The 50,431-nt window shown below is 46.2% G+C and carries 45 protein-coding genes, 2 tRNA genes and 1 pseudogene; 11 read left to right on the top strand and 37 right to left on the bottom strand.

The window, feature by feature from the left end; all coding sequences use genetic code 11:
• Positions 1-163 precede the first annotated feature (163 nt).
• From DXC01_RS14700 to tsaE, 8 genes are all read right to left on the bottom strand, one after another.
• A tRNA-Ser gene (locus DXC01_RS14700) sits at positions 164-253 on the bottom strand.
• A gap of 124 nt (positions 254-377) precedes the next feature.
• Positions 378-463, bottom strand: a tRNA-Ser gene (locus tag DXC01_RS14705).
• An 86-nt stretch (positions 464-549) separates the two neighbouring features.
• Positions 550-1,257, bottom strand: coding sequence for a 2-C-methyl-D-erythritol 4-phosphate cytidylyltransferase (ispD, locus tag DXC01_RS14710; RefSeq protein ID WP_022215139.1), 708 nt, complete (start codon positions 1,255-1,257; stop codon positions 550-552).
• Positions 1,258-1,301: 44 nt separating this feature from the next.
• Positions 1,302-2,321, bottom strand: a complete 1,020-nt coding sequence (gene tsaD, locus DXC01_RS14715; protein WP_118253319.1) for a tRNA (adenosine(37)-N6)-threonylcarbamoyltransferase complex transferase subunit TsaD — start codon at positions 2,319-2,321, stop codon at positions 1,302-1,304.
• 12 nt (positions 2,322-2,333) lie between these two features.
• A complete protein-coding gene (locus DXC01_RS14720; RefSeq protein ID WP_022215137.1) occupies positions 2,334-3,245 on the bottom strand; it encodes a ribonuclease Z in 912 nt (303 codons plus the stop codon).
• A 22-nt stretch (positions 3,246-3,267) separates the two neighbouring features.
• Complete coding sequence (gene rimI, locus DXC01_RS14725; protein ID WP_022215136.1) at positions 3,268-3,702, bottom strand: ribosomal protein S18-alanine N-acetyltransferase; 435 nt, start codon at positions 3,700-3,702, stop codon at positions 3,268-3,270.
• Positions 3,699-4,415, bottom strand: a complete 717-nt coding sequence (tsaB, locus tag DXC01_RS14730; RefSeq protein ID WP_022215135.1) for a tRNA (adenosine(37)-N6)-threonylcarbamoyltransferase complex dimerization subunit type 1 TsaB — start codon at positions 4,413-4,415, stop codon at positions 3,699-3,701. The genes rimI and tsaB overlap by 4 nt, the downstream gene beginning before the upstream one ends.
• A 17-nt stretch (positions 4,416-4,432) precedes the next feature.
• A complete protein-coding gene (gene tsaE / locus DXC01_RS14735; protein ID WP_118253308.1) occupies positions 4,433-4,864 on the bottom strand; it encodes a tRNA (adenosine(37)-N6)-threonylcarbamoyltransferase complex ATPase subunit type 1 TsaE in 432 nt (143 codons plus the stop codon).
• 94 nt (positions 4,865-4,958) lie between these two features.
• Between tsaE and DXC01_RS14740 the strand changes: the two genes are divergently transcribed.
• Positions 4,959-5,483 (top strand): peptidylprolyl isomerase, encoded by a 525-nt coding sequence (locus DXC01_RS14740; protein WP_118699179.1) that lies wholly within the window; start codon positions 4,959-4,961, stop codon positions 5,481-5,483.
• A gap of 89 nt (positions 5,484-5,572) precedes the next feature.
• Here the strand turns inward: DXC01_RS14740 and DXC01_RS14745 are convergent, their stop codons facing one another.
• From DXC01_RS14745 to ftsH, 6 genes are all read right to left on the bottom strand, one after another.
• Positions 5,573-6,226 (bottom strand): YigZ family protein, encoded by a 654-nt coding sequence (locus tag DXC01_RS14745; RefSeq protein ID WP_118699204.1) that lies wholly within the window; start codon positions 6,224-6,226, stop codon positions 5,573-5,575.
• 81 nt (positions 6,227-6,307) lie between these two features.
• Positions 6,308-8,968, bottom strand: coding sequence for a transglycosylase domain-containing protein (locus DXC01_RS14750; protein ID WP_118699180.1), 2,661 nt, complete (start codon positions 8,966-8,968; stop codon positions 6,308-6,310).
• A 189-nt stretch (positions 8,969-9,157) separates the two neighbouring features.
• Positions 9,158-10,093: an ROK family glucokinase gene (locus tag DXC01_RS14755; protein WP_022215130.1), complete on the bottom strand. Its 936-nt coding sequence runs from the start codon at positions 10,091-10,093 to the stop codon at positions 9,158-9,160.
• Positions 10,094-10,115: 22 nt separating this feature from the next.
• A complete protein-coding gene (gene hprK / locus DXC01_RS14760) occupies positions 10,116-11,048 on the bottom strand; it encodes an HPr(Ser) kinase/phosphatase (protein ID WP_118699181.1) in 933 nt (310 codons plus the stop codon).
• Positions 11,049-11,091: 43 nt separating this feature from the next.
• Positions 11,092-12,960, bottom strand: coding sequence for an excinuclease ABC subunit UvrC (gene uvrC, locus DXC01_RS14765; RefSeq protein ID WP_118699182.1), 1,869 nt, complete (start codon positions 12,958-12,960; stop codon positions 11,092-11,094).
• Between the two features lie 15 nt (positions 12,961-12,975).
• Positions 12,976-15,090 (bottom strand): ATP-dependent zinc metalloprotease FtsH, encoded by a 2,115-nt coding sequence (ftsH, locus tag DXC01_RS14770; protein WP_118253297.1) that lies wholly within the window; start codon positions 15,088-15,090, stop codon positions 12,976-12,978.
• A 183-nt stretch (positions 15,091-15,273) separates the two neighbouring features.
• On the opposite strand from ftsH, the gene DXC01_RS14775 reads away from it, so the two are divergent.
• The gene (locus DXC01_RS14775) at positions 15,274-16,752 is read left to right on the top strand and encodes a DUF1846 domain-containing protein (RefSeq protein ID WP_118699183.1); all 1,479 of its coding nucleotides are present in this window, start codon (positions 15,274-15,276) and stop codon (positions 16,750-16,752) included.
• 85 nt (positions 16,753-16,837) lie between these two features.
• Here the strand turns inward: DXC01_RS14775 and galE are convergent, their stop codons facing one another.
• Positions 16,838-17,854: a UDP-glucose 4-epimerase GalE gene (gene galE / locus DXC01_RS14780; protein ID WP_118699184.1), complete on the bottom strand. Its 1,017-nt coding sequence runs from the start codon at positions 17,852-17,854 to the stop codon at positions 16,838-16,840.
• A gap of 367 nt (positions 17,855-18,221) precedes the next feature.
• Here galE and DXC01_RS14785 point away from each other — a divergent pair, with 367 nt between their 5' ends.
• The 3 genes from DXC01_RS14785 to DXC01_RS14795 all read left to right on the top strand — a co-directional run bounded on the left by DXC01_RS14785 (position 18,222) and on the right by DXC01_RS14795 (position 21,281).
• Entirely contained in the window at positions 18,222-19,460 is a 1,239-nt protein-coding gene (locus tag DXC01_RS14785; RefSeq protein WP_118699185.1) for an ABC transporter substrate-binding protein, read from the top strand.
• 88 nt (positions 19,461-19,548) lie between these two features.
• Positions 19,549-20,436: a carbohydrate ABC transporter permease gene (locus DXC01_RS14790; RefSeq protein ID WP_118699186.1), complete on the top strand. Its 888-nt coding sequence runs from the start codon at positions 19,549-19,551 to the stop codon at positions 20,434-20,436.
• Positions 20,436-21,281 carry a carbohydrate ABC transporter permease gene (locus DXC01_RS14795; protein WP_118699187.1) on the top strand — a complete coding sequence of 282 codons (846 nt, stop codon included), beginning with the start codon at positions 20,436-20,438 and terminating at the stop codon, positions 21,279-21,281. The genes DXC01_RS14790 and DXC01_RS14795 overlap by 1 nt, the downstream gene beginning before the upstream one ends.
• A 60-nt stretch (positions 21,282-21,341) precedes the next feature.
• On the opposite strand, the gene DXC01_RS14800 is transcribed toward DXC01_RS14795, so the two are convergent.
• On the bottom strand, positions 21,342-22,445 hold the full coding sequence (locus DXC01_RS14800; RefSeq protein ID WP_330427679.1) for a phosphotransferase enzyme family protein: 1,104 nt from the start codon (positions 22,443-22,445) through the stop codon (positions 21,342-21,344).
• Positions 22,446-23,375, bottom strand: a complete 930-nt coding sequence (locus DXC01_RS14805) for a sugar phosphate nucleotidyltransferase (RefSeq protein WP_118253325.1) — start codon at positions 23,373-23,375, stop codon at positions 22,446-22,448.
• A 283-nt stretch (positions 23,376-23,658) separates the two neighbouring features.
• On the opposite strand from DXC01_RS14805, the gene DXC01_RS14810 reads away from it, so the two are divergent.
• Together DXC01_RS14810 and nagB are read left to right on the top strand one after the other, a co-directional pair.
• Positions 23,659-24,564, top strand: a complete 906-nt coding sequence (locus DXC01_RS14810; protein ID WP_118699188.1) for an AraC family transcriptional regulator — start codon at positions 23,659-23,661, stop codon at positions 24,562-24,564.
• A gap of 64 nt (positions 24,565-24,628) precedes the next feature.
• Positions 24,629-25,360: a glucosamine-6-phosphate deaminase gene (gene nagB, locus DXC01_RS14815; protein WP_022215118.1), complete on the top strand. Its 732-nt coding sequence runs from the start codon at positions 24,629-24,631 to the stop codon at positions 25,358-25,360.
• Positions 25,361-25,412: 52 nt separating this feature from the next.
• Here the strand turns inward: nagB and DXC01_RS14820 are convergent, their stop codons facing one another.
• The 7 genes from DXC01_RS14820 to yedE form a co-directional block, all read right to left on the bottom strand.
• On the bottom strand, positions 25,413-26,744 hold the full coding sequence (locus DXC01_RS14820; protein ID WP_118699189.1) for a sensor histidine kinase: 1,332 nt from the start codon (positions 26,742-26,744) through the stop codon (positions 25,413-25,415).
• Between the two features lie 2 nt (positions 26,745-26,746).
• Positions 26,747-27,415, bottom strand: coding sequence for a winged helix-turn-helix domain-containing protein (locus DXC01_RS14825; RefSeq protein WP_118253282.1), 669 nt, complete (start codon positions 27,413-27,415; stop codon positions 26,747-26,749).
• A 58-nt stretch (positions 27,416-27,473) separates the two neighbouring features.
• Positions 27,474-29,240 (bottom strand): Na/Pi cotransporter family protein, encoded by a 1,767-nt coding sequence (locus tag DXC01_RS14830; RefSeq protein ID WP_118699190.1) that lies wholly within the window; start codon positions 29,238-29,240, stop codon positions 27,474-27,476.
• A 133-nt stretch (positions 29,241-29,373) separates the two neighbouring features.
• Positions 29,374-29,874: a transcription elongation factor GreA gene (gene greA, locus DXC01_RS14835; RefSeq protein WP_118699191.1), complete on the bottom strand. Its 501-nt coding sequence runs from the start codon at positions 29,872-29,874 to the stop codon at positions 29,374-29,376.
• A gap of 136 nt (positions 29,875-30,010) precedes the next feature.
• Positions 30,011-30,253, bottom strand: coding sequence for a DUF3343 domain-containing protein (locus tag DXC01_RS14840; protein ID WP_173905861.1), 243 nt, complete (start codon positions 30,251-30,253; stop codon positions 30,011-30,013).
• A complete protein-coding gene (locus tag DXC01_RS14845) occupies positions 30,250-30,456 on the bottom strand; it encodes a sulfurtransferase TusA family protein (protein ID WP_022215112.1) in 207 nt (68 codons plus the stop codon). Before DXC01_RS14845 ends, DXC01_RS14840 begins: the two co-directional genes overlap by 4 nt.
• A 13-nt stretch (positions 30,457-30,469) precedes the next feature.
• The gene (yedE, locus tag DXC01_RS14850; protein ID WP_118699192.1) at positions 30,470-31,531 is read right to left on the bottom strand and encodes a YedE family putative selenium transporter; all 1,062 of its coding nucleotides are present in this window, start codon (positions 31,529-31,531) and stop codon (positions 30,470-30,472) included.
• Positions 31,532-31,723: 192 nt separating this feature from the next.
• On the opposite strand from yedE, the gene DXC01_RS14855 reads away from it, so the two are divergent.
• Together DXC01_RS14855 and DXC01_RS14860 are read left to right on the top strand one after the other, a co-directional pair.
• Positions 31,724-32,899 carry an aminotransferase class V-fold PLP-dependent enzyme gene (locus DXC01_RS14855; protein WP_118699193.1) on the top strand — a complete coding sequence of 392 codons (1,176 nt, stop codon included), beginning with the start codon at positions 31,724-31,726 and terminating at the stop codon, positions 32,897-32,899.
• 54 nt (positions 32,900-32,953) lie between these two features.
• A complete protein-coding gene (locus tag DXC01_RS14860; protein WP_118699194.1) occupies positions 32,954-33,850 on the top strand; it encodes a selenium metabolism-associated LysR family transcriptional regulator in 897 nt (298 codons plus the stop codon).
• Positions 33,851-33,859: 9 nt separating this feature from the next.
• Here DXC01_RS14860 and DXC01_RS14865 read toward each other — a convergent pair whose 3' ends face one another.
• Genes DXC01_RS14865 through DXC01_RS14890 form a run of 6 tightly spaced genes read right to left on the bottom strand, consistent with a single transcriptional unit; the run spans position 33,860 to position 42,203 of the window.
• The gene (locus DXC01_RS14865) at positions 33,860-35,005 is read right to left on the bottom strand and encodes a ComEC/Rec2 family competence protein (RefSeq protein WP_118699195.1); all 1,146 of its coding nucleotides are present in this window, start codon (positions 35,003-35,005) and stop codon (positions 33,860-33,862) included.
• A gap of 15 nt (positions 35,006-35,020) precedes the next feature.
• On the bottom strand, positions 35,021-36,520 hold the full coding sequence (locus tag DXC01_RS14870; RefSeq protein ID WP_118699196.1) for an ATP-binding protein: 1,500 nt from the start codon (positions 36,518-36,520) through the stop codon (positions 35,021-35,023).
• Positions 36,510-37,865, bottom strand: a complete 1,356-nt coding sequence (locus DXC01_RS14875) for a vWA domain-containing protein (protein ID WP_118699197.1) — start codon at positions 37,863-37,865, stop codon at positions 36,510-36,512. The genes DXC01_RS14870 and DXC01_RS14875 overlap by 11 nt, the downstream gene beginning before the upstream one ends.
• Entirely contained in the window at positions 37,862-38,833 is a 972-nt protein-coding gene (locus tag DXC01_RS14880) for a leucine-rich repeat protein (RefSeq protein WP_118699198.1), read from the bottom strand. Before DXC01_RS14880 ends, DXC01_RS14875 begins: the two co-directional genes overlap by 4 nt.
• A 3-nt stretch (positions 38,834-38,836) precedes the next feature.
• On the bottom strand, positions 38,837-41,620 hold the full coding sequence (locus DXC01_RS14885) for a translation factor GTPase family protein (protein WP_118699199.1): 2,784 nt from the start codon (positions 41,618-41,620) through the stop codon (positions 38,837-38,839).
• A gap of 25 nt (positions 41,621-41,645) precedes the next feature.
• Complete coding sequence (locus DXC01_RS14890) at positions 41,646-42,203, bottom strand: TetR/AcrR family transcriptional regulator (protein ID WP_118699200.1); 558 nt, start codon at positions 42,201-42,203, stop codon at positions 41,646-41,648.
• Between the two features lie 163 nt (positions 42,204-42,366).
• On the opposite strand from DXC01_RS14890, the gene glgB reads away from it, so the two are divergent.
• Positions 42,367-44,154 (top strand): 1,4-alpha-glucan branching protein GlgB, encoded by a 1,788-nt coding sequence (gene glgB / locus DXC01_RS14895; protein ID WP_118699201.1) that lies wholly within the window; start codon positions 42,367-42,369, stop codon positions 44,152-44,154.
• A 107-nt stretch (positions 44,155-44,261) separates the two neighbouring features.
• On the opposite strand, the gene DXC01_RS14900 is transcribed toward glgB, so the two are convergent.
• From DXC01_RS14900 to DXC01_RS14920, 6 genes and pseudogenes are all read right to left on the bottom strand, one after another.
• A complete protein-coding gene (locus DXC01_RS14900) occupies positions 44,262-44,906 on the bottom strand; it encodes a helix-turn-helix transcriptional regulator (RefSeq protein ID WP_022215101.1) in 645 nt (214 codons plus the stop codon).
• A 92-nt stretch (positions 44,907-44,998) separates the two neighbouring features.
• Complete coding sequence (locus tag DXC01_RS21505; RefSeq protein ID WP_199611834.1) at positions 44,999-45,262, bottom strand: EamA family transporter; 264 nt, start codon at positions 45,260-45,262, stop codon at positions 44,999-45,001.
• Positions 45,243-45,734, bottom strand: a complete 492-nt coding sequence (locus DXC01_RS14905) for a DMT family transporter (RefSeq protein ID WP_199705013.1) — start codon at positions 45,732-45,734, stop codon at positions 45,243-45,245. The genes DXC01_RS21505 and DXC01_RS14905 overlap by 20 nt, the downstream gene beginning before the upstream one ends.
• Positions 45,721-47,220: a 4-alpha-glucanotransferase gene (gene malQ, locus DXC01_RS14910; protein WP_118699202.1), complete on the bottom strand. Its 1,500-nt coding sequence runs from the start codon at positions 47,218-47,220 to the stop codon at positions 45,721-45,723. Before malQ ends, DXC01_RS14905 begins: the two co-directional genes overlap by 14 nt.
• Before the next feature lie 162 nt (positions 47,221-47,382).
• Positions 47,383-47,880, bottom strand: a pseudogene (locus DXC01_RS14915) (glycoside hydrolase family 43 protein); the annotation flags it as partial.
• Positions 47,881-48,174: 294 nt separating this feature from the next.
• Positions 48,175-48,735 carry a hypothetical protein gene (locus tag DXC01_RS14920; protein ID WP_118699203.1) on the bottom strand — a complete coding sequence of 187 codons (561 nt, stop codon included), beginning with the start codon at positions 48,733-48,735 and terminating at the stop codon, positions 48,175-48,177.
• A gap of 146 nt (positions 48,736-48,881) precedes the next feature.
• On the opposite strand from DXC01_RS14920, the gene DXC01_RS14925 reads away from it, so the two are divergent.
• Complete coding sequence (locus tag DXC01_RS14925) at positions 48,882-49,100, top strand: hypothetical protein (RefSeq protein ID WP_022215096.1); 219 nt, start codon at positions 48,882-48,884, stop codon at positions 49,098-49,100.
• 410 nt (positions 49,101-49,510) lie between these two features.
• Here the strand turns inward: DXC01_RS14925 and DXC01_RS14930 are convergent, their stop codons facing one another.
• Positions 49,511-50,308: a hypothetical protein gene (locus DXC01_RS14930; RefSeq protein ID WP_022215094.1), complete on the bottom strand. Its 798-nt coding sequence runs from the start codon at positions 50,306-50,308 to the stop codon at positions 49,511-49,513.
• Positions 50,309-50,431: the final 123 nt, after the last annotated feature.

The raw sequence follows: 50,431 nt of genomic DNA on the forward strand, positions 1-50,431 counted from the left end.
GATTCTTAAAGAATTTTCGAGAATCGTATGTGTTTCACTGTTTAGTTATCAAGGTTCTTCACTTACCATCTTGCGACAGCTCGTTTATTTTATCTCATTCTCAACTATTTGTCAAGAACTTTTTTAACTTTTTTCAAAACTTTCTATCCAAGAAGTTTTGAAACGGAGAAGGAGGGATTTGAACCCTCGCGCCGCTATTAACGACCTACTCCCTTTCCAGGGGAGCCCCTTCGGCCAGCTTGGGTACTTCTCCAAATTGCCCTACGCAATCGCTTTGGTTTATTTCTTTACCAGAAGCGTTTTATATTATATCGCGTTGTTTTTCTTTTGTCAAGAACTTTTTCGACTTTTTCAAAATCTTTTTTATTCTTAACAAGCGGAGAGAGTGGGATTCGAACCCACGCGCCCTTGCGGACAAACGGTTTTCAAGACCGCCTCGTTATGACCACTTCGATATCTCTCCGTATTCACTTTTCAGTGTTTTTTGCGCTTCTCTGTCAGCGCAAGACATATTCTATCATCGAACTTCGCACATGTCAACACCTAAATTTACATTTTTTTATATTTTTTCAAAAAAGTTTCTGCAACATCAAGATCTTCTGGTGTTGTGATCTTGATATTCTGGTAGGAGCCTTCTACCAGGCGGATCTTGGTGCCTTTTTCCTGCTCTACTACCATGGCATCATCGGTGACTCCTGACATGTCTTTTGCACGCAGACTCTCATGGGCGGATCTGATCAGGGGATATGCAAAGATCTGTGGTGTCTGAATAGACCACACCTGGCTGCGGTCCGGTGTAGACTGGATAAATCCATCCTTATCTGCGATCTTGATGGTATCTTTGGATGGCATGCCGACTGCACAGGCGCCTGTCTCCTGCACTCCAAAGATACCTCTCTCCAGGATTTCTTCTGTTATGAACGGTCTTGCCCCGTCGTGTATAAATACATAATCGCAGTCTTCGCAGGCAAGAAGCCCCTGATATACAGAATCATATCGCTCCTTGCCGCCTGCGATCACTTTGGTTACTTTTGTAAAATGATAGCGTTCTACGATTTCTCTTTTACAATAGGAAATCATTTCTTCTCCTGTTACCAGAATAATTTCCTGGATCAGAGGACTTTTCTGAAAACATTCCAGTGAATAGTACAGAACCGGGCGGTGATCGATCTCCAGAAACTGCTTCTGGATCTTACTGTGCATTCTTTTGCCCTGTCCTGCTGCCAGAACGATCGCTGTATTTCTCTCCTGCTTCATAATAAGCCCTCCATCAAATCTTTCTTAATAAAGTAAAAAGGATTTTATCTCTCACCTAATCTGAGGTTCGGAACTGCATTCAGATCCCAGCCATGACGGGTTCCCTTTTTAAATTCGTAATAAGCTGCCACTCCGATCATTGCCGCATTATCTGTACAGAAGATCGGTGACGGACGATAGAATTTGTATCCGTGTTTCTGGCATGCTTCTTCCATCGCTGCCCGAAGTGTTCCGTTGGATGCAACTCCGCCTGCGATCGCTACTTTGTCCATATGATAATCCTTTGCTGCCTGCATGGTATGTTCTACAAGCACATCTACGACAGCTTTCTGGAAAGAAGCTGCAAGATCTGCACGGTTTACATCTTCTCCTTTCATCTGAGCCTGGTTCAGATAGTTCAGGACTGCTGATTTGACACCGCTGAAGCTGAAGTCATATGGGCAGTCTCCGATCTTGGCCTTCGGGAATACGATGGCATTCGGATTTCCTTCTTTGGATAATTTGTCGATCTTTGGTCCACCCGGATAGCCCAGTCCGATCGCACGTGCTACTTTGTCAAATGCCTCGCCGGCTGCATCGTCCCTTGTACGTCCAAGGATCTCGAATTCTCCATAATCCTTGACGATAACAAGATGTGTATGACCGCCGGAAACGATCAGGCACAAAAATGGCGGTTCCAGATCAGGATGCTCTATATAGTTTGCAGAAACATGTCCTTCGATATGATGCACTCCTACCAGTGGAAGTTTCTTGGCATAGGCAATGGCTTTTGCCTCTGCTACGCCCACAAGAAGCGCTCCTACAAGTCCTGGTCCGTAAGTTACACCGATCGCGTCCAGATCATCCAGAGTAACGTCAGCTTCTTTGAGAGCCTCCTCGATGACCTGGTTTACTTTCTCGATATGTTTACGGGAAGCGATCTCCGGGACAACTCCTCCGTATAATTTGTGAAGTTCGATCTGTGATGAGATCACGTTGGATAAAATCGTCCGGCCGTTTTTTACTACGGAAGCGGCGGTCTCATCGCAGGAACTTTCGATTGCCAAAATTAATGTATCTTCCATATTCAGACACCTCTAGTCTTCTTCAAAATTTAATTCTACACTTTTGCCATCCCTGCCCGGGTATGAATTCGGAAAGATCTCTCTTACTTTATCCATATATTCGTCCGGCCGGATCAGTGACGGGCTGAAATGCGTCAGCCACATTTCTCCTACCTCTGCATCCCTGGCAAGTGTCGCTGCCTCGCGGAACATCATATGCTTGTAGCCCTTGGCCTTCTCAAGCTTCTCTTCCTCGGCATACATTCCCTCGCAGATAAAAAGATCTGAGCCTTTTGCGTTGCGCAGGATAGACTCTGTCGGTCTGGTATCTGTGGTATAGGTAACTTTGATCCCCTTACGGTCTGGTCCGAGCACCATATCCGGCGTATATACAACACCGTCTGCTTCTATGGTCTGTCCCTTCTGCAGAGGATTCCAGTATTTCAGCGGGATCTCCTGTTCCTTCGCGCGTTCCGGTGAAAATTTGCCCTGGCGCAGAATCTCAAGTGTGTATCCATAACAGATCACGTTGTGGTTCACTCTGAATGCAGTGATCCTGTATCCATTGATCTCAATGACTTCTTCTGGTTTGGTGATCTCGATAAACCGGATCTCAAACGGAAGTTCCGGTGCGATCACCCGTAATGCATTTACGACCCGCTCCAGTCCTTTCGGACCGATCAGTGTAAGTGGTTCTGTCCTGTCTGCATTGCCCATGGTAAGGAGCAGTCCCGGAAGTCCGCTGATATGATCTCCGTGGTAATGGGTAAAGCAGATCACATCGACCGGTTTGAAACTCCAGCCTTTTTCCTTGACTGCCACCTGTGTTCCCTCGCCGCAGTCGATCATCAGGCTGCTTCCGTTATATCTTGTCATAAGGGCAGTCAGCCAGCGTCTTGGAAGCGGCATCATCCCTCCGGTTCCAAGTAAACAAACATCTAACATATTTTTCCTCTTTTTCTAATTCTCATTGTTTCTTTGTCATAAGAACCGCATTTTCCAGCGGATCGGTATAATAATTTTTGCGAAGTCCATCCTCGACAAATCCCAGTCTCTGATAAAGTCTGCGGGCAGTTCCGTTGCTTTCTCTGACTTCAAGATGAACCAGGCTGATTCCCTGTGCCTGTGCAAGCATCAGCATGCTGTCTACCAGAAAATAGCCGATTCCTTCTTTCTGGCGGTCACTGCGTACTGCCACGTTGAGGATATCACCCTCGTCCAGCACTGTCTGCATGCTGCAGTAACCAAGGATCCTGCCCTTTTCTTCTACTACGAAGAACATGGTGTCCTCTCTTGTCAGGAAAGTGAACATTCCCTCCTTTGTCCATGGCATGGCAAAAAGATCTGTCTCGATCTCCATGACCTGATCCAGATCTTCGATCAGCATCTCCCGGAAAGTCATGACTGCTGCTCCTTTTTCTCTCGTTCCGCACGTTCGCGTTCTGCCTGAGAAACACGCAGGTAGTCCGGAATGTGCTCCATTGCTGTCTGTATCTTACCTTCTTTGTAATAAACAAGTCCAAGTGCTGCGACTGCTGCTGCTCTCTGCTTATTTACGTGTGCCGGTGCAAATGTGTACGGCACAGTCAGTTTCTCTGCGATCAGGTCCTTGAAAACCGGTACGCCGTCGCCCAGGAAGGTCACCGGCTGCTGGTATGCATTCAGCTTCGTGATCATTTCTTCCATCGGCACTGCCATCTGGTCTTCTACTGTCACAAGTCTGTGATCCTCGAAACGATAGATTCCTGTGTAGACCTGTTTTCTTCTTGCATCCATGATCGGGCAGATCAGTCCCTGTGTATCATACAGATTGTATGCAAGTCCCTCTACTGTCGGCACTGCCACAAGCGGTTTCTTAAGTGCAAGTCCAAGTCCCTTGGCAGTTGCGGAACCGATACGGAGTCCTGTAAAAGATCCCGGTCCTGCTGCGACTGCGATCGCGTCGATCGTATTCAGATCAAGCTCTGTCATCTTTGCGATCTCATCCAGCATCGGAAGCAGTGTCTGTGAATGTGTTTTTTTGTAATTTACGGTGTATTCTGCTACGAGAATATCATCCTCTACAACAGCTACGGAAGCTACAATTCCTGAGCTGTCAAGACCTAAAATTTTCATTTTTTTCTCCTCAATTATTATAATTCCAGTCCCTCGATCGTGATACGTCTGTAATCAAATCCTCTGGAAAGATCTTTCTCGATGGTTATGGAAATCCTGTTTTCCGGCAGGATCTCCTCGATCAGCTCTGCCCACTCGATCAGGCAGATACCCTCTCCAAAGAAATAATCATCATATCCGATCTCTTCCATTTCCTCTATATCGCCGATCCTGTATACATCAAAATGATAAAAAGGAAGTCTGCCTTCCTCGTATACCTGTACGATCGTAAATGTAGGGCTGTTCACCGGCTCAGTGATTCCAAGTCCTGATGCAACCCCCTGTGTAAAAACAGTCTTGCCAACGCCCAGATCACCGGTCAGTGTATAGACCTGTCCGGGAGTGGCAGCTCTGCCGATTTTTTGTCCGAGGGCAAAAGTTTCCTCCGGATTTTCTGTCTCTATTATCACGCAAATCACCTTTTTCCTTGCAGAATTGTTCTTTGCATATTATAATAGAGCCCACAAAGAAAAACAATACTTTTTGCAAAAGGAGATTATCATTATGGCAAATAAAAACCCGATCGTAACCATTACTATGGAAAACGGCGATGTAATGAAAGCAGAATTATATCCGGAAGTTGCTCCAAACACAGTCAACAACTTCATAAGCCTTGTAAAGAAAGGATTCTATGACGGACTGATCTTCCACCGTGTCATCAACGGTTTCATGATCCAGGGCGGATGCCCGGAAGGAACCGGAATGGGCGGCCCGGGATACAGCATCAAGGGCGAATTTGCACAGAACGGTGTTGCAAATGATCTGGCTCATACCCCAGGTGTTCTTTCCATGGCAAGAGCTATGCATCCAAACTCAGGCGGAAGCCAGTTCTTCATCATGCACAAAACTGCTCCGCATCTTGACGGAAGCTATGCTGCATTCGGCAAAGTGATCGAGGGCATGGATGTTGTCAACAAGATCGCTGAGACTGAGACAGACTTCAGAGACCGTCCGCTTGATGACCAGGAGATCAAGTCTATGACTGTTGATACTTTTGGCGTAGATTATCCGGAACCGGAGAAATGCTGATCTGAATAGGCAAAAAAGCTGAACGTTGTTTTGCACATGCGTTCAGCTTTTTTTGTATTTCAATTTCAAAATAATCGTTCTTTCGATCGTCAGTCCTCAAACGTAAGAACTTCTCCATTTACTTTTGCAAAGTACAATTCTTTTTTTTTTTCCATTCCTGCTCTGCCGTTTGTGCCTTCTGTGATGGCTTTCTGCACAGCTTCTGTTTCTGCGTCAGGAACAAGAAGTTTCAGAACAACTTTGTCCGTATATTCGCTGTCGAGGATCGGGATCTGACGTTCTCCTGCGATGTACTGGATCTTGCCAATTCCTGTGTAATCTGTTGTAACCTTGAGAGAAATGCCTTTTTTCTTCTCGATCACAAGGCTTCCTGCAAGTCCTTCCTGCACGGCTTTGGAGTAAGCTCTGACAAGCCCGCCGGTTCCGAGGAGCACTCCTCCGAAATATCGCGTCACAACTACTGCAACATTATAGATATCTTCGCCCAGGATCACATCCAGCATCGGCCGGCCTGCTGTGCCGGATGGCTCTCCATCATCACTGCAGCGGGTAAATTCTCGGTTCTTCCCGATTGAATATGCATAACAGTTATGTCTGGCATCCCAGTATTTCTTACGCATCTCTTCCAGAAATGCCAGGGCTTCCTCCTCATTCTTAACCGGGCGCACCGTTGCTATGAAGCGGGATTTCTTCTCGACGATCTCCCCGGTACCGCCCTCCAGTACTGTTTTGTATTGTTCCATTCTCATCCTCCCTGCCTGTACAACACAGGCTGCGACCATCCTGTGCCAGATGATTGCAGCCTGCTGCTGTTTCATACTTTATTATTCTTCGGCATCTCCACCTGAAGAATCTCCACCATCATCGCCTCCGGTGTTATCTCCATTATCACCACCGTTATCTCCGCCGTCGTTTCCGCCGGTATTGTCTCCGGTATTATCGGTGTTATCTCCCGTGTTGTCTCCGGTATTGTCTCCAGTGTTATCGCCTGTATTATCCCCGGTATTATCTCCGGTATTATCTCCGGTATTATCGTCCGTATTATCTGTCTGTGTACCATCAGAATTATATATTCCCTCTTCTGTGGTGTATTCCGTCATATCAGAATTATCATAATCAGAATATCCATAGAAATGCTGGTCGCACTCATCCGTTGGAACATCACCGATATCAAAGTACTCCGTTATAATCGGGCATCCGGCTCGCGGAAGAAGCCCTGTCTCTGCGCAGACACTGAGTTTCTCTACACTTGCAGGCATATCGAAATCTTTGTCCGGAAGTCCCTCATGAATACGGGTCATGACTTTCTTCCAGAGATTCTTGTGGAAGTTTCTCGCATCCTCTGGAAGTTTCTCGTTATTGTCAAATCCAGACCATACTGCACAGGTATAATATGGTGTATATCCTACAAACCACAGGTCATTGTATGCATCTGTAGTACCAGTCTTACCTGCGACTGTCATATTATCAAGCTGGCACGCTGTACCTGTACCCTGTGTCACAACATCCTCCATTGCACTTGTAAGAAGCCATGCTGTACTTTCTTTGATAACAGAACGTCCGGCAGATGTTTTCTCGATCAGGACATTGCCATTATGATCCAGGATCTTGGTGTAATAAAGTGGTTCAATATAATTTCCACTGTTTGCGATTGCCGCGTAAGCTGCACACAGTTCTATGTTTGTGACACCATTTGTCAGACCACCGAGTGCCAGTGGGAGGTTTGCATCTGTCCATACTGTTCCATCAGCATCACGATCTGCTTCTGTGCCATGTGCCAGTGTTGTAAATCCAAAATTGTCCAGATACTGAAGTCCCAGTTCCGGTGTAACTTCCTCCAGGCATTTGACAGCAACAACGTTGATAGAATTCTGGATTGCCTTGCGGATCGTGGTTGTTCCATTATAACTTCTCGATGCATTGTTAACTGGTGAACCATCCGGATAATTATATGGTTCATCTTCAAAAGTAGTTGCCAGTGTCATGCCTTTCTCATTGAGAGCAGGTGCATACGTAGACAGGATCTTGAATGTAGATCCAGGCTGTCTGGTTGTATCCGTTGCACGGTTCAGCGTCAGACTTGCAGTCTTCTCTCCACGACCGCCGATGATCGCCTTGACATATCCTGTATGCTGGTCGATTACACTCATGGACGACTGTGGCTGAGGTGCAAAGCTTACACGCTCTGCTACAACCGTGCTTCCGTCTGCGAGAATACTTTCCTTATAACGGTCAACATAACTCTGACCTTCTTCCTGAGAGTCAAAGAGCAGGTCAAATTCCGGATCTTCATTCTGGAAGTAAAGCTCGAGCATTTCCTTGCTGTAGTTTACTTCTTCACCCTGAGGATTCTTGACAGTCAGTGCATAGTCCAGTGCATACTGTACATAATCCGGATAATTGGACGGATCTGCATATTCTTCATCAAGAATCTTCTGGATTGCAGAATCCTGTGTTGTATAAATGCTCAGACCACCGCTGTAGACAAGGTTCTGTGCCTGTGTTCTGGTATATCCCTTAATATTCATCAGGTCATTGATCACCTGATCGATCAGTTCATCCTCAAAATAACTGTAAACCGTATTCTCTGTCTCAGAATTCTCGATCTGGGCAGCCTGGATGCGTGAATACACGTCATCATTGAGCACTTCGTCATACTGTGCCTGTGTAATATAGCCCTGAGCGATCATGTGATCCAAAACTTCTTTACGTCTCTTGGCATTTTCCTCTGGATGTTCGATCGGGTTGAACTGTGTCGGGTTCTGTGTGATACCCGCCAGAGTTGCACTCTCTGAAAGGTTCAGATCCCAGACATCCTTATTAAAATACTTCCTTGCTGCTGCCTGTACACCATAAGTTCCTGCTCCAAGGTTAATGGTATTCAGATAGTTCTCAAGGATCACATCCTTATTGTTGATCTTCTTCTCAACTTCTACCGCAAGATACTGTTCCTGTATTTTACGTGTAAAACGTTCAAGCCAGGTAGACTCCTTGGTCCAGTTGGTAAATACATTGTTCTTGAGAAGCTGCTGAGTGATCGTACTTGCTCCCTCAGAAAGATTTCCTGAGGTGATATTTTTTACGAAAGCACGCAGGATTCCGCGCACGTCAATTCCATTATGCTCATAAAAACGCTCATCCTCTATCGCAACTACCGCATGCTGCAGATCCACCGGAATCTGGTCGATTGAGACAGGCAGACGGTTGGAACTGGGAGCCGTTAATTTACGAAGCTGATTTCCGTCACCATCATACAAAAAAGTCGCATATCCCAATGGTGAAATATCAATATCATTCACATCGGGAGCATTGTCTATAATTCCCCTGAAAGCTCCAATCCCGACACATCCCACGACCACACATATTGTGATCAGGACCGCAAACAGGACTCTGATAAAAGAAACATGTGCTCTCTTACCCATCATTGCGGTACGGGAAATCAGAGAATTCCGCTTCCTGGAGACTGATTTTTTTCCGTAATTCATGGTTTTCCTCCTTTATAGTCCGTACCATTATATCAAATAAAAAATCGTAAATAAAGCCCCCAATTAAAAACTTCACATTTTCTTTCAAAAACCTTGGTTTTTTGGGATTTTTTTCTAAAAAAAGGAAGAAATCTTCGTAAAAAGACTTCTTCCTCTCAGGTTCAGCTCAAAATATGTAATTTCTGATTATCAGAGTACCATCTTGGCAGCACCGTAGATACCTGCATCATTTCCAAGTGTTGCAAGAACGATCGGTGTCTCCTTGCAGGACGGGAATGCATATCTCTGATAGTATTTCTCGATGCAGTCGATAAGCGGCTGACCTGCCTTGGATACACCGCCGCCGATAACGATTGCTTCCGGATCAGCAACTGTAGCAAATCCTGCAATTGCTCCGCCGAGAAGGTCTCCAACATACTCCATAACACGGACTGCTACTGCATCTCCGGCTTTGAAAGCGTCCAGAACATCCTTTGCTGTGATATTCTGAAGTTCTCTTAAGGTACTGTCGTCATCGGAAGCTGCAAGCATTCTTCCAGCCACACGCACGATTCCTGTTGCGGAAGCATACTGTTCCAGGCAGCCATGATTTCCACAGTTGCATTTTTCGGCTTCGTCACGGACTACGAGTGCATGTCCGATCTCACCGCCTGCTCCGTGGGAACCTGCTACGATCTTGCCGTCAATGATGATTCCGCCGCCGACACCAGTTCCGAGAGTGACCATGATCACATTCTGAGAACCTGCCGCTGCACCTTTCCATGCTTCACCGAGTGCTGCTACGTTTGCATCGTTTCCTGCCTGAGCCTTAAGTCCTGTGAGGTCACTTAAGATCTGAGCTACCGGTGTGAATCCCCAGTAGAGGTTTACTGCACAGGCAGCTTCTCCTTTGGAGTTGATCGGTCCTGGAATTCCGATTCCAACACCTTCGATATCATCTTTGTCAATATTCTTTTCTGCGATCTTGGCTTTGATCGTCTCAGCAACGTCCGGAAGGATGTTCTCGCCTTTATTTTCAGTTCTGGTAGGGATTTCCCATTTCTCTAACAGTGTTCCGTCTGTGTTGAACAGACCGCATTTTACAGAAGTTCCGCCTACGTCGATTCCAAAACAATATGATTTCATTTTTCTCCACCTTTTCTTAAATTTATTCTTCTCTCTTACGTGCAATGTTTGCCTGTACACGCTTGTAGAGTTCCTCAGCCGCATTGTAACCCATCTTCTTCTGTCTGTGGTTGACTGCGGCAGATTCTACGATAACAGCCAGGTTACGTCCTGGTCTGATCGGAAGGGAATGGCACACGATCTTGTTTCCAAGGTATTCGGTGTATTCTTCATGCAGACCGAGACGGTCGTATTCTTTGTCGCGGTCCCACTCTTCCAGTTTGATGACAAGGTCTACAGACTGGGTATCCTTGACACTCTCAACACCGAACAGCGTCTTGACATCGATGATACCGATGCCTCGAAGCTCGATAAAATGCCTCGTGATGTCCGGCGCAGATCCGACCAGGGTAACGTCACTTACTTTACGAAGTTCTACAACATCGTCACTTACCAGACGGTGTCCACGCTTGATCAGCTCCAGCGCAGCCTCGCTCTTACCGATGCCGCTCTCACCTGTGATCAGGATTCCCTCACCATAGACATCTACCAGAACTCCATGGATGGAAATACATGGTGCAAGCTGTACGCCCAGCCAGCGGATGATCTCCGCCATCAGGCTTGAAGTTGTTCTTTCTGTCACAAATGTAGGAACATTATATTTAATTGCCATGTCGATCATATCCTGAGACGGCTTGGTCATGGTGCTGAAAATAACGCACGGAATCTTGCTGGAAATAAAACGTTCGTATTTCATCTTACGCTTCTCATCACTGAGCTGCATCAGATATGTGTACTCTACATATCCGATGATCTGAACACGTTCGTTGGCAAAATGCTCCAGATAACCGGTAAGCTGCAGTGCAGGACGGTTAATCTCTGCTGTTATGATCTTCTTGTCTGACAGGTCAATCTCAGGAGTCAGATTTGTAAGGCTCAGCTCCTGCACCATCTTTGTCATCAATACACCTTTCATACTTTGTGCTCTCCTTTAACGTTTATATATTTCAAGTGCCTTTTTATTTCTCATTTGCCGGATTATCTGGCCGATGGAAAAAATCATACACCTGTTTTGCACTTCCTGCATTCATGGACTCTGTCTGCGCCAGTTCTTCCTCAGAAGCATCCCTGATCGCCGCGATCGAGCGGAAACGGCGCATCAGAGCCTTTCTTCTGCGCTCTCCGATTCCCGGAATATCATCCAGGATCGAGTGAACCTGTTCTTTACTCCTCAAAGAACGATGATACTCGATCGCAAAGCGGTGTGCTTCATCCTGGATCCTGGTGATCAGCCGGAATCCCTCACTGTTTGTGTCGATCGGGATCTCTACATTATTATAATAAAGTCCTCTGGTGCGATGGTGGTCATCCTTGACCATTCCGCAGACCGGAACATCAATACCCAGATTCTCAAGGACCCCAAGTGCAATATTGACCTGTCCTCGGCCTCCATCCATCAGAAGCAGGTCCGGCATTCTCGCAAAACTGTCAAACTCTCCATTACTCTCGTGTGTAAAGCGCCTCGTCAGAACTTCCTCCATACTGGCATAATCATTCGACCCCTGAACAGACTTGATCCGGAATTTGCGGTAATCGCTCCGCTTCGGCTTGCCCTTCTCATAGACTACCATGGAACCAACGGACTCAAAACCACTGATATTGGAGATATCGAACGCCTCCATACGGCTGATTCCTGTAAGTCCAAGCCATTCCTCTACCTCATGGACAGCTCCGATCGTTCTGCCTTCCTCCCTGCGGATCCGCTCGCGGTCCTTATCCAGAACCATGCGGGCATTTTCCCAGGCAAGTTCTACCATTTTTTCCTTGGTACCCTTCTTCGGGATTACGATATGAACCCTCTGTTTCCGGCGGGAAGTCAGCCATTCCTCGATCACTTCCCTGTCCTCAATCTCAGCCTGAAGCATGATCTCTCTTGGTATAAACGGTGTTCCCGCATAATACTGCTTGAGGAAACTGGACAAAACCTGCGAACGGGTATCCCCCCGCGCAACTCTCAGATAAAAATGGTCTCTGCCGATCATCCTGCCGCTTCGCATAAAGAAAACCTGGACAACGGCATCCTGCTCTCTGAGATCAAGGCTCTCATCCATCGCCACAGCAATGATATCGCGGTCCTCTTCTCCGTAGGCAGTGATCTTCTGACGCTCTCCGATCTTGCGGATGCTCTGGATCAGATCACGATATCCGGCAGCATCTTCGAATCGCATTTCTTCGGAAGCTGTCATCATCTTGTCTGTGAGTTCGTCGATCGTATCCTGAAAATCACCATTCAGAAAGCTGAGCACCTTCTGGATGTTTTCCCTGTATTGTTTCTGATCCACATGTCCGGTACAGGGAGCTGTACACTGCTTCATATGGTAATACAGACACGGCCGGTCCTTACCACAGTCGCGTGGAAGGTTCCTGCTGCATGAACGAACCTGGTACAGTTTGCGTACAAGCTCGATCACATCCTTGACCGCACCGCCACTGGTGTAGGGACCAAAATATCTGTTTTTGTCCTTCTTCATCTGCCTGGCAAACAGAACTCTGGGATATGCCTCCTGCACCGTGACCTTGATAAACGGATAGCTCTTGTCATCCTTGAGCATCGTATTATATTTCGGACGGTGCTCTTTGATAAGGTTGCTCTCCAGAACGAGTGCTTCCAGTTCAGAATCTGTAACAATATATTCGAATCTCGATATGTGGGTGACCATCTGCTCGATCTTGGCACCCTTGTTGCGGCTGCTCTGAAAATACTGCCGTACACGGTTGCGGAGACTGATCGCCTTGCCCACATAGATGATCGCATCCCGCTCGTCGTGCATGATATACACACCCGGTCTTGCGGGAAGCTTCTTTAATTCTTCTTCAATCTGAAACATATCGCGGCTCCTTTATTAAGCCTCTGTGCTGCTACCTTCTGATGTCTCTGATTCTGTTTCCTGGGACGGAATCTCTGCCGGTGTTTCTGGTGTCTCCTGATTCTCAGGGACTTCCGCTTCTGTCTCTGCCAGAGCTTCCTTGGAAAGATTTACCTTCGCAGGAGTATCCACTTCTGTCTCTGGCTGCTTTTCCTCGTCTTTCTTGTCAAAATCCGGAAGTTCGTCAAGGTTTTCCGGAATCTCAAGTCCTCTCTCGACTGCACGGAAGATCTTCATGAATTCCTTGCCAGTGATCGTCTCTCTGCGGATCAGATACTCAGCGATCTTGTCCAGTGCTTCTCTGTGTTCGTTCAGAAGTCTCTTGGCTTCCTCATAGGAATAATGAAGGAGCTGCATTACTTCGTGGTCGATCTCTGTCGCTGTGTCATCACCACAGTTAAGGACTGCACGACCGGAAAGATACTGGTTCTCCTGTGTTGCAAGTCCCATCAGACCAAATTTCTGTGACATACCATACTGGGTGATCATTGCACGGGCAACCTTGGTCGCCTGCTCGATATCATTGGCTGCACCTGTCGTTACAGTATCAAATACGATCTCCTCAGCCGCACGTCCTCCAAGGTATCCAACCAGCATAGCCTCGAGTTCCTTCTGGGTATTGAGATATTTCTCTTCCTCCGGAACCTGCATAACGTAACCGAGTGCTCCCATGGTACGCGGAACGATCGTGATCTTCTGCACCGGTTCTGCATCCTTCTGGAGAGCATTCACAAGTGCATGTCCTACTTCGTGGTAGGAAACGATACGTCTCTCCTGCACGCTTAAGATACGGTCTTTCTTCTCTTTGCCGACAAGGACAACCTCTACGGATTCCTGAAGATCCTTCTGTGAGACAGCCCTTCGGCCGTTCTTGACAGCAAGGATCGCAGCTTCGTTGATCATGTTGGCAAGGTCAGATCCGACTGCCCCGGAAGTAGCCAGTGCGATCGCATCCAGATCCACAGTTTCATCCAGCATGACATTCTTGGCATGGACCTTGAGGATCTCTACACGGCCCTTGAGATCCGGACGATCTACGATGATACGTCGGTCAAAACGTCCTGGCCTTAAAAGTGCCGGGTCAAGTACTTCCGGACGGTTGGTTGCCGCCAGGATCAGAAGGCCCTTGGAAGTATCAAAACCATCCATCTCTGCAAGGAGCTGGTTCAGTGTCTGCTCACGCTCGTCATTGCCGCCGCCATATCTGGAATCACGGCTCTTACCGATTGCATCGATCTCATCAATAAACACGATACACGGTGCATTCTTCTTGGCTTCCTCAAACAGATCTCTGACTCTGGAAGCTCCGACACCGACAAACATCTCGACAAATTCGGAACCGGAAAGTGAAAAGAACGGTACCTTTGCCTCTCCTGCAACGGCTTTCGCAAGAAGGGTCTTACCTGTTCCCGGAGGTCCTACGAGAAGGGCTCCTTTCGGAAGTTTCGCACCGATCTGCGTGTATTTTCCCGGATTGTGCAGGAAATCAACAACCTCCTGAAGAGATTCCTTGGCTTCCTCCTGTCCTGCTACATCCTTAAAAAGAACACCTGTTTCCTTCTGAATGTAGGCTTTGGCACGGCTCTTGCCGACTCCCATGATGCCGCCGCCACTACCTTTGTTCATTCGCCGCATAAGATACATCAGCATAAAGAACAGCACTACCGTCGGAAGCAGCAGACTGATCATGGTAGATACAAACTCTCCCATCACATCAGGCTGTTCATATTTGAAAATAATTCCTTTGCCTTCCAGACGTTGCGTCAGTGCACTGGTATCCTCCATCTGGTTGACCTTATAGCTTTCTTTCTGGTAAGATTTCTGAAGTTTTGGAACGACAGTCAGCACTCCGGACTGGAGTGTCACTTCTTTGATCTGATCTTTATCTACCATTTCGATAAATTTATCATATGTGATCTCACTGGATTTATCGCTCATCATATCTGTCACAAAACTCAGACAAACTAAACTGATCAGGAGACAGATCAAAAATCCAAGAATGGTCTGACGATTCTTGTTCGGTCCCTGATTTCCTGGGTTATTTCGGTTCGGACGCTTATCATCCGGACGCTTATCCATATGATCGTTCATTCTTTTCCTCCTCTTGTTATCTTCTATATTATAAAGAGATTTCTATTATAAATCAACTGAAAAACTGTGAATGTTTGTAGTAATGGGATATTGCCTGTGAACAATAACTGTAGTATACTATCCACGTGATAGCTAGACCCAACTAATTACTATAGCTAACTGTGATGGAAAGGAAATCGACAAATGAAAATTGGATTTGATAATGAAAAGTATCTGACTATGCAGTCCGAACACATCCGCGACCGTATCAGCAAATTTGACAACAAGCTCTATCTGGAATTCGGCGGAAAGCTTTTTGATGATTACCATGCATCCCGTGTTCTTCCAGGATTTGAGCCGGACAGCAAGCTCCGCATGCTCATGCAGCTCCGCGACCAGGCTGAGATTGTCATTGTCATCAGCGCCTCTGATATTGATAAGAACAAAATGCGCGGTGACCTCGGAATCACTTACGATGAGGATGTACTTCGTCTGATCGATGCTTTTACAGAGCGCGGTCTCTATGTAGGAAGTGTATGCATCACACGCTACGCCGGACAGGAAAGTGCTATTCTCTTTAAAAACCGCCTTGCAAAACTCGGCATCAAAGTTTACTTCCATTATAGTATTCCAGGATACCCGAGCAATATCCCGCTGATCGTGAGCGATGAAGGATATGGCAAAAATGAATATATCGAAACAACCAGACCTCTCGTAGTCATCACCGCACCAGGACCAGGAAGCGGAAAAATGGCAACCTGTCTTTCCCAGGTATACCATGAATACAAACGCGGCGTTGCTGCCGGCTATGCCAAATTCGAGACTTTCCCGATCTGGAACATTCCGCTCAAGCATCCGGTCAATCTGGCATACGAGGCTGCTACTGCAGACCTTAATGATGTCAACATGATCGACCCGTTCCATCTGGAAGCTTACGGTGAGACAACCGTCAACTACAACCGTGACGTAGAGATCTTCCCTGTTCTCCAGGCAATGTTTGAAAAGATCATGGGAGAATGCCCTTACAAATCCCCTACAGATATGGGTGTCAATATGGCCGGAAACTGCATCGTTGATGACGAAGTATGCTGTGAAGCTTCCCGCCAGGAGATCATCCGCCGTTACTATAAGAGCTGCGATGCCCTTCTCACAGGCGACGGTACTGAAGAAGAAGTACGCAAGATCGAACTTCTTCTGAAACAGGCTCACGCATCCCTCGATGACCGCAAAGTTGTTCCTGCCAGCCTTGCCAAAGAACAGGAGACCGGTGCACCGGCTGCTGCCCTTGAACTTCCTGACGAACGCATTGTTTATGGAAAGACTTCCGACCTTCTCGGTGCTTCCTCTGCACTTCTTCTGAATGCACTCAAGGAACTCGCAGGCATCAACCATGAGCATCATGTGATCTCACCGGAGGCGATCCATCCGATCCAGGAACTCAAGACCAAATATCTCGGAAGCAAGAACCCGAGACTTCATACAGATGAAACCCTGATCGCACTTTCTGTCAGTGCCGCTGATAACCCGGAAGCACGTAAGGCTCTGGAACAGCTCCACACACTCAAGGGATGCCAGGCACATACTTCTGTCATGCTGTCATCCGTGGATATCTGGGAATTCCGCAAACTCGGCATTGAGCTGACCTGTGAACCGAAATTCGAAAAAGAAAAGAAATATCACTAAATCTCTTCAAAACAAAACACCCCGGCAGAACGCTGTGAATACGTTCTGCCGGGGTGTTTCTTATTATATATGGTATTTATAAAAATCAGTCTTCGTAACCGTTCGGGTTCTTCTGCTGGAAGTTCCAGGAATCTGCACACATATCTTTGATATCGTACTCTGCTTCCCATCCAAGTTCCTTCTTAGCCTTGGTTGCATCGGAATAGCATGTTGCAACATCACCGGCACGACGAGGTTTGATAGAGTATGGGATCTTAACGCCTGTTGCAGCTTCAAAGTTCTTAACAATGTCAAGAACACTGTATCCTTTACCTGTACCAAGGTTGTAGATGCTGAGTCCGGAATTGTCTTCCAGTTTCTGGACAGCCTTTACATGTCCTTTGGCAAGGTCAACTACGTGGATGTAATCTCTGACACCAGTTCCGTCCGGTGTGTCATAGTCATTTCCGAATACGCCGAGTTCTTTGAGCTTGCCTACTGCAACCTGTGTGATGTAAGGCATCAGGTTGTTCGGGATACCATTCGGGTTCTCACCGATAAGACCGCTCTTGTGAGCACCGATCGGGTTGAAGTAACGAAGAAGTACTACATTCCATTCCGGATCTGCTTTCTGGATATCTGTAAGGATCTGCTCCAGCATGGATTTGGTCCATCCATAAGGGTTGGTGCACTGTCCTTTCGGGCATTCCTCTGTGATCGGGATGATCGCCGGATCGCCGTATACAGTTGCGGAAGAGGAGAAAATAATATTTTTGACATTATGTTTTCTCATCACATCAACCAGTGTAAGTGTACCTGCAATGTTATTCTCATAATATTCCCATGGTTTAACAACAGATTCTCCAACTGCTTTAAGACCTGCGAAATGGATACAGGAATCGATATCCTCTTTCTCAAAAACTTCGTTCAGTCCTTCTCTGTCAAGAATATCTACTTTATAAAATTTAACCGGTTTTCCTGTGATCTTTTCTACACGTTCAAGGCTCTTCTCGCTGGAGTTGCTTAAGTTATCCAGTACTACTACGTCATATCCTGCGTTCTGAAGCTCTACTACGGTATGGCTTCCGATAAAGCCAGCTCCGCCTGTTACTAAAATTGCCATGATCTGCTCCTCCTGACATTTGCTTTTGTTTTACTACGGTGACATTGTAGCACTGTTTTATTTTTTTCACAATATTTTCCCCAAACATCCCGCATATTTTACTAAAACTCCCACATATTTTACCTATTACCTGATGCAGTTATGAAACTTCTGTTTTGGAGATTCTGATTTTGAATCTTTGTGCAACTTGTCAATACTTTTCTTTATGCAATATACATTGTTTTTTTTGTATTTTCAGTCTTTTTTTGTCTATTTTTATTGACACTTAGTCTTATAAACGGTATAATCAGCCTAATACATTCGTGATTATCACGAAACCAAACTGACGGTTCTGTCAGTTTCACCAAACAAAAGGGAGGACTTTCATATGAAACGTAAAATCGCATTAGCTATGGTACTGGCAATGACAGCAACAATGGCTCAGCCTGTTCTCGCAGCAGACGACAAGACAACTCTGGATGTCATCATCAGCCAGTATGGTACCCAGACCCAGGCGTGGTGGTCCCAGTTCGAAAAGGATTTCGAAGCTGAAAACTCAGATATTGATCTGAACATCGAAATTGTTTCCTGGAACGATCTTTATACCAAAGTAAATACACTGGTTGCAAACAACAACGCACCTGATATTCTGAATATCGACGTTCTTGCAGATTATGTGGCTGACGATCTGCTGATGCCTGCAACAGAATATGCTTCTGAAGATCTTCAGTCCAAATTCTTCCCGTCATTCTGGGAAGCAAGCACAATTGATGATACTGTATACGCATTACCGATCCTGGCATCCTGCCGTGCACTCTTCTATAACAAGGACATCCTTGAAGAAGCAGGTGCTACCGTTCCTACCACATGGGCAGAAGTTCAGGACGCAGCAAAGAAGATCAAAGATAAATTCGGCGATGACGTTTATCCATGGGGTATTGATATGACAACTGACGAAGGTCAGGCTGCATTCTCTTATTATACATGGAACAACGGCGGCGGATTCGTTGATGAAAATGGTGACTGGGCACTCAACAGCGACAAGAACGTAGAAGCTCTGAACTTCGCACTCGGTCTTGTAAACGATGGATACACCAACTCCGATCCGGCTAACGAAACACGTTATGACCTTCAGGATATGTTTGGTGCAGGCAAAGTTGCCATGATGATCGGACCGAACAACATTCCTACCTATCTCTCCGATGGTGGATATGACATTAACTACGATGTAACAACAATCCCTGCAAATGAGGGCTGCGAATCCGTAGCAATGGGCGTTTGCGACCGTCTTGAAGTATTCAAGGATGACTCCGCTGAGGATCAGGAAGCTCGTACAGCTGCCATCACCAAGTTCTTTGACTTCTTCTATGATGACACTCGTTACGCTGATTACATGGTATACGAAGGATTCCTTCCAACCACTCAGACAGCAGCAGATCTTCTTGCAAAAGAGGACGAAACTTATTCATCCTGGATCGATATCCTGCAGAGCTGCAACTTCTACCCGGCAACCAAGACTGAATGGGCAGATGTAAAGCAGGGCGTTATCGAAGTAGAGCAGAACGCACTCCTTGGCGACGACGTTCAGACACTGCTTGATGATCTTCAGGCTGATATTGCAGGCTGATCCCAGATTTAGATACGACTTAACCGGGAGCCGGAACATTAGTGACCGGCTCCCGATTCTTTTGAGCAAATGATTTGGTGGTGTAAATATGAAAAAAAAGAAACCTCTGGCTGCTGTGGAGCCATATCTGTGGCTGCTTCCCAGTATCCTTCTTATGACAATCTTTATACTCTTTCCTATTTTTGAAGTTTTTCGTACTTCAATGAGTGAAGTGAGTAAAGCAGGTCTGATAAAAGGATTTTGCGGACTTGACAATTTTACCAAAGTCCTGAAAGGATCTACTTTTAAAATAGTCCTGAAAAATACTCTCGTATGGACCATTGCTGTAGTTGTACTTTCTACTGTATTTGGTTTCATTCTTGCACTTGTACTGAACAACAAATTCCGTTTCCGTAAAGCAGTCCGTGCTATTGTTGTATTTCCATGGGCAACTTCCCTGATCATCCAGGCAGGCGTATGGAAATTCATCATTGACAAGGATTACGGTGCACTGAACACCCTTTTACTGAAACTTGGACTGATCTCCAGTCCGGTCAACTGGACTCCTACCCCGGAAGCATATTTTGCATGGGAAATTTTTGTAGGTATTTTTGTTACTGTACCATTTGTTACTTTCTGTGTCCTTTCCGGTCTGCAGAGTATCGACAACTCTTATTATGAAGCGGCTACCGTTGACGGTGCCAACTACTGGCAGAAGCTGTTCAAGATCACACTTCCGCTGGTAAAATCTTCTCTGACGGTAAGTACTGTGTTGAATATCATTTATGTATTCAACTCCTTCCCTATCATATGGACAATTACCAAGGGCGACCCGGCAAGCCGTACCGATACCCTTGTTACCTATCTCTATAAACTTGCTTTCTACAAAGGCAAATCCGGTGAAGCAGCTGCAGTATCCGTGATCGGATTCCTGATCCTGTGTGCATGCGCTTCTGTTTATATGGTACTTTCACTTAGAAAGGAGGAGGAAGACTAATGAAACATTCACGCGACACAAAAAGCACACTCCTTCGGGTTCTTCTTTATGTTTTTGTCATTCTGGTCGTATTGATTACGCTGTATCCATACTTTGTTATGTTTACGACTGCCGCCAAGAGCCGTGCAGAAATCTACGCAACCAAGGGAACACTTCTCCCGATCCACTGGCTCTGGCAGAACTTCAAGGATATCTGGACACTGGCTCCACTTTCCAGATATTTCATCAACTCCCTGATCGTTGCAGGTGGCTCCACTCTGATCGCGATCGTATGTGGTATTCCTGCAGCTTATGCACTTGCACGAATGAAGTTTAAGGGCAAAAAGATCTTCCTGGGTATCGTTATCATCTCCCAGATGTTTGCTCCTGTAGTCCTTCTGGTAGGTATCTACAAGATCATGTCAACCTTCGGTATGACAGACAGTCTCGTTGGTCTTGTATTTATCAATGCAGCATTCAACCAGGCATTCGCGATCTGGCTGCTGCGCGGTACTTTTATTTCTATCTCACCTGAAATGGAACAGGCTGCAACAGTTGACGGCTGTGGCAAGGTTTCTGCCCTGATCCGCATCCTTCTTCCAGTCGCCGCACCTGGTATCGTAACTGCGCTGATCTTCGTATTTATCAACGCATGGAATGAATATACAGTCGCACTGACTCTGATCTCAACAGATGTCTTCAAACCTCTGACGGTCGGTATTACGATCTTCAACGGTTACAACATGGTAGAATGGCAGTATCTGTTTGCATCCTCACTGTTTGCAACAGTACCGGTCATCATCCTGTTTATACTGATCGAGAAACATCTTGTCGGTGGTCTTACCTCCGGTGGTGTAAAGGGCTGATATATACAACAAAAAGCTTCGGAACCTGTTCAAAGTTCCGAAGCTTTTTTATTGTAAAAATCATTTATATTTTCTGATGATCTCATTCATCTGCGGCAGTTTTTCCTGCATGTCTTTTACAAGAGTAAGCTGGGTCCTGCATCTGTCAAGGTTATGTCCCTCTCTGTGGATATGGAAGTAATGATCTCCCTCCAGATGGTCTGTCAGGAAACGGATTCCATTCTCAAATGTCATAAGGATCGCTCCCATCGGAAGCATCTCGATCTCAAGGTCTGTCAGCGCACCGCCACATCCCTCGATAAATCCCTTCGCATAAACATCAAAGAGATGAAGGTCACAGGACACCTTGGAAAGGTCTCTCTCGTCCTCCAGAGCTGTGCTTGCTCCGAAGCGGATAGAATCACCGAAATCATTCGCTGTCAGTCCCGGCATGACTGTATCCAGATCGATCACACAGATTGCTTTGCCTGTCGCGTCATCGATCATGATGTTGTTCAGCTTGGTGTCATTATGTGTTACACGAAGCGGAAGTCTTCCGTCAAGCTGCATATCATACAGTGCATGTGTCAGTTCTTCTCTCTCCAGGATAAAATCAATTTCTTTCTGGACAGAGGCTGCTCTTCCACAGACATCCTCTGCAACAGCTTTCTTGAATTTCTTAAGGCGGTCCGGTGTGTTATGGAAATCCTTGATCGTCTCATGAAGTGTCTCTGCCGGATAATCTGCCAGAAGCTGCTGAAAATGTCCGAATGCTACTGCGCTCTGATAGAAATCATTGTCGTCCTTTACTGCATCGTAGCAGGTCGCTCCCTCAATAAAGAGATAGACTCTCCAGTACTCTCCATCAGAATCCACAAAATACAGAAGACCTGTCTGGCTTTTTACCAGTGTCAGTGTCTCTCGTTCCGGATCGCCGCCATTCTCGATGATCTTTTTGCGGAGCCAGGAAGTGACACCGCTGATATTTTCCATCAGTTCCACTGGTTTCTTAAAAATATTTCTGCTCATTCTCTGCAGGATATATCGTTTCGTTCCCTGTGATGTCTCGTAAGTCAGTCGATAAGTATCATTAATATGACCGCTTCCATATCTGATGCACTCTTTGAGTTCACCATGCAATTTGAAGCCGTCAATCGCTTCACGTACTGTATTGCCGATCTCCACTTATGCTTCCTCCCATAAATTCTGCGGATACAGCCCCTGATCTTTCAGGTTCTGAACTGCAGCCATTACCATTGGTTTATCTTCTTTGTAAGTAACTCCGTACCATTTATCCTCGGACTTGAGAACTTTGACAGTTGCTTTGTGCTCCTGAAGAAGTTCGTCAACAACAAATGGAAGGAAATATTCTCCCTTCATCGGATTATTCTTGATCGCATCATCCAGAAATGGTTTAAAACGTTCTTTAAGTTCCTTCAAAATGCTGTTTGAGAATCCCCACATATTCATGGAAACGATGCTGCCCTCCGGAAGCATGGTCCATGTCTTGCCGTCATCCTCTGTGTATGCTGTACCGCCGTCATGTTTCTCGATATGGGTACGCTCATTGATCTTGATCAGATGACCTTCCTCATCTGTCACACAGACACCTCTGGCAACATGACCATTCTCTGTAAGGGTATTCTCAAGGCGGTATCCTACCATCATGTAACGGTAAACATCTCCTTCTTCCTGCTCAGAAGTCAGGAAATCATATGCCATCTTGAATGCATGTACACCATAGTAATCATCTGCATTGATAACAGCAAAAGGTCCATCGATCTCATCGATACAGCTTAAGACTGCATGGCCGGTTCCCCACGGTTTCACTCTTCCTTCCGGGACTGCATAACCTTCCGGAAGATTGGTCAGTTCCTGGAAAACATACGCTACTTCGATCTGTTTGCTCAGACGATCCCCGATTGCCTCACGGAATGCCTGTTCATTTTCTCTCTTTATAATAAATACGACTTTCTCAAAGCCAGCTCTTACTGCATCATAAATGGAAAAGTCCATGATAATATGACCTTCTTTGTCAATTGGATCGATCTGTTTCAGACCGCCATAGCGGCTTCCCATTCCTGCTGCCATAACTACCAAAACCGGTTTTTTCATCATTGTGTCCTCCTCATACTTCTGTTTAATCGGATCTTTGTGATCCACTTTTTCTTTGCTTTTAATCGTACACCACTAATCCCGATATGACAATATAAATAAGTTTCAACTTTGATAACCATTATCTAATATGAGCGTTTTTTTCTCAATAGTATTTGCACGATAAGGTTATATTTTTATATTATTGTGATTATCATTTGACTATTTCACACAAATTTATTAGTATAAAACCATCGAACAATATTATAAATGCTGAATACCATCTGATGAAGGAGGTCTTCCCGTGGCTTATCAGAGTGTCTCATTGGACCAGGAACTTTTCATAAAAAGCATTTACACGATCCATTACTACGAATATCAGAATGATTTTCATTTTGACGGCGAACGCCACGACTTCTGGGAATTTCAATGCGTGGACACCGGTGCTGCCGAGGTTGTTACAGACAATGGATGCCACACCCTCTCCCGTGGTCAGGTCATCTTTCACCGCCCAAATGAATTTCACACACTGAAAGCTACAGGAAAAACCGCTCCAAGCATCATCGTGATCTCATTTTCCTGTGATTCGCCGTGCATGGAATTTTTTGAAAATAAGATACTCACTTTTTCAGAAACAGAGCGGAGCATCCTCGGACGCATCATCGCAGAGGCGCGGAACTGTTTTGAAACACCTCTGGACGATCCTTATCTGGAGCAGATGATCAAGAAACCTGAGATTTCCTTCGGTTCCCAGCAGCTTCTGACACTTTACCTTGAGGAGCTTCTGATCCACGTGATCCGGCGTTATACGATCGCACATTATTCCGCTTCTGCCGGGATCTACGATCCCTGCCAGACAACTTCTGATACCTGCCGCAAGATCATCCACTACCTGGAACAGCATGTCCGGGAAACCCTGACGATCCAGGATATCTCAAGGAACAATATGATCGGGCGCTCACAGCTGCAGAAACTTTTTCGCGAAGAATATCAGTGTGGTGTGATCGAATTTTTCTCACGGATGAAGATCGACTTTGCCAAACAGCTCATCCGGGAAAACGAAATGAATTTCACGCAGATTTCCGATTTCCTGAGTTATTCTTCGATCCATTATTTTTCCAGACAGTTCAAGAAACTGTCCGGAATGACACCGACAGAATACGCCACTTCTATCAAGGCACTGTCTGAACGCCCACAGCGTCAGAATTAATATTTATGAAGGTAAAAACTATATAAAAATACAATTGTCCTTAATTGGACGGGGAGGACTTACCATGCAGATCTGCAAAGTAAAGAATTATCAGGAACTCAGCCGCAAAGCTGCCAATCTCATCGCAGCCCAGATCACTCTGAAACCAGACAGTGTTCTTGGTCTGGCCACCGGCTCTTCACCGATCGGCACTTATGACCGCCTTGTAGAAATGTACCAGGACGGCGACCTGGATTTTTCACAGATCACCACTGTAAATCTTGATGAATATAAGGGACTTCCAGGTTCCCATGAACAGAGCTATCGTTATTTCATGAATACGCATCTTTTTCACCGCGTGAACATTTCTTATGACAATACTTATGTTCCAGACGGTACGGAAACTGACAGCGAAAAGTGCTGCCAGGCCTACAACGAACTGATCCACCGCGTCGGACCGGCTGACATCCAGCTTCTTGGTCTCGGCCACGACGGTCACATTGGCTTCAACGAACCATCCGACCATTTTGAAGATGAGACACACTGTGTTGACCTCACTGAAACAACGATCCAGGCAAATAAGCGTTTCTTTGCCAGCGAAGAAGATGTTCCTCGTCAGGCATACACTATGGGGATCGGAACCATCATGCGCTGCCGTAAGCTGATCGTTCTTGTCAGCGGCAAGGATAAGGCCGCGATCCTGAAACAGGTGATCCAGGGACCTGTCACACCAGAAGTTCCCGGATCTATTCTTCAGTTCCATCCGGACTGCACGATCATCGCCGATGAAGCAGCTCTCTCCGAGATGGATCTTTGATTTCGCCTTCAAATTTATTTCTTTTACAACGCACAAAAATGGAGCCAGTCTGTCAAAAGACCAGCTCCATTTTTGTGCCCTGCCCTGGTTCGCTGTCCAGAACGATCTCTGCGTTATGAAGGATCGCGCCGTGCTTTACAATCGAAAGTCCAAGCCCCGTTCCACCGGTTTCCCGGGAATGACTCTTATCCACTCTGTAGAATCGTTCAAAGATCCTCTTCTGTTCCTCTTTCGGAATGCCGATTCCGTTGTCCTCCACGCGATAGTACGGATGGCTTCCTCTCTGCCCTACAAAGATCTTTACGATTCCATCTTTATTCGTATAGCGCACTGCATTGTCCGCAATATTGTACAGCATCTCATAGAGGACCTGACGCACACCCTCGACGAAAACTGACGCTCCCTCAAGCTGTAACTGAATATTCTTCTTTGATGCTGCACTGTCCAGATGAAGGACGATATCCTCTGACAGCTCATACAGATCCACCGGCTCAAATGGCATATCGCTATCCTTCTCATCCAGCCTCGACAACTGGATGATATCTGTCACCAATGTACTTAAACGGCTTGCCTCGTGGTAGATCCTTCCGGAAAACTCCTGTATCTTGTCTCCCGGAACCATCCCGTTCATCATCAGCTCCGCATAACCGGAGATCGACATCAACGGTGTCTTAAGCTCGTGAGAAACATTCGCAGAAAATTCCCTGCGGACAGCCTCTGCCTCCTTGAGCTCTTCCATCTGTTTCGCGATCTGGTGGTTCTGCTCATCTACACGCTCCAGAAGAGGTCGCAGTTCCTCATAGCGGACTTCTCCAAGCGGATGTTCCAGATCCAGTGTATTGATCGGCTCGATCAGGTCCTGTGTCTGTTTCCGGACAAGGATAAATGCCAGCACCAGAATCAGAAGCAAAAGCGCACCAAAAAGTGCCGAACTGGAGACCATTGTCGAAAAGACACTGTCTGTCGTTCTTCCCACACGGAGGATATCTCCATTGGAAAGTTTCACCGCACAGTAAAAATTCTGCTTTGAAAGTGTCTCTGAATAACGCAGAGTCTCCGCATAGCCTTCTTTTTCTGCCTGAATAAATTCCGGACGGTTGCTGTGATTGGCAAGCTCCGTCGGATCTTCCAGTGAATCAAACAAAACATTTCCTTCACTGTCCAAAAGTGTGATACGGGCAGCGGAAGCTTTGCCAAGATCCTTGTCCAGATAGGATTCGCCCATCTTTTCTACGCTGTCCTGGATGTATTTTGTACTGTCCCGGACGCTCTGCTTCAGATCTTCATTATACTTGCTGTACATGACCAGACTCGCTGCAAGGAATGTCATAAGCACTGACAGGACTACGAGCAGACAGGTATGGTTTAATATCTTTTTTCTCATTTTTATGCTCCGATCCGGTAGCCTACGCCTCGAACCGTCTCGACCAGATTTCCGGCTTCCCCAAGCTTCTGTCTCAGGGTACGGACATGTACATCGACTGTCCTCGTCTCACCGTCAAAATCATATCCCCATACATGGCAGAGGATCTGATTTCTCGTCATGACCAGTCCCTTGTTTTCCATCAGATACTGAAGAAGTTCAAATTCCTTACGTGTCAGTTCGATCTTTTCACCCTTCCAGCAGACTTTGTGCTTTCCGACAGACAGTGTCAGATCCTGACATTTCAGTTCTTTGTCGTCCTCCTGTCTGGAACAGCGGCGCAGGACCGCCTTTACTCTGGCGACAAATTCCATCATTCCAAAAGGTTTTGTGATATAATCATCGGCTCCTGCTTCCAGCCCGCGGACCTTGTCAAATTCGGCTTCTTTTGCCGTGACCATGATCACCGGGATATTTTTGGTCTCCTGTGAAGCTTTGAGCCGTTCGAGAATGCTGTATCCGTCTTCCCCCGGAAGCATGATGTCCAGAAGGATAAGATCCGGGAGTTCTTCTTTAAGAAGTGCCCGGAGTTCTTTCCCATTCGACACACCCTTTGCTGAAAATCCTGTCGTTTCCAGGGTATAAATCAAAAGCTCTCTGATATTTCTTTCATCTTCTACACAATAGATCATTCTGTTGTAACTGTTATTTCCCTTTCTGTCCGGAATCTGCCGTTACTGTGTGTAGCTTTTACGGAAGTACATACTCTCTCTGCAGTTCTTCCAGACGATTGTAATAGCCTTCATCTGGTTCGTTTTTGAGGCTCTCCAGATGACTGTGTGTATCATAAAGATTCTCTCTTACCTGTGTTACGCAGACGCTGATGTTGGAACAATGGTCTGCGATACGTTCCAGACTGGTGAGCAGGTCTGTGAGGATAAATCCCATCTCGATCGTACATTCTCCGGAACGCAGACGGTTGACATGGCGACGTTTCATCTCCCTGCTCAGCTCATCCACCATTTCTTCCAGAGGCTCTACATCACGGGTGAGGTTCATATCCTGCTTGTCGAATACGTCATATGCAGTATCTACGATCCTGCCGACTACACTGACCAGAACCTGAAGTTCCGTTCTGGCCTCCGGCGAGAAACTGAGATTCTTTTCGTGAAGCTCTCTTGCGGATTCCATAATATTTACCGCATGATCTGAGATACGCTCGAAATCACCGATGCAGTGAAGCATGATGGAAACGCTGTGGCTGTCCTTTTCGGAGAGGTCTTTGTTATTCAGTTTCACCAGATAAGTTCCCAGTTCATCCTCATAGCGGTCTACTTTTGACTCGATCTTCTGAACTCGTTCTGCCTGTTCTTCCTGATAGTCGCGAAGCAGTCCAAGAGAGATATCCAGAGCCCTGCGGGAATCGCGTTCCATATGTTTTGCTGCATTTCTTCCCTGTTCTACGGCAAAAGCCGGTTTTTCCAGAAATCTGGATTCGAGGATCATGAACTCCTGATCTTCCTTGCTGACTTCATCGGACTTGTCATCACGGATGGTAAGACAGGCAAGTTTCACAAGAAGATTGGAGAATGGCAGCCATACAAGTGTCGCTGTGATATTGAAGACACTGTGCGTGATCGCGATCGTTGCCGGTGTCGCCATCTGTGTCATAAATGGAAAATGCACAGCAGTATTGATAAGATAAAACAGTGACATGAACACAATCGTTCCGATCAGGTTAAAGTACAGATGGATCATTGCTGCTCTCTTGGCATTCTTGTTTGCGCCGATCGCAGACAGAAGTGCGGTCACACAGGTACCGATGTTCTGTCCCATGATGATCGGGAATGCAGAGCTGAATGGAACTGCACCTGTCATACAGAGTGCCTGAAGGATACCGACAGATGCGGAGGAAGACTGAATGATCGCAGTCAGGATCGTACCTGCAAGGATTCCTGCTACCGGATTGGAGAATTTAAGGAGAAGACCTGTAAATTCCGGTACATCTGCCAGAGGTTTTACTGCGCCGCTCATAGATTCCATACCAAACATCAGCACTGCGAATCCCAGAAGGATGGTTCCGATATCTTTCTTACGGGAGCTTTTGGTAAAAGTCAGAAGGCTGATTCCGACCAGTGCCAGGACCGGTGAAAAAGAACTCGGTTTCAGAAGGCTGATAAAAAAGTTGCTGCTCTCAATTCCTGTAAGGCTCAGAAGCCAGGAAGTAATGGTAGTTCCGATATTCGCACCCATGATGATGCCGACTGCCTGTGTCAGTTTCATGATTCCTGAGTTTACAAATCCGACTACCATGACAGTTGTTGCAGATGAGGACTGGATGACTGCTGTCACGCACATTCCGAGAAGTACTGCTTTCCATTTGCTGGAAGTTAAGTTTTCCAGGATCTGCTCCAGTTTACCTCCTGATACCTTTGCCAGACCATCGCCCATAACCTGCATTCCATACAAAAACATGGCAAGACCGCCCAACAATGTTAATATGCTGAAAAAATCCATAATGTTCTCCTTTGCTCAGATTTAATATGGTTTCATCATATTGACATCGTGTAAAGTTCTCACCAGTTTTATGTTAAATCTTTGTAAAATCGAATTTCACAGAAAAAAGGCTCTTTTTGGCGGATTTTTTCTGTCAGAAGCTTCGGATATCCTCTCCTTCGTCTCCTGTTTTGTCGATAGAGCGGATGTGCAGATAGTAGCTTACGTTTTCGTTTACCTGTACTTTGACTCTGTCTCCGACGCGGTGTCCCTTGAGGGCTTTGCCGATCGGGGATTCGATGCTGACACGGTTTTCCATCGAATTTCCACGGATCGAAGTGACGAGTTTGTATTTCTCCACTTCGCCGTCTTCCTCGAATTCGACTTCTACGATATCGTCCATGCCTACTTCATCTGACCTGGAAGTATCCTCTACGACTTCTGCTGTCTTGAGCATTCTCTCCAGGTAACGGATTCTGCTCTCGTTCTGGTTCTTGTGTTTCTTTGCAGCGTAGTATTCAAAGTTCTCACTCAGGTCGCCCTGCGCACGCGCTTCCTTGACCGCCTCGATGGCTTCCTTTCGGATAACCAGCTTACGGTGCTCGATCTCTTCTTCTATTTTTTCTACATCTCTTTTTGTCAGTTTTTCTCTCATTTTTGTCACTCCTGATTCTGTGCCGCATCTCTAAACCTGATGCGGTTTTTATTTTATCCCTAGTATACACGAATTTACATTTTCGTACAATCTCACGTCAAAAAAAGAGAAGCCCGAAAGCTCCTCTTAATATTTTTTATTCTTCATCTGCATGATAGATACGCACATATCCTGAATCTTCGATCCGGACGATCTGTTCCACTTCTTCGTTTCGCTCCGGGAATTCCCCTTCTGCCTCGAAGCGCACACAGGTTCCGCAGGAAGAACTCAAGTCTCTGGGAACCGGCATGACAACCGCCTCCAGATCCATCTTCTCACAGTTCTTCCGGTACTGGATCGCACCATAATGAGAATAAAACGTCGCTATATATTTCATCATTTCTTTATCCTGAGCAGGAAATCATCGCCCTGTTCTTCCACCTCGACCTGATAGCCCTGATGGATCGCAAAACGGGAGACATTTTCTTTTGCCACCACATTGTCTACCAGAACTTCATACTGAGCTTCTCTGGACGCCATGGCATTTTTTGTCTGGATGACTGGTTCCGGGCAGGACAGTCCTCTTGCATCTACTCTTTTCATATTTTATCTCCTTTCAGGCTTCTTTTCGCCTGGAATTGACCACGCCGATCACTGCTACAACAATGATACCGATCACAACTGCGATCTTGCCGTTTGCTGTCGGGCCATCTGCTGAAGATGCCAGACCGAAGTTGTGGGCAAAAGCAGCTCCTGCCATCAGGCCGAGAACAGTTACCACAGAGTCGGTATTTCCCTCACCGGAGAGAATGAGCTGGCGCATCGGGCAGCCACCGAGAAGGATACAGCCAAAACCTGCAAGATACATGCCAAGTGCATTCCACAAACCATCTGTATGTGCGATCGGCTGACCGGCAAATCCCGGATGGAAATATCCAAGTGCCACATTTACGATCAATGCACTGACAAGGATCGCAACAAAACCAAACAGAAGCTTGAACTCGCCAAACAGAACTGCATCACGGATTCCGCCGACCATGCAGAGACGGGTTCTCTGTGCAAGGATACCAACGATCACCCCTGCTGCCAGTGAGATCAGGATTGCCGCATGCTTTGCTCCAGGGCCGCCGTCCGGCTCTGTGAAATGGATAAATGCCGGTGCTGCCACAAGAAGGATCAGCATCACGATCTGAACTGCAGGGAAAATACTTCCCTCAAGTTTCGGCATCTTGTAGGAACGCTTCAGAGTGTATCCTTTCTTGAGGAAGAATGTTCCTGTCAGGATACCTGCCGCGAAACCAACCAGGCCGAAGATGGCATTTCCGTCACCGCCTGCCAGACGCAGGATCATACGGAACGGACAGCCAAGGAACATCAGACATCCGATCATAACAAAAGCACCCAGGACAAATCTTGTCACCGGTGCAGAACCGCCTCTTGGACGGAACTCTTTGGTGATCAGTGACACGATACATGCACCCAGCACAAGTCCGATGATCTCCGGACGGATGTACTGTACGGCTGCTGCGGAATGAAGTCCGAGCGCACCTGTGGTATCACGGAGGAAGCAGGCAATACAGAATCCCATATTTGCCGGATTTCCAAAGAATACCAGCATGGCTGCGATCACACCGATGATCACGCCAGCTACAACAATTGTTGTTTTTTCTTTTTTCATTAGTGAATAACCTCCCTTTCCCTCAATGCTGAAAGATTTTGGTATCAGCATATTTTCTTTGTATTATCATACCATTGTTGAGCATTTTTCACCAATTAAATATAGTCGTATTTTATATCTACTTATAGATAATATTTATAAATTATGATATACTCAGAATTATGATCTAATAAAAGTACGTGAGGTAATTTTATGAAAAAAATATATCTGGATCAGGCAAGCACTTCTTTTCCGAAGGCTCCTTCTGTGTCTGATGCTGTTTATCAGTATCTCTCCGGCTGTGCGGTCAATGTCGGACGCGGCGGGTATCAGGCTGCCTATTCCGTAGAAGAACAGATCTTTGAGACAAGAGAACAGCTTCGCCGGTTTTTCCATTTCACATCCGGCAGGGGCAAAAATGTGATTTTCACCCAGAACATCACTATGAGCCTTAATATTCTCCTCAAGGGGATCCTGAAACCAGGCGACCATGTGCTGGTCACTTCGATGGAGCACAATGCAGTAATGCGCCCGCTTGTGCAGCTTCAGAGACAGGGAGTGACTTTTGACAGGATTCCGTGCGATCATGAAGGAAATCTGATTCTCTCAGAAGCAGATGCGCTCGTGAAACCAAATACCAGACTTCTCGTCTGTCTCCACGCTTCCAATGTATGCGGAACCATCATGCCGCTTAAGGAGATCAGCACCTTCTGCCAGAAACATGGGCTGCTTTTTGTCCTGGACAGTGCGCAGACTGCCGGTACACTTCCGATCGATATGGAAGAATTAAAGCTTGATGCGCTCGCTTTCACCGGGCACAAAGGACTCCGTGGACCACAGGGGATCGGCGGTTTCCTGATCCGCAGCGAGCTTGCTTCTCAGATCGAACCCCTCTTAAGTGGCGGCACCGGAAGTATTTCCCATACTGAAGAAGTCCCTGATTTCCTCCCGGACCGCTTCGAGCCGGGAACGCCGAACATCCCCGGGATCCTCGGTCTTCACGCCGCGCTTGATGATCTGGAGAACAGTTCAATGGATCTGGCTTTCCAGCATGAACTCACGCTGACGAAACAATTCATTGACGGAATCCTCACCCTCGACCCGGCTGAGGCCAGCCTTCGCGTGATCGGACACAAAGACACCCAGAACCGCTGTGCCGTCGTCTCGATCCAGACACTTGAAGTGGATATGGCTCGTGCCGCCTTTGAACTGGACGATACTTACGGGATCATGTCCCGCGTCGGTCTCCACTGTGCCCCAAGTGCGCACAAAACCCTCGGCACATATCCTGCCGGTACGCTCCGCTTCTCCTTTGGTCCGGAAAATACCCCGGAAGAAGTGGACACTGCCCTTCATGCACTTGCAGAGATCACAGGGATTTCACAATAAGCGTATCATTATCGTATTATTTAGAAGATTCACTTTTCAGGAGATTTTTGATTTATGGAATTCAAACAGTTAGAAGCCTTTGTCGCCGTCGTCGATTACGGCAGTTTCTCCGAAGCTGCCAGACGACTTTATCTGACACAGCCAACCATCAGCGCACACATCCGCTCCCTCGAAGAAGAGCTTCACTCCAAACTCATCATCCGCACGACAAAAAAGACCACCATTACCACCAGAGGCTACCAGCTCTACGACAGTGCAGTCCGGATGCTTGAGATCCGCAACAACCTTCTCGACAACTTCACAGGGGCGCAGAAGCACATGATCGACCTTGCAGCCTCCACGATTCCTTCCTCTTATCTGTTGCCGGAACTGCTCGCAGGTTTTGGAGGCACGCACCCGGATATTTATTTTCATTCCATTCAGACAGACAGCGAAGGAGCTATCCACCGTGTCCTCGATGGAATCGTCGACCTCGCACTCGTCGGGCAGAACACCGGAGATGAAAGCTGTGTCTTTATCCCGTTCTGCCAGGATACTCTTGTGATCGCCACGCCTGTCACAGAACACTACCTGAAATTCAAGGAAGATCCTATCGATTTCAAACAGTTTCTGGAAGATCCGATCATCATCCGTGAAAAAGGCTCCGGCACCAAGAAAGAGATGGATCTTTTTCTGGAAAAGATCGGCATCACGCCTTCTGACCTCAATGTGATCGCCCGAATGAACGATCTGGAAAGCATCAAGAAATCTATCGTCAACGGACTTGGCATCTCAATCCTCTCTGCCCGTTCTGCCGTAGATCTGGAAAAAACAAAACAGATCCTTCTGTTTCCATTAGAAGAATCTGTTCATAAAAGAAGTTTTTACATTGTTTACAGCAAAAACCGGATCCTGAAACCGCATGTGCGCCAGTTTATGCACTATGTACGGGATTTTTATCAGGAAATCTGATTCTCGTTTTTACCAGCATTTTTTGCAGGCTTCATAACCTTCACTGAGTGCCTGTGATTCACTTTCCTGTCTTGCATTGTCCGGGTTCATATTTCCGCAGTTTGGAATGCTGTGATATTTGCTTCCTGTTGCAGAGATCCAGACCATGGCTCCCTGGGTGTCAGTCGTGTCTGCATTCTCGGTGCTGTTGTCCGAAATCTGTGAGCTGTCTGACCAGCCAGAATAACGCACACCTGAACCTGTACTTGCATCAGAAGAACCTGAACTGCTGCCAGTACTCTCATCTCCGGAACTGTAATCGTTGCACGGTTCCTGGTTCCAGCTGATCGTACTTCCATCAGAAACTGCGATCACGGTTCCCTGGTCATCGGTACGAAATACCGGGATATCCATGTCGGAAAGTTTTCCCATTGTCTCCGCAGTCGGATGACCGTAGGAATTACCTTTGCCGCAGCTTACCACTGCCCAGGATGGAGTCGATGCTTCCAGAAGATCCCATGAAGTAGAAGATGCAGAACCATGATGACCGAGACAGAGCACATCACAGTCCAGGTTCATTCCTGTACTGATCATATCCTGCTCACTTGTCTCCTCCGCATCTCCCATGAACATAAAGCTGTTGTCACCATTGACAAGACGGATCACAACAGAGTTGTCATTGCTGTTCTTGGAGATTCCGGAAGGTGCCATGACCGTGAAACTGCCGGTCCCAAATTCATAAGTATCACCGACAGCCGGATATTCGACAGTGATCGCATTCGCTGTCGCCGTATTCATAAACGTATTAAAAAGGTCCGATGTGTGCACATAGTCGGAACCCAGAACATGATCCACCTCAAAATTATCAAGGCATTTGACAAGTCCTCCCAGATGATCCTCATCATAGTGAGAGGAGATCATGTAATCGATCGTCTCTACTTCCTGATTTTTAAGATACTGAACCACCTCATCTGCATGAGAACGGTTTCCACCATCATAGAGAAGATTTTCTCCGCCCGACTGCACGAGGATCGCCAGTCCCTGCCCTACATCAATAAAGTGCACCGCCATGTCGCCGCCTGCTGCTTCCACCGGAACGATACTGCCCGGAAGCAGAAGCGAAAACGCCAGAAGCAGCGAAAGTAAAAAGGTGTAGATTTTCCTTTGTTTCTTCATTTAATAACGCTCCTCTTAAAGTTCTTCAATTCTCCTTCGGATCTGCTGGCTCACATCTTCGAACAGCAGATCTCTGTTGTAACGTACGTATCTCTCACATTCATAAGTTTCCAGGAAACGTACACAGTAGAAATCGGTATTGATCCCTGAGACAAACATAACCATTTCCTGGCTGTTATAGAAAGCCGCCTCCATGAAATCAAACGCATATTCCAGTGTATTTCCTGCCTGATCCCATTCGTCTTCCCAGGAAGCTCTTTCTTCCCCAAATGCTTCCCGGACGAGATCAAATGCATCTTCTCCCCGAACCTCGCTGTGCTGTTTCAGAAGTTTCGCGTAATCTTCCAGAAGTGTGACTGCCTGGCGGATGCAGAGGTCTTCTCTTCGTTCCAGAAGTCCTTCTTTCTGCTTCTTCTCTCGGGTGTTTTTGAGATCAAAGATGTAGTCTTCCAGTCTCTGCGCGAGATTTCCGGATGACAGGTTTTCTTTCAGGGCTTTCAGCACCTCGAACACTTTTTCCAGTACTTCTTCCTGAAGCATAACTTTTCGTACCGCCTGTCTTGTGCCGGAGAACAGAAGGTTTACAACACTCACTCTTTCATCGAAGGATGCGTGGGAAACTTTCCTGACCATCACTTCGGAATTTTTGCCCTGAAGGATCTCTGTGATCTGGTAATCCTGTTGGTATTTTTGATACAGTTCGTAATATTCTGCAAATTCCTGTGAGATACGCTCATGCTGGATATACTGCCCCACAAGATCCGCTGTGATGTTTTTTCCAAGACGCTCGTAGACTTCCATCATCCTGGAAAGATCTTCCCATCCTCGCGGAGTCGCAAACTGTTTGCCGTCAATCGTTGTCTCCATCTGGTAGAAACAGTTGTTTCGAAGTTCCAGATAAGAAAGGATCGCCGGATGCATGTTTTCTTTGTATGCGTACTCCCGCCAGGTCTGATAGTCCGGCTCTACGAGGATCTTTTTGACACGGTCCAGGGTGACAACGTCGAACTCGCGGACAGATTTGTTGTATTCCGGCGGGTTTCCTGCTGCCACGATCACCCATCCCTTCGGGATCTCATGGTTTCCGAAACTCTTGCACTGGAGAAACTGCAGCATCGCCGGAGCCAGTGTCTCAGAAACACAGTTGATCTCATCAATAAAAAGGATTCCCTCGCTGAGACCCGTCTCACTCATACGGTTATAAATACTTGCAACGATCTCGCTCATCGTATATTCTGTCGCCGAGTATTCCCTGCCGCCGTATTCCTTCTTCGAAATAAACGGAAGTCCGATCGCACTCTGTCTGGTGTGGTGTGTGATCGTGTACGCCACCAGTGCCACGCCGCATTCACGCGCCGCCTGCTCCATGATCTGCGTCTTTCCGATTCCCGGTGCACCAAGGAGAAGCACCGGCCTCTGATGAACGCTCGGGATCACATATTCTCCATACTCGTCTTTCATAAGATACGCTTCGACCGTATCCACAACTTCCTGTTTTGCCTGTTTAATATTCATAATAATCTTCTTTCCTCTCTAGTGCCTGTGTATCCAGAATGAGTTTGATCGCCCACGGCGGCACATCCACATCCCTGTAATCATCCTTCATAAAAACAAACGCGGTATCATAAGGCGGCATCTTTGCCGGAAAAGTCCCATATCCGTCGGTGAAATACAGAAGTCCCCGAAGTCTCTGAAATGCTCCCATTTTGATCAAATGCTCCACATACGTAAATGCCGGACGGAAATCCGTTCCGCCGAACCCTCTTACATTAAAATCCTCAAGATACGCTTCCATCTCTTTCTGGTTATGGATCACCTGATCGTCCTGGATCTTTTCGTCACACTGAATGATGTGCACCTGGATCTTTCGGAAAAAACTCTCCGACTCTGCAAGTACACTGTACGTTTCCTCCAGAAACCTGCGGATCAGGCTTCCATTACAGGACATGGAAGTGTCGATCACGATGACAAAATCTTCGATTTTTTTCATCTCTTTTGTTTCCAGCGGCTCGATCAGCGGCATATTCCCGTAAGTTTCCATCCCAAAATGATAGTAGATCGGGTCAAAAGAATCCATATCCACCTGCATCTCTTCTTTCAGGACAGAAAACTTCCGAAGGAACTCCCGGTAATCATACCGTTTTCTGTTTTCTGCCTGCAGATGCTCCACAAGTCTCGGCGAATCCCCTGCTGCTTCCTTTGAAAAAAGCTCCATCTCCGTCTGCATCTTGCGCCGCATCTCTTCCCATTTCTTCTGGCGGTCTGCCATCCCGCTTCGACTGTTCGGCGTGTACCAGAAATGGTGGTCGTCCTTGCGGAATTCCTGTTCCAGCCGGGCGATTTCTTCTTCCTCGCATTTCAGGAGATCATAATACAGGATCTCCGCAGTCAGAACTTTGTGTTCTGTTTTCCACTGCTGATATTTTTCTCTTCGGAAACTGTTCGGGCGGATGTAAACTGCCTTCTGATAAAGTTCATCCAGAATATTTTCCACCGCGATATCTGCTGCCAGATCCCAGATTCTCCACTCCCGTTCCTTTCTGCTCCACAGATGGCAGAAAAGACAGTGCAGAAGTTCGTGGAGATACAGCCTGTTGATCACTACTTTGTTCTGCATAAACATCGGAAGCAGCCACTGTGGGGACACATAGAGAAGTTTCCCGTCCGTGCCCAGCACCTGTGTCTCGCCTGACGGCACTATCTTTAATGCACTGAGAGCGCTCTGGAAATAACGCATGGAAACCGCCAGTTCATTTCTGGAATTTGCAAAAATATCCTGGCAGATCTCCAGTACCTCTTCTTCTTTTTTGCGCTGCTCATGAACAAAATTTCCAAATTTGTTTTTTTCTTCTCTGTTCACAGTTCAAATGCCTTTCTCTTCTTCCTTCCATGGCCTGCGAGCGTGTCCATGAGGATACTGACCCATCTGGAATCTCCTGATCTCTGTGCACGCTCGAGCATTTTTTCTGTCTCTGTCCTGTCCGGAGTGATCTTTGTGAGGATCGTCCGCATTGCTGCGTATTCTTTTTCTTCGCCAAGGATACTGACCGCACGCTCTCCGTGTTCTCTGAGATACTGGATGTATTTTTCTTCCGCTGTCTCTGTCAGATCCATCGGGTAGAGGATACGGTCCAGTACCAGTTTCAGAACGATTGACTCCTCCTCCCACGCTTCCGCATAGGGAAAAAGCTTGTCGTATTCCAGTATGTTGAGTTTCTTGTGAAGGAAGCTGTTTCGGTAACGGATCCCGCTTCCGTGCACATGATTTTCGATGATTCGCGCCGGTGTGTTTTCTACGCCTTCCTCAAAAAATTCCGGAAACCAGAAACGCCCCTGTTCACCATTTTTGTCCATATCGACTCTCAGAGTCTCCGGCAGTTCTGTCAGGATATCTCTCAGGCAGGAATCACCGTTCTCGTCTGTTTTTACAGTGACCCGCTCGATCTTGTGGCAGCCGGTCATTGCACCGACACCGACATCCCGCAGATCACCGCCGAAACTTAACTTTTTCAAGTGAAAACAATTGTAAAAAGCATATCTTCCTACTTTTCTGAGTTTTGACGGAAGAATCAGTTCCTGCACCGCATTTCCGGACATCTCCGGCATTCCTTCTTCATCCTGCACTTCCAGTCCGTCCTCTGTACAGAATTTCCCACTCATCCTGCACTTTTCCAAGTCGCCCCGGTCTATATGGTCAGAAAAAATATATGCTCCCAGTTCTGTCACAGGAAATCCTTCCAGAGTTTCCGGCAGTTCCACGATCCCGTCGTGTCCATATACGCGGTCAATGCAGATTCCTGTTTTGTTTCTTCTATATAAATATATCATTTTTTATTCTTCGCCTGCCTCACCTAACCGGATTTTTTCCATCTGCGCCTGCAGTTCTTCTGACATGTTGTCAAAGAGATAGGTCTTGCTGCTCCGGCGCTGCTGATGCCACTCTGCACGCGCATTTTTTTCCGTATCTTCGATCTCTTTTTTGAGTCCCTGTGCGGAAATCCTGTGTGCGCCCTGTCCCATGATGATGACCTGCTCCAGACCATCAGAAGTCGCTACGGTTACCTGATACTGTCTGCCGATCCGGTGGACCGTCTTCTCGATATACTGATCTGCTGTCTCGGCTTCCTTGGTGTATACTACATAAATATTATGATAGGTGAGGACTTCTTCCATATGTCCTTCCACCTTGTAAGCATCAAATACAAGGATCAGCGTGCATTTACGGTAGCCCTGATAATTGCTCAAAATATCCATCAGCTTATCGCAGGCTGCGTGGATGTTTTCTTTCGCCAGCTCATTCAGTTCTTCCCAGGAAAAAATAATGTTGTATCCATCGACAAGGAGATATTCTTCCTTGCGTGGTTTTCCCTGTCGATAGCGGACGGTCGGTGCTGACGAATGAACCGTCTTTTTCTGGAAAGCGGCACGGTCGCGTTTGACCGGACCAAATGTCCTCTCAAAAATTGCCTGCAGCTCTTCCTCCTCATCATAACTTCCGCTGTAGGAAAATTTGCCGTTTTTTCCACTTGTGTTTCTGGAAATGTTTGGATTATCCACCGCTGTACCCGGATTTTCCGCATAATCCACATCATCATACCAGGTTTCGCTGTCCAGGCCGTTAAGTTCCACTCCGCTGTTCAGATGCATGTAATCCTCGACCTGATCCCATGGTACGACAAAACCTGCGCCATGTGCACAAAAAACGGAACCTGTCGGATTTTCCAGATCGCTTTCCGGATCGTAGGCAACATTCTGTACGATCTCTTCCTGGTTTTTGCACGGTGCATAGCCCTTGAGTGTGCAGAAAAGTTTTCCTGTTCCGTGTGTGTATGCAACGACCTCTTTCTGGTAATCGCGCATCTGGGAAACGGCTGCTGTTCCTTTTAGGACTGCGGTTGTTCCGTCTGTATCCGGTGATTCGAAGCTCCCCTGCATCTTCTGGACATCTGCCAGTGCTCTTCCGATCATCTCGGCAGGCACTTCAAGACGGAATTCATAGTATGGTTCCAGAAGGATATTTTTTGCTTTGCGAAGTCCCTGACGGACAGCACGGTAAGTTGCCTGGCGGAAATCCCCGCCCTCTGTATGTTTCGCATGGGCACGCCCTGTCAGGAGGGTGATCTGCACATCCGTAAGCGGAGAACCTGTCAGCACACCGATGTGTTCCTTCTCCTCCAGATGTGTGAGGATCAGACGCTGCCAGTTCCTTGCAAGCACATCTTCACTGCATGCGGTAAAAAACTGACATCCGCTTCCCGGTTCTCCCGGCTCGATCAGGAGGTGGACTTCCGCATAATGGCGAAGCGGCTCAAAATGCCCTACCCCTTCTACCGGTTCTGCAACTGTTTCTTTGTAGACGATACTTCCAGCTCCGAATTCTACCGCCACATGAAAACGGTCCCAGATCAGTTTCTTGAGGATCTCGATCTGTACCTCTCCCATCAGCTGTGCATGGATCTCGCCAAGCTGGCTGTCCCACAGAATGTGAAGTTCCGGTTCTTCCTCCTCAAGCTGTCGTAATTTCTGCAGCATCTGGTGCGGGTCGCAGTCATCCGGAAGCTGGATCTGATAGTTCAAAACCGGCTCCAGAACAGGAAGCTCGGATTCGTTTTCTATGCCAAGTCCTTCACCTGGATAGGTTCTGGTCAGTCCTGTCACAGCACAGATGGTTCCTGCCTCTGCTTCTGTGATCGTTGTATATTTGGCTCCTGAGTAAAGGCGGAGCTGGTCGGCTTTTTCTTCCCAGTCCTCCTGCTGCTGTCTTACTCCCGGCAGAGCCTGTCCTTTCGCCCGGGAGGAAAGCATGGTTTTGGCTTTGAGAGAGCCGCCTGTGATCTTCATGTAAGTCAGACGGTTTCCCTGTTCATCTCTTGCGATCTTGAATACCTTTGCACCGAATTCTGTCGGTCGTTTAGGTTCTCTGGTATATTTCTGCACGCCATTCCAGAAATCCTCCACACCGTCCTCTTTGAGTGCGGAGCCAAAATAGCACGGGAAAATCTTTCTCTGTGTGATCAGTTCTGCAATCTCTTCTTCCTCGATGCTGCCTGTCTCAAGATATTTTTCGAGAAGAGTTTCGTCACAGACCGCGATGTTTTCCATCTGGTCCGGAGTTAGGGTGTTTTCTTCATCGTTTTCCTGGATTTTTCCAAAATCCACGCAGTTTTCATGCAGATGTGCCTTAAGATCAGCAAGAAGGGCATCATGATCCGTTCCGTTCTGATCCATCTTGTTGACGAACAGAAATGTCGGGATCTGATATCTTTCCAGGAGCCTCCACAGCGTCATCGTATGGCTCTGCACGCCGTCCATGCCGTTGATCACAAGAATCGCATAGTCCAGCACCTGCAGTGTCCTCTCCATCTCAGCCGAAAAATCGACATGCCCCGGAGTGTCCAAAAGTGTTACTTCCACATCCTCGGTCTTAAGGATCGCCTGCTTGGAAAAGATCGTGATTCCGCGCTCTTTTTCCAGTTCATAATTATCCAGAAAGGTATCTCCATGATCCACGCGCCCGATCTGACGGATCACACCGCATAGATACAGGAGTCTTTCAGACAAAGTCGTCTTCCCGGCATCTACATGCGCCAGGATTCCTATTACTAATTTTTTCATGTTTTTTCTTCTTTCAGATTGTATTTCAGTTTTCTTCTGTGCTGTTTTCCAGATACATCGGAGCCAGTTTACGTACAATACTCTCACTGACAGAGACCAGTGTTGCGACATCTTTTTCCTGATTGTTCAGATATGCATGGAAACAGCCCTGGATGCAGAAAGAAAGCATGATGTCTCTCTGCGGGTCCTCCTTATAATCTGGATATTTCTCACAAATGAGACGTTTCAGTTCAGTCTCCAGACAGTCACCGAGGCGGGCTTTTTCTGTTCCGGAAAACAAGAGATTGATCAGGGTGTTGTTTGAGATCAGCGCCATGTAAAGGTTTCTTGTAAATACATCCGGATTCTTGAACGGCTCCTCCTGCTGGCTGGAAATATTTTTCAGCACAGAGACGATCGTTTCTGATTCCATTTTGTCTGACAGTGCATAAATATCTTCATAATGGCTGTAAAAGGTTGATTTGTTGATCGCAGCCAGACTGCACAGTTCCTTTATTGTGATCTTTCCAAGTGGTTTACGGGAGCGTAATTCCAGAAAAGCATTCTTGATCGCGCGCTCTGTTTTTTCGATTCTGATATCCATATGTTTTTCCTTTTCCGACGGTTTTTTTCAAAAGTTGCTTATCCGTCTTTCTTTTTTTATTGTCGGTGGACAACCCTTCCTTGTCTTCTTATAGTATAGTTAAAAAAACAACTATTGTCCATTACTATCGAATCATAATTATTATATGCAAAGGAGAATCTGCATGGATTTTTACGGATTTTACACAGGAAAAATTTTTGACGCTTATCAGTACCTCGGTGCACATACAGAAAAAACAGGAGTTACTTTCCGCACTTTCGCACCATCTGCTTCCCGCATCGCTGTGATCGGAGAATTCAACGACTGGCAGGAATCAGAGATGAACAAAGTTTATGACGGCAACTTCTGGGAATGCTATATCCCGGAGGCAAAGCCGGGACAGATGTACAAATACCGTATCTATGACCGCAACGACAATCCGGTCGATCACTGCGACCCGTATGGATTCGGCATGGAGCTTCGTCCGAACAGTGCTTCCATCGTCCGTGACATGTCCAAATATAAATTCAAAGACTCCAAATGGATGCAGAACCGCAGCGACTGCCGCAAAAAACCGCTCAACATCTATGAGATCCATTTCGGTTCTTTCCGCAAGCCGTCCGACAAGACCGACGACTGGTATACTTATGAGGAAATGATCGATATCCTGATCCCGTATCTTACTGAGAACGGATACAACTATCTTGAGATCATGCCGCTGAATGAGTATCCATGTGACGAATCCTGGGGATATCAGGCAACAGGATTTTTCAGTCCGACTTCCAGATACGGAACTGCTGACCAGTTAAAGGCTTTCGTGGATGCCTGCCACAAACACGGCATCGGCGTGCTGATGGACTTTGTTCCGGTTCATTTCGCTGTGGACGCTTACGGTCTGGCAAATTATGACGGAACTGCGCTTTATGAGTATCCGAACTCTGCTGTCGGTGTCAGCGAATGGGGAAGCTGCAACTTTATGCATTCCCGCGGCGAAACAAGAAGTTTCCTGCAGTCCTGTGCCAATTACTGGATGAGTGAATTCCACATGGACGGTATCCGTATGGATGCGATCAGCCGCGCGATCTACTGGCAGGGCGACCCGGCTCGTGGGGTAAACCTGAATGCGGTAGAGTTCCTTCAGTACATGAACCAGGGACTCAAGAATCTCCACCCATCTGCGATCCTCGCAGCCGAAGATTCCACTTCCTTCCCGAAAGTTACCGATCCGGTTTCCCAGGGTGGTCTTGGATTTGACTATAAATGGGACATGGGCTGGATGAACGATACCCTGGACTATTTCCGTACTGATCCGGAATATCGTACAGACAATTATCACAAACTGACTTTCTCCATGATGTATTACTACGATGCACGTTTCCTGCTTCCGCTGTCACACGATGAGGTTGTCCACGGCAAGGCAACGATCATGCAGAAAATGAGCGGCGACTATGACAACAAATTCCCGCAGGCACGCGCACTATACATGTATATGTATGCACATCCTGGCAAGAAACTGAACTTCATGGGAAATGAGATCGGCCAGCTCCGTGAATGGGATGAAAAGCGTGAACAGGACTGGATGCTCCTCGACTATCCGATCCATAAGGGATTTGCACGTTTCATGAAAGACCTGAACCAGCTTTACCTTGAGCACTCTGCTCTCTGGGAGAAGGATTACGAGGCAGACGGCTTCCAGTGGATCGACTGCCACCAGGAGGCAAACTGCATCTACGTCTTTGAGCGAAACAGCAAGAAAGAAAAGATCATCTCCCTGTTCAACTTCTCCGAACACGAGCAGATGTACGAACTGAAACTCCCGGGAGTCACCAGCCTTAAAGAACTACTGAACAGCAATCTTGAGATCTACGGCGGCACCCAGAAAAACTTAAATACCGCCATCACACTCAAAAACGACAGGATCATCCTGACCCTGCCGCCGTTCTCAGCTGTATATTATACGCCTGAGGCATAAAATCAGCAGACGTGCCACTGGCACCTCCTCGATATGCAATGCAATTTTAAGGGCTGCAGTTACCACCAGCGTAACTGCAGCCCTTATCTTAATATATGCTATAAAAATTATCCTTTTTTTCCTCTTGCTTCGTCAAGATAACTGTAGATCGTCACTCGGGAGACTCCCATCAGTTCTGCTACTTTGTCCATTGCTCCTTTGACAAGGAAGATTCCTTTCTCATCCATAAGGCGCACCAGCCCAACGCATTTTGAACGGCTTAACTCTCTGGTATCTGTGGATCCAATCACCGACATAATGAGTTTGTCAATGACTGCCATGACGTCCTGCGGGACGTCATGTTCTCCTGTTCCCGGATTTCTTCCTGCCTCCAGGTCTGTTTTCAGATAGTTCATCAACATAGTATTTACATTCTGAAGCATGGTAATATCCATGTTGATACAAAGCATCCCGATCACATCTCCATCCTGATCTCGGAGCAGTGCTGATGATGACTTGACTGCCTTTTCATCTGTTGTCCTGAAAAAATAATTCGAAAGATGATCGTCTTTAAAGTCTTTGTTCTCAAGCACCTGCTTCACGAAGTAATCTGACTTCTCTCCTGTTTTCTGTCCGGTAACTGTTCCATTTGCAACATATGCCACATAACTTCCAGATTTTGTCAGCTCATGAAGGATAACCTCACAGATATCTCCATTCATCTCCTGAACAGTATCTGCTATCACAAAATATTTCTCTAGTTCTTTCTTCATTCTACACTCCCGATAATTTTTTATCTTTTCGTGTAAAAAATTATAACACATGCTTTTTCTCAAGTAAACAACCGGTGCAATATTTTAGACTTCTATTCCTTTGTTGACACGGAAAGAAATACCGTGCCTACAACAAATACAAAACCGATCAGTTCGATCGCGGTAAATTTCGTTCCCAGCAGCAAGGCTGAGAGAAGGGTTGCGGATGCAGGTTCCAGGCAGCCAAGTAGTGTTGATTTTACGGGGCCGATATATTTTACGCTCTCGAGAAATACGGAAAATCCAACTGCTGTGCCGATAATAACGATGACTGCGATGATGATCCACGCTGGAAGGTCAAGGTTTGTCGGGAAGATCCATGCTTGTCAGACTTCCCTTCGTTGCGATCAGATAGGTACCGGAAAACGCCAAGACAATTGCCGCTATCTGTATTCTGCTCATCATTTTCTTATTCCAGACTGCCATCACGATTGCCATCAAAACAACGTTCAGACTCTGAAGGACCGTAGCTGTAGCAGAATTAGAATGTTTGATCGCTGCCAGAAATGTATACTGACACAGAAGAAGTCCGGCAAGTGCAAACACGATCAGCCAGAACGTATCTTTCCCTTTTGTCCAGATCTTAAAAATCCGTGTATGTTCCTTTCGGAAAGCAAGTACGAGAAGAAGGATCCCCGAAAGCAGCATTCGGATCGCGGTAAGCCAGTCAGCACTGAGATCATATTGCGTAAACAGATACTGGCTGCATACACCGGATATTCCCCAGCTGACCCCTCCGAGGATTGCGAGCATATATCCTTTGATATTATTCTTCTTATCTTCTTCCATAACGTGTTGCCAGTTCCAGCATTTCTTTCTGAAGTTCTTTTGAGAACTGACCTTCTTTTAGTCTCCACTTCCAGTTCTTGCCGAGGGTGGACGGCTGGTTCATTCGTGCGGAGTTGTCAAGACCAAGGTAATCCTGTATTGGGATGATGCACAGGTTGGCAACGCTCTGCATTACGAGGCAGATCAGGTCGTCACACAGTTCTTTGCCGGAGTCTTTGAAGTTGTTCAAATACTCACGGACCTGTCTTCTCTCGCCCGGTGTGATGTCGTCCAGCCAGGAAAGAAGTGTTTCGTTGTCATGGGTTCCTGTATAGACAACACAGTTTCTCGGATAGTTGTGCGGCAGGTAGTCGCTGGCATTTCCGGTATCGCGCTCGTCAAAAGCGAATTCGATAACTTTCATGTTGGGATAGCCGCTCTCTTCTACAAGCTGTTTAACGCTATCGGTCATGTAGCCAAGATCCTCTGCGATGATCTCTCTGTCTCCCAATCTTGCTGAGATTGCACGGAACAGATCGATTCCAGGACCTTTTTCCCACCAGCCGTTCTCTGCTGTCTTATCTCCGTATGGAATTGCATAATATTCATCAAATCCGCGGAAATGGTCAATCCTTACAACGTCATACAGGCGGAAGCAGTTGGAGATTCGTTTGATCCACCACTCATATTCAGAGTTACGGTGCACTTCCCAGTTGTACAGAGGGTTTCCCCAGAGCTGTCCTGTAGCAGAAAATCCATCTGGCGGGCATCCTGCTACCTGTGTCGGGCAGTTTTTCTCATCCAGTTTAAAGAGCCACGGATTTGCCCAGGTATCTGCGCTGTCCATCGCAACGTAGATCGGGATGTCACCGATGATCTGGATTCCCTTTTCGTTTGCATAAGATTTGAGTGCCATCCACTGCTGGCGGAATTTGAACTGCATATATTCCTGGAATTCGATTTCGAAATACATTTCTTCTCTGTAGTAATCCAGGGCATTCTGCCAGCGAAGGCGGATATCCTCAGCCCACTCGCTCCACGGAATACCGCCGAAGCGTTTCTTCACTGCCATAAAAAGTGCATAGTCCTTGAGCCACCATGCTTCTTCTTCCTGAAATCTGCGGAACTCCGGATCCATATAAATATTACTTCTCTCATATGCCTTGCGGAGAAGCTGCATACGTCCTTCGTATAATTTCGCATAATCTACGCTGGTCGCATCTGTTCCAAAGTCTACTTTGTCACACTCTTTCTTTGTCAGGACTCCTTCTTCGATCAGTGCCTCAAGACTGATGAAGTATGGGTTTCCTGCAAATGTAGAGAAAGACTGGTACGGTGAATCACCATAGCTGGTCGGTCCCAGCGGCAGGATCTGCCAGTAACTCTGTCCTGCTTCCTTGAGTGCATCTACAAATTCATACGCTTTTTTGTCAAAGCATCCAATACCGTACTTTGAAGGCAGACTGCTCACTGGAAGCAGTACGCCGCATTTTCTTTTCTGTGCCATTTTTTTCCTCCCTGATATTCCTTTTTAACGCGGAAAAACCAGGCGCATTTTAACGCCCGGCAATCCTATTATTGGTAATACCTATTTTGTCACATACAAGGGGTAACCGTCAATGTTCAGAATTGATGGTTTATATTAAATTTTTTAGATATTCTGACTAATTTACTCCACCATCCGGCTTTCGTCGGCTTTGTATTCGAAGAAATCGAAGTCGGCACATTTCCTGTGGAGGATGCGGTCGGCGCAGGTGAGGCCTACCATGGTACCGGTGAACTCACCGTATTTGCAGTATTCATCGGAGAATCTGGTGGTATCGAAGATGCGTCCGATCTTCTCATAATTTTCTCCGTCGTAGCTCCACTCGAACCAGGATTTTCTTCCTTCGATGTAGAGGCGAAGGTAGATCGGTTTGTCCTCTACCGGGATCCTGGTGTTCAAAAATTCTGTCTTGACGCCATTTTCCAGATGGATGATGGACAATGCGCTCTGTCCGAGAGTTTCACTGTAATATTTGCGGAGATTGATGTAGTTCATGTTATCATAATACAGGATCAGACCCGCACTGTGCTGATGTACTTCCGGCACAAATTCCATCTTTGTAGTAATCCTTGCATAAACACTGGTCAGTTTTCTTGCAAGAATGCTGACTTTGTTTAGGGAAGTGCGGGATTCCTGTCTTTAAGGGAAAAAGCGGCTGGACTGTTACTGCCGATTATCTGGACAAAGCTGGTAAATTTCAGTCACAAATGTTAAAAAACAATAAAACATTTAAAGTAACAAAAAAGAATTCCATGCTGCTTCTGAACGCTGTAAACAATAAAACAGGACAGAGTGAAACAGCGATAGTTATTTTTAAATAAATCTTATAAAGCCCAATTTGCCATCTGAGCAAATTGGGCTTTCTCTTAAACTAATTCAATTCACTATTTTTTTCTTTTTCATTTTCGCGCCGTATCACATTCCGCTGGACCATACTACTCCGGCTTTTTGCATGTATTTTTTGACACTTCTGCTGTAGGTAGAACCACTTACTCTCTTGCCATTAACCTTATATCCTTTCTGGAATTTGCCGTTAAAGCGTTCTGCCTTTACGATTCTTGTTGCCTTGGTTCCTCTGACTCTGTAAATACAGTACTCAGTTCCACCTGTGTTGGCATTGCAGAGCATTACAGTGTGACAGGTTCTGGAGTATTTGATCGGAAAATTGTAGCCCTTGCCATATCCTACAGATGCTGCACGTACATTTTTTCTTGTTTTCGGATTGTAAGTACGGATTTCGTTGATTCCTGCAGAACTGTTATGCATAAGCAGTTCCGGAATTCCATTTCCATCAATGTCTACGATTTTGTAACTGCCACGTTTGCCTTTCACATACTTCTTGTAGCTTGATACCGCTGCATTATAATATCTGGATGATGCAGCCATAGCGGGAACTGTCATCCCCATGCAGAGAATTACTGCCAGCAAAATGCAGCACAGCTGTTTCACTTTCTTTTTCATTGTAATCTGTTTCATATTCTCTGTCCCTCCTTGAATTTATATTTACATTTTATCATACCTGATTACGAATTTGTGTTTTCTTTCAGATATTTTTCATATTTTATAAAATATTTTTTGTTTTTCTGCTTATACTAATAACTATTAGCACGAGGAGGTTACTTATGAAAAAAAATATTTCACACAAATCTGCAACATCTAATCAGGAAATTATTGATTCCTGTGATTTTCTCTCAAATGCTGCATCAACCCAGGACTGCACCGGGCTGATCCCCTCAGGACCGATGAATGAGGATGAACTGGAATCGTACGAGGCTGTATATCATTACCAGCCACCCAGACTTTCCCACAAAAGTACAGAAAATATGCATGACAGCAAATGAACATCTTTTTCGTTCTTTGTTACTGTTGAACTTCGGATAATAGGGCAGAGGGAGAATAATTATCTCGCCCCTCCCATTGAACCGTACGTACGGGTCTCGTATACGGCTCTACAACTTATATTCCAACTTTTGCTAAGTAATAGGATAAGGGATTGAGCAGACCAGTATAACAGATATTCCTGGATATTCTCTTCATTGATAACTGGTATTTTTGTCTGCATAAAAACTCCTCCTGTTTATACGTCAAGTACCAGTTATTTTATTAGGAAATGCATTTATTTATACTTTACTTAAAATATAAAAAGAGGATGCACCTCCCGGCAAATATATGAAAAAACTCCTGGAAACCTATGAGTTCCAGGAGTTTTTTCATATATTTATTGTTAAAGCTTCTGCTCTTATGACTTTGATCATCTGAACTGGATAGAATAGGAATCCTTAAACCAGCCTTTACGTCCACCAACGGAGATCTGGTACACATATGTATTCCCGCCCAGTTTTACATAATTTAAAGTTACTTTTTGTCCCGCTTTTACTTTAGGACCATTTTTTATATTTAGATTCCTGTCACTTGCACTTGTCTGGAAAGAATTCTGTGCATAAAATGTTCTTCTTCCTATAATTCTGGAATTCCAGGAAATGCAGGAAATCTTATTATTTCTGAGTTTGAATTTTGTCTCTGCTTCAATCATGCCCGATGCATTCCGGAAAGATCCGCCATTTCTGCTTCCCTGTGAGGAATAAACATAAAGTGTGTCTCCCTGTATTTTGGAAAAATTTGAAAACATAAACACTTTATTCAACTGATCTTTGCCCGGTACTGCTTTAAATCTTCCACTCGAATATTTATATACTTTCAATTCATGGCCTCCGTACTGATAGCATACGGCCAGTAAGTATACATTCTTCCTGTCAATTCCACACCAATATAAATTCGCACCCTTCGCAACAAATATTCTTTGCTTATAGCTTCCATTAAGGTAAAGGCGAACGTATCCTCGTTCACTGTCGGCAGTACATTTAAAACGATTCTTCCTGCCATCCCCGGTAAAATCATATTGTGTATAGGTTTTATTACCATATAACATAACCATACGACTGGCAGCCTGTACATCTTTAACATTTCCATTTGCGAATATAAATGTCCCGCAAAACAGCATAAATAAAAATGCACACAATTTCATCAATTTTTTTCTTTTCCTGTTCATATTCTTGTCCTCCTTGATATTATAAATACATCATACCATACCTCATTTACATATTTGTTTCATTTGATCGAGTAGGAGACGGCTTTTGCCGCCGACCTCTCACACCACCGGACATGCGGTTCC

This window comes from Blautia sp. OM07-19, from assembly GCF_003481595.1.
GTDB classification, from domain to species: domain Bacteria; phylum Bacillota; class Clostridia; order Lachnospirales; family Lachnospiraceae; genus Blautia_A; species Blautia_A intestinihominis.

What these genes read in the sequence shown, in the direction of transcription:
- rimI (WP_022215136.1), bottom strand. Translation starts at nt 3,702, where the DNA reads ATGACTTTCCGGGAGATGCTGATCGAAGATCTGGATCAGGTCATGGAG.
- DXC01_RS14865 (WP_118699195.1), bottom strand. Translation starts at nt 35,005, where the DNA reads ATGAAGAAACAAAGGAAAATCTACACCTTTTTACTTTCGCTGCTTCTG.
- DXC01_RS14795 (WP_118699187.1), top strand. Translation starts at nt 20,436, where the DNA reads ATGAAACATTCACGCGACACAAAAAGCACACTCCTTCGGGTTCTTCTT.
- DXC01_RS14845 (WP_022215112.1), bottom strand. Translation starts at nt 30,456, where the DNA reads ATGAAAAGAGTAGATGCAAGAGGACTGTCCTGCCCGGAACCAGTCATC.
- yedE (WP_118699192.1), bottom strand. Translation starts at nt 31,531, where the DNA reads ATGAAAAAAGAAAAAACAACAATTGTTGTAGCTGGCGTGATCATCGGT.
- glgB (WP_118699201.1), top strand. Translation starts at nt 42,367, where the DNA reads ATGGATTTTTACGGATTTTACACAGGAAAAATTTTTGACGCTTATCAG.
- DXC01_RS14880 (WP_118699198.1), bottom strand. Translation starts at nt 38,833, where the DNA reads ATGATATATTTATATAGAAGAAACAAAACAGGAATCTGCATTGACCGC.
- DXC01_RS14825 (WP_118253282.1), bottom strand. Translation starts at nt 27,415, where the DNA reads ATGATCTATTGTGTAGAAGATGAAAGAAATATCAGAGAGCTTTTGATT.
- DXC01_RS14930 (WP_022215094.1), bottom strand. Translation starts at nt 50,308, where the DNA reads ATGAACAGGAAAAGAAAAAAATTGATGAAATTGTGTGCATTTTTATTT.
- DXC01_RS14745 (WP_118699204.1), bottom strand. Translation starts at nt 6,226, where the DNA reads ATGGAACAATACAAAACAGTACTGGAGGGCGGTACCGGGGAGATCGTC.
- hprK (WP_118699181.1), bottom strand. Translation starts at nt 11,048, where the DNA reads ATGAAAGGTGTATTGATGACAAAGATGGTGCAGGAGCTGAGCCTTACA.
- DXC01_RS14885 (WP_118699199.1), bottom strand. Translation starts at nt 41,620, where the DNA reads ATGAAAAAATTAGTAATAGGAATCCTGGCGCATGTAGATGCCGGGAAG.
- DXC01_RS14890 (WP_118699200.1), bottom strand. Translation starts at nt 42,203, where the DNA reads ATGGATATCAGAATCGAAAAAACAGAGCGCGCGATCAAGAATGCTTTT.
- nagB (WP_022215118.1), top strand. Translation starts at nt 24,629, where the DNA reads ATGCAGATCTGCAAAGTAAAGAATTATCAGGAACTCAGCCGCAAAGCT.
- DXC01_RS14900 (WP_022215101.1), bottom strand. Translation starts at nt 44,906, where the DNA reads ATGAAGAAAGAACTAGAGAAATATTTTGTGATAGCAGATACTGTTCAG.
- DXC01_RS14830 (WP_118699190.1), bottom strand. Translation starts at nt 29,240, where the DNA reads ATGGATTTTTTCAGCATATTAACATTGTTGGGCGGTCTTGCCATGTTT.
- DXC01_RS14755 (WP_022215130.1), bottom strand. Translation starts at nt 10,093, where the DNA reads ATGAAATCATATTGTTTTGGAATCGACGTAGGCGGAACTTCTGTAAAA.
- DXC01_RS14920 (WP_118699203.1), bottom strand. Translation starts at nt 48,735, where the DNA reads ATGAAACAGATTACAATGAAAAAGAAAGTGAAACAGCTGTGCTGCATT.
- uvrC (WP_118699182.1), bottom strand. Translation starts at nt 12,960, where the DNA reads ATGTTTCAGATTGAAGAAGAATTAAAGAAGCTTCCCGCAAGACCGGGT.
- DXC01_RS14790 (WP_118699186.1), top strand. Translation starts at nt 19,549, where the DNA reads ATGAAAAAAAAGAAACCTCTGGCTGCTGTGGAGCCATATCTGTGGCTG.
- DXC01_RS14785 (WP_118699185.1), top strand. Translation starts at nt 18,222, where the DNA reads ATGAAACGTAAAATCGCATTAGCTATGGTACTGGCAATGACAGCAACA.
- DXC01_RS14750 (WP_118699180.1), bottom strand. Translation starts at nt 8,968, where the DNA reads ATGAATTACGGAAAAAAATCAGTCTCCAGGAAGCGGAATTCTCTGATT.
- DXC01_RS14925 (WP_022215096.1), top strand. Translation starts at nt 48,882, where the DNA reads ATGAAAAAAAATATTTCACACAAATCTGCAACATCTAATCAGGAAATT.
- tsaD (WP_118253319.1), bottom strand. Translation starts at nt 2,321, where the DNA reads ATGGAAGATACATTAATTTTGGCAATCGAAAGTTCCTGCGATGAGACC.
- DXC01_RS14775 (WP_118699183.1), top strand. Translation starts at nt 15,274, where the DNA reads ATGAAAATTGGATTTGATAATGAAAAGTATCTGACTATGCAGTCCGAA.
- DXC01_RS14860 (WP_118699194.1), top strand. Translation starts at nt 32,954, where the DNA reads ATGGAATTCAAACAGTTAGAAGCCTTTGTCGCCGTCGTCGATTACGGC.
- DXC01_RS14820 (WP_118699189.1), bottom strand. Translation starts at nt 26,744, where the DNA reads ATGAGAAAAAAGATATTAAACCATACCTGTCTGCTCGTAGTCCTGTCA.
- DXC01_RS14740 (WP_118699179.1), top strand. Translation starts at nt 4,959, where the DNA reads ATGGCAAATAAAAACCCGATCGTAACCATTACTATGGAAAACGGCGAT.
- ispD (WP_022215139.1), bottom strand. Translation starts at nt 1,257, where the DNA reads ATGAAGCAGGAGAGAAATACAGCGATCGTTCTGGCAGCAGGACAGGGC.
- greA (WP_118699191.1), bottom strand. Translation starts at nt 29,874, where the DNA reads ATGAGAGAAAAACTGACAAAAAGAGATGTAGAAAAAATAGAAGAAGAG.
- DXC01_RS14870 (WP_118699196.1), bottom strand. Translation starts at nt 36,520, where the DNA reads ATGAATATTAAACAGGCAAAACAGGAAGTTGTGGATACGGTCGAAGCG.
- DXC01_RS14720 (WP_022215137.1), bottom strand. Translation starts at nt 3,245, where the DNA reads ATGTTAGATGTTTGTTTACTTGGAACCGGAGGGATGATGCCGCTTCCA.
- malQ (WP_118699202.1), bottom strand. Translation starts at nt 47,220, where the DNA reads ATGGCACAGAAAAGAAAATGCGGCGTACTGCTTCCAGTGAGCAGTCTG.
- DXC01_RS14905 (WP_199705013.1), bottom strand. Translation starts at nt 45,734, where the DNA reads ATGGAAGAAGATAAGAAGAATAATATCAAAGGATATATGCTCGCAATC.
- DXC01_RS14855 (WP_118699193.1), top strand. Translation starts at nt 31,724, where the DNA reads ATGAAAAAAATATATCTGGATCAGGCAAGCACTTCTTTTCCGAAGGCT.
- tsaB (WP_022215135.1), bottom strand. Translation starts at nt 4,415, where the DNA reads ATGAAAATTTTAGGTCTTGACAGCTCAGGAATTGTAGCTTCCGTAGCT.
- ftsH (WP_118253297.1), bottom strand. Translation starts at nt 15,090, where the DNA reads ATGAACGATCATATGGATAAGCGTCCGGATGATAAGCGTCCGAACCGA.
- DXC01_RS14840 (WP_173905861.1), bottom strand. Translation starts at nt 30,253, where the DNA reads ATGATGAAATATATAGCGACGTTTTATTCTCATTATGGTGCGATCCAG.
- galE (WP_118699184.1), bottom strand. Translation starts at nt 17,854, where the DNA reads ATGGCAATTTTAGTAACAGGCGGAGCTGGCTTTATCGGAAGCCATACC.
- DXC01_RS14805 (WP_118253325.1), bottom strand. Translation starts at nt 23,375, where the DNA reads ATGAAAAAACCGGTTTTGGTAGTTATGGCAGCAGGAATGGGAAGCCGC.